The 57,671-nt window shown below is 45.3% G+C and carries 61 protein-coding genes (1 of these 61 running past the window's edge); 56 read left to right on the forward strand and 5 right to left on the reverse strand.

Annotation, left to right across the window (positions count from 1 at the left end; all coding sequences use genetic code 11):
* The 19 genes from G358_RS34250 to G358_RS0107645 all read left to right on the forward strand — a co-directional run.
* Positions 1–705: RHS repeat domain-containing protein (locus G358_RS34250; protein WP_205621518.1), on the forward strand; the 705-nt coding region annotated here is incomplete at its 5' end.
* Between the two features lie 8 nt (positions 706–713).
* Positions 714–1,226, forward strand: a complete 513-nt coding sequence (locus tag G358_RS0107535) for a hypothetical protein (protein ID WP_019636595.1) — start codon at positions 714–716, stop codon at positions 1,224–1,226.
* 309 nt (positions 1,227–1,535) lie between these two features.
* A complete protein-coding gene (locus G358_RS0107540) occupies positions 1,536–2,177 on the forward strand; it encodes a hypothetical protein (protein ID WP_019636596.1) in 642 nt (213 codons plus the stop codon).
* Between the two features lie 548 nt (positions 2,178–2,725).
* Positions 2,726–3,235 (forward strand): HEAT repeat domain-containing protein, encoded by a 510-nt coding sequence (locus G358_RS0107550; RefSeq protein WP_019636598.1) that lies wholly within the window; start codon positions 2,726–2,728, stop codon positions 3,233–3,235.
* A gap of 1,173 nt (positions 3,236–4,408) precedes the next feature.
* Positions 4,409–5,125 carry a response regulator transcription factor gene (locus G358_RS0107565; RefSeq protein WP_026342125.1) on the forward strand — a complete coding sequence of 239 codons (717 nt, stop codon included), beginning with the start codon at positions 4,409–4,411 and terminating at the stop codon, positions 5,123–5,125.
* The gene (locus G358_RS0107570; RefSeq protein WP_019636602.1) at positions 5,122–6,195 is read left to right on the forward strand and encodes a sensor histidine kinase; all 1,074 of its coding nucleotides are present in this window, start codon (positions 5,122–5,124) and stop codon (positions 6,193–6,195) included. The genes G358_RS0107565 and G358_RS0107570 overlap by 4 nt, the downstream gene beginning before the upstream one ends.
* A 91-nt stretch (positions 6,196–6,286) precedes the next feature.
* Positions 6,287–7,207: an ABC transporter ATP-binding protein gene (locus tag G358_RS0107575; protein WP_019636603.1), complete on the forward strand. Its 921-nt coding sequence runs from the start codon at positions 6,287–6,289 to the stop codon at positions 7,205–7,207.
* On the forward strand, positions 7,204–7,911 hold the full coding sequence (locus G358_RS0107580; RefSeq protein ID WP_019636604.1) for an ABC transporter permease: 708 nt from the start codon (positions 7,204–7,206) through the stop codon (positions 7,909–7,911). The genes G358_RS0107575 and G358_RS0107580 overlap by 4 nt, the downstream gene beginning before the upstream one ends.
* A gap of 12 nt (positions 7,912–7,923) precedes the next feature.
* The gene (locus G358_RS0107585; RefSeq protein ID WP_019636605.1) at positions 7,924–8,658 is read left to right on the forward strand and encodes an ABC transporter permease; all 735 of its coding nucleotides are present in this window, start codon (positions 7,924–7,926) and stop codon (positions 8,656–8,658) included.
* A 41-nt stretch (positions 8,659–8,699) separates the two neighbouring features.
* Positions 8,700–9,542, forward strand: a complete 843-nt coding sequence (locus G358_RS0107590; RefSeq protein ID WP_033403862.1) for a barstar family protein — start codon at positions 8,700–8,702, stop codon at positions 9,540–9,542.
* 315 nt (positions 9,543–9,857) lie between these two features.
* Entirely contained in the window at positions 9,858–10,436 is a 579-nt protein-coding gene (locus tag G358_RS0107600) for a hypothetical protein (protein ID WP_019636608.1), read from the forward strand.
* A complete protein-coding gene (locus G358_RS0107605; protein WP_019636609.1) occupies positions 10,437–10,694 on the forward strand; it encodes a hypothetical protein in 258 nt (85 codons plus the stop codon). It abuts the gene before it with no gap.
* 59 nt (positions 10,695–10,753) lie between these two features.
* Positions 10,754–11,071 (forward strand): hypothetical protein, encoded by a 318-nt coding sequence (locus G358_RS0107610; RefSeq protein WP_157274287.1) that lies wholly within the window; start codon positions 10,754–10,756, stop codon positions 11,069–11,071.
* A 167-nt stretch (positions 11,072–11,238) separates the two neighbouring features.
* Entirely contained in the window at positions 11,239–11,886 is a 648-nt protein-coding gene (locus G358_RS0107615; protein WP_019636611.1) for a hypothetical protein, read from the forward strand.
* Between the two features lie 21 nt (positions 11,887–11,907).
* Positions 11,908–12,381 (forward strand): hypothetical protein, encoded by a 474-nt coding sequence (locus G358_RS0107620; RefSeq protein WP_019636612.1) that lies wholly within the window; start codon positions 11,908–11,910, stop codon positions 12,379–12,381.
* A gap of 56 nt (positions 12,382–12,437) precedes the next feature.
* Positions 12,438–12,593 carry a hypothetical protein gene (locus G358_RS32970; RefSeq protein WP_019636613.1) on the forward strand — a complete coding sequence of 52 codons (156 nt, stop codon included), beginning with the start codon at positions 12,438–12,440 and terminating at the stop codon, positions 12,591–12,593.
* A gap of 103 nt (positions 12,594–12,696) precedes the next feature.
* Entirely contained in the window at positions 12,697–13,248 is a 552-nt protein-coding gene (locus G358_RS0107630; RefSeq protein ID WP_019636614.1) for a hypothetical protein, read from the forward strand.
* A 621-nt stretch (positions 13,249–13,869) separates the two neighbouring features.
* Entirely contained in the window at positions 13,870–14,358 is a 489-nt protein-coding gene (locus G358_RS29630; RefSeq protein WP_026342128.1) for a hypothetical protein, read from the forward strand.
* Between the two features lie 84 nt (positions 14,359–14,442).
* Positions 14,443–14,961: a hypothetical protein gene (locus tag G358_RS0107645; protein ID WP_019636617.1), complete on the forward strand. Its 519-nt coding sequence runs from the start codon at positions 14,443–14,445 to the stop codon at positions 14,959–14,961.
* Positions 14,962–15,128: 167 nt separating this feature from the next.
* On the opposite strand, the gene G358_RS0107650 is transcribed toward G358_RS0107645, so the two are convergent.
* From G358_RS0107650 to G358_RS0107670, 5 genes are all read right to left on the reverse strand, one after another.
* Positions 15,129–16,412: a glycoside hydrolase family 140 protein gene (locus tag G358_RS0107650; protein WP_019636618.1), complete on the reverse strand. Its 1,284-nt coding sequence runs from the start codon at positions 16,410–16,412 to the stop codon at positions 15,129–15,131.
* A 107-nt stretch (positions 16,413–16,519) separates the two neighbouring features.
* Entirely contained in the window at positions 16,520–17,824 is a 1,305-nt protein-coding gene (locus G358_RS0107655) for a PTS sugar transporter subunit IIC (RefSeq protein ID WP_019636619.1), read from the reverse strand.
* A gap of 114 nt (positions 17,825–17,938) precedes the next feature.
* The gene (locus G358_RS0107660) at positions 17,939–18,238 is read right to left on the reverse strand and encodes a PTS sugar transporter subunit IIB (protein WP_019636620.1); all 300 of its coding nucleotides are present in this window, start codon (positions 18,236–18,238) and stop codon (positions 17,939–17,941) included.
* Between the two features lie 37 nt (positions 18,239–18,275).
* Positions 18,276–18,590: a PTS sugar transporter subunit IIA gene (locus G358_RS0107665; protein ID WP_019636621.1), complete on the reverse strand. Its 315-nt coding sequence runs from the start codon at positions 18,588–18,590 to the stop codon at positions 18,276–18,278.
* A 192-nt stretch (positions 18,591–18,782) separates the two neighbouring features.
* Positions 18,783–20,732, reverse strand: a complete 1,950-nt coding sequence (locus G358_RS0107670; protein WP_019636622.1) for a BglG family transcription antiterminator — start codon at positions 20,730–20,732, stop codon at positions 18,783–18,785.
* Positions 20,733–21,142: 410 nt separating this feature from the next.
* Here G358_RS0107670 and G358_RS0107675 point away from each other — a divergent pair, with 410 nt between their 5' ends.
* The 37 genes from G358_RS0107675 to G358_RS0107855 form a co-directional block, all read left to right on the forward strand.
* The gene (locus G358_RS0107675) at positions 21,143–22,423 is read left to right on the forward strand and encodes a sugar ABC transporter substrate-binding protein (RefSeq protein ID WP_019636623.1); all 1,281 of its coding nucleotides are present in this window, start codon (positions 21,143–21,145) and stop codon (positions 22,421–22,423) included.
* A 28-nt stretch (positions 22,424–22,451) separates the two neighbouring features.
* Positions 22,452–23,753, forward strand: a complete 1,302-nt coding sequence (locus G358_RS0107680) for a carbohydrate ABC transporter permease (RefSeq protein ID WP_019636624.1) — start codon at positions 22,452–22,454, stop codon at positions 23,751–23,753.
* Positions 23,750–24,592 (forward strand): sugar ABC transporter permease, encoded by an 843-nt coding sequence (locus G358_RS0107685; RefSeq protein WP_019636625.1) that lies wholly within the window; start codon positions 23,750–23,752, stop codon positions 24,590–24,592. The genes G358_RS0107680 and G358_RS0107685 overlap by 4 nt, the downstream gene beginning before the upstream one ends.
* Positions 24,593–24,625: 33 nt before the next feature.
* Positions 24,626–25,675: a glycoside hydrolase family 53 protein gene (locus G358_RS0107690; RefSeq protein WP_019636626.1), complete on the forward strand. Its 1,050-nt coding sequence runs from the start codon at positions 24,626–24,628 to the stop codon at positions 25,673–25,675.
* A gap of 70 nt (positions 25,676–25,745) precedes the next feature.
* A complete protein-coding gene (locus tag G358_RS0107695) occupies positions 25,746–26,618 on the forward strand; it encodes an AraC family transcriptional regulator (protein WP_019636627.1) in 873 nt (290 codons plus the stop codon).
* Between the two features lie 503 nt (positions 26,619–27,121).
* Entirely contained in the window at positions 27,122–27,955 is an 834-nt protein-coding gene (locus G358_RS0107700; protein ID WP_019636628.1) for a hypothetical protein, read from the forward strand.
* An 18-nt stretch (positions 27,956–27,973) separates the two neighbouring features.
* Positions 27,974–28,426: a YqzN/YkzM domain-containing protein gene (locus G358_RS0107705; RefSeq protein ID WP_019636629.1), complete on the forward strand. Its 453-nt coding sequence runs from the start codon at positions 27,974–27,976 to the stop codon at positions 28,424–28,426.
* Between the two features lie 2 nt (positions 28,427–28,428).
* Positions 28,429–29,892: a phage tail sheath family protein gene (locus G358_RS0107710; RefSeq protein ID WP_019636630.1), complete on the forward strand. Its 1,464-nt coding sequence runs from the start codon at positions 28,429–28,431 to the stop codon at positions 29,890–29,892.
* A 21-nt stretch (positions 29,893–29,913) separates the two neighbouring features.
* Positions 29,914–30,330: a phage tail tube protein gene (locus G358_RS0107715; protein WP_019636631.1), complete on the forward strand. Its 417-nt coding sequence runs from the start codon at positions 29,914–29,916 to the stop codon at positions 30,328–30,330.
* A gap of 31 nt (positions 30,331–30,361) precedes the next feature.
* Positions 30,362–30,823, forward strand: coding sequence for a phage tail assembly chaperone (locus G358_RS0107720; RefSeq protein ID WP_019636632.1), 462 nt, complete (start codon positions 30,362–30,364; stop codon positions 30,821–30,823).
* 14 nt (positions 30,824–30,837) lie between these two features.
* Positions 30,838–31,005, forward strand: coding sequence for a hypothetical protein (locus G358_RS32975; protein WP_157274289.1), 168 nt, complete (start codon positions 30,838–30,840; stop codon positions 31,003–31,005).
* A gap of 49 nt (positions 31,006–31,054) precedes the next feature.
* A complete protein-coding gene (locus G358_RS0107730; RefSeq protein WP_019636633.1) occupies positions 31,055–32,695 on the forward strand; it encodes a hypothetical protein in 1,641 nt (546 codons plus the stop codon).
* The gene (locus G358_RS0107735) at positions 32,685–33,320 is read left to right on the forward strand and encodes a LysM peptidoglycan-binding domain-containing protein (protein WP_019636634.1); all 636 of its coding nucleotides are present in this window, start codon (positions 32,685–32,687) and stop codon (positions 33,318–33,320) included. The genes G358_RS0107730 and G358_RS0107735 overlap by 11 nt, the downstream gene beginning before the upstream one ends.
* Positions 33,317–34,333, forward strand: a complete 1,017-nt coding sequence (locus G358_RS0107740) for an XkdQ/YqbQ family protein (protein WP_019636635.1) — start codon at positions 33,317–33,319, stop codon at positions 34,331–34,333. The genes G358_RS0107735 and G358_RS0107740 overlap by 4 nt, the downstream gene beginning before the upstream one ends.
* Positions 34,326–34,739 (forward strand): hypothetical protein, encoded by a 414-nt coding sequence (locus G358_RS0107745; protein WP_019636636.1) that lies wholly within the window; start codon positions 34,326–34,328, stop codon positions 34,737–34,739. The genes G358_RS0107740 and G358_RS0107745 overlap by 8 nt, the downstream gene beginning before the upstream one ends.
* A complete protein-coding gene (locus tag G358_RS0107750) occupies positions 34,732–35,217 on the forward strand; it encodes a DUF2634 domain-containing protein (RefSeq protein WP_019636637.1) in 486 nt (161 codons plus the stop codon). Before G358_RS0107745 ends, G358_RS0107750 begins: the two co-directional genes overlap by 8 nt.
* Positions 35,217–36,335, forward strand: a complete 1,119-nt coding sequence (locus G358_RS0107755) for a baseplate J/gp47 family protein (RefSeq protein ID WP_019636638.1) — start codon at positions 35,217–35,219, stop codon at positions 36,333–36,335. The genes G358_RS0107750 and G358_RS0107755 overlap by 1 nt, the downstream gene beginning before the upstream one ends.
* The gene (locus G358_RS0107760; RefSeq protein ID WP_019636639.1) at positions 36,328–37,110 is read left to right on the forward strand and encodes a YmfQ family protein; all 783 of its coding nucleotides are present in this window, start codon (positions 36,328–36,330) and stop codon (positions 37,108–37,110) included. Before G358_RS0107755 ends, G358_RS0107760 begins: the two co-directional genes overlap by 8 nt.
* A gap of 17 nt (positions 37,111–37,127) precedes the next feature.
* The gene (locus tag G358_RS0107765; RefSeq protein ID WP_019636640.1) at positions 37,128–37,517 is read left to right on the forward strand and encodes a phage tail-collar fiber domain-containing protein; all 390 of its coding nucleotides are present in this window, start codon (positions 37,128–37,130) and stop codon (positions 37,515–37,517) included.
* Positions 37,518–37,534: 17 nt separating this feature from the next.
* A complete protein-coding gene (locus tag G358_RS31605) occupies positions 37,535–38,569 on the forward strand; it encodes a tail fiber protein (RefSeq protein WP_019636641.1) in 1,035 nt (344 codons plus the stop codon).
* Positions 38,570–39,299: 730 nt separating this feature from the next.
* Entirely contained in the window at positions 39,300–39,578 is a 279-nt protein-coding gene (locus tag G358_RS0107775; RefSeq protein ID WP_019636642.1) for a hypothetical protein, read from the forward strand.
* Between the two features lie 120 nt (positions 39,579–39,698).
* Positions 39,699–39,968 carry a phage holin family protein gene (locus G358_RS0107780; protein ID WP_019636643.1) on the forward strand — a complete coding sequence of 90 codons (270 nt, stop codon included), beginning with the start codon at positions 39,699–39,701 and terminating at the stop codon, positions 39,966–39,968.
* Positions 39,965–40,675, forward strand: a complete 711-nt coding sequence (locus G358_RS0107785) for an N-acetylmuramoyl-L-alanine amidase (RefSeq protein ID WP_019636644.1) — start codon at positions 39,965–39,967, stop codon at positions 40,673–40,675. Before G358_RS0107780 ends, G358_RS0107785 begins: the two co-directional genes overlap by 4 nt.
* 405 nt (positions 40,676–41,080) lie before the next feature.
* Positions 41,081–41,305 carry a hypothetical protein gene (locus G358_RS0107790; protein ID WP_420836051.1) on the forward strand — a complete coding sequence of 75 codons (225 nt, stop codon included), beginning with the start codon at positions 41,081–41,083 and terminating at the stop codon, positions 41,303–41,305.
* Positions 41,295–41,579 carry a hypothetical protein gene (locus tag G358_RS0107795; RefSeq protein WP_019636646.1) on the forward strand — a complete coding sequence of 95 codons (285 nt, stop codon included), beginning with the start codon at positions 41,295–41,297 and terminating at the stop codon, positions 41,577–41,579. Before G358_RS0107790 ends, G358_RS0107795 begins: the two co-directional genes overlap by 11 nt.
* A gap of 191 nt (positions 41,580–41,770) precedes the next feature.
* Entirely contained in the window at positions 41,771–43,258 is a 1,488-nt protein-coding gene (gene araA / locus G358_RS0107800) for an L-arabinose isomerase (protein WP_019636647.1), read from the forward strand.
* A 258-nt stretch (positions 43,259–43,516) separates the two neighbouring features.
* Positions 43,517–44,632 (forward strand): GntR family transcriptional regulator, encoded by a 1,116-nt coding sequence (locus G358_RS0107805; RefSeq protein WP_019636648.1) that lies wholly within the window; start codon positions 43,517–43,519, stop codon positions 44,630–44,632.
* A gap of 224 nt (positions 44,633–44,856) precedes the next feature.
* Positions 44,857–45,546 (forward strand): L-ribulose-5-phosphate 4-epimerase, encoded by a 690-nt coding sequence (gene araD, locus G358_RS0107810; RefSeq protein WP_019636649.1) that lies wholly within the window; start codon positions 44,857–44,859, stop codon positions 45,544–45,546.
* A 48-nt stretch (positions 45,547–45,594) separates the two neighbouring features.
* Entirely contained in the window at positions 45,595–47,265 is a 1,671-nt protein-coding gene (locus tag G358_RS0107815; RefSeq protein WP_019636650.1) for a ribulokinase, read from the forward strand.
* A gap of 36 nt (positions 47,266–47,301) precedes the next feature.
* Positions 47,302–48,432: a sn-glycerol-1-phosphate dehydrogenase gene (locus G358_RS0107820; RefSeq protein WP_019636651.1), complete on the forward strand. Its 1,131-nt coding sequence runs from the start codon at positions 47,302–47,304 to the stop codon at positions 48,430–48,432.
* A gap of 598 nt (positions 48,433–49,030) precedes the next feature.
* Entirely contained in the window at positions 49,031–50,872 is a 1,842-nt protein-coding gene (locus tag G358_RS0107825) for a sensor histidine kinase (RefSeq protein WP_019636652.1), read from the forward strand.
* On the forward strand, positions 50,844–52,112 hold the full coding sequence (locus G358_RS0107830; RefSeq protein ID WP_169447419.1) for a response regulator transcription factor: 1,269 nt from the start codon (positions 50,844–50,846) through the stop codon (positions 52,110–52,112). The genes G358_RS0107825 and G358_RS0107830 overlap by 29 nt, the downstream gene beginning before the upstream one ends.
* 116 nt (positions 52,113–52,228) lie before the next feature.
* Complete coding sequence (locus tag G358_RS0107835) at positions 52,229–53,533, forward strand: ABC transporter substrate-binding protein (protein WP_026342133.1); 1,305 nt, start codon at positions 52,229–52,231, stop codon at positions 53,531–53,533.
* Positions 53,534–53,538: 5 nt separating this feature from the next.
* Positions 53,539–54,408 carry a carbohydrate ABC transporter permease gene (locus tag G358_RS0107840; RefSeq protein WP_019636655.1) on the forward strand — a complete coding sequence of 290 codons (870 nt, stop codon included), beginning with the start codon at positions 53,539–53,541 and terminating at the stop codon, positions 54,406–54,408.
* Positions 54,409–54,436: 28 nt separating this feature from the next.
* Positions 54,437–55,273, forward strand: coding sequence for a carbohydrate ABC transporter permease (locus tag G358_RS0107845; protein WP_019636656.1), 837 nt, complete (start codon positions 54,437–54,439; stop codon positions 55,271–55,273).
* A gap of 33 nt (positions 55,274–55,306) precedes the next feature.
* Positions 55,307–57,076: a transketolase C-terminal domain-containing protein gene (locus tag G358_RS34400; protein WP_019636657.1), complete on the forward strand. Its 1,770-nt coding sequence runs from the start codon at positions 55,307–55,309 to the stop codon at positions 57,074–57,076.
* Positions 57,077–57,095: 19 nt separating this feature from the next.
* Positions 57,096–57,671, forward strand: partial view of a DUF1593 domain-containing protein gene (locus G358_RS0107855; protein WP_019636658.1) — the 5' portion only. The gene runs 414 nt beyond the window's last position; only the first 576 of its 990 coding nucleotides appear in the window; it begins with the start codon at positions 57,096–57,098; its stop codon lies off the right edge, out of view.

The raw sequence follows: 57,671 nt of genomic DNA on the forward strand, positions 1-57,671 counted from the left end.
ACTGACCACCTGGGTACTCCTGTGAAAATGTATGATGAGCACGGGGAGCAGGTATGGTCTTGTGAGCTGGACATCTACGGGAACGTAAGAAAGTTTATTCTTAAGGGTGATCACAACGCCTGTCCGTTCCGCTACCCGGGCCAATATGAGGACGTAGAGACCGGGCTGTATTACAACCGTTTCCGCTATTACTCGCCACATGAAGGCATGTACACACAGCAGGATCCGATTGGATTGGCTGGAGGCATCCGTCTGTATGGGTATGTAGACGATCCGATTATTTGGGTGGATGTATTTGGGCTTAAGAAGAATGGTGGCGGTAGTGGCGGTAATTCAACGCGGCATTGTGAAACTGGTGAGGGGACGGGTAATGGTAGCCCGAAATTTAGCCCAAATTTCGATACAAAATTAAGAAAACATGCTCAAGATATTTATACAACTTCAAAGGCTTTGGGTGTTCAAATAGTAAAAGGGGATAAAGAAGGGATGAAAAAGTTTATTTTATCAATTGTAAATGATTCCAAAAATCTCGCTAATTCGAAACCTTTTAACTGGAATACAATTGAGTCTGTAGATGCTTTTGTTAAGGGGGATGCAGTTGTTTTAGTTAATCGAAATGCAAACGAGATATTGACTTTTTTAAACAAAAAAGGAGATCGTTTGTCAAGTAAGTTGAAATCGGAATTAAACTTGATTAGAAAGTGAGGACGGGAATGAATAATTATATACTATCTTTTAAAAAAAAGTTTGATTATTTTTTTGTACAAAAAAAATTCTCAAATATTATTTATTTACATGCTGAGGATGATAACGAGAGATTAGACCATGTTCTTTACCTAGAGGAAGATAGTGGTGATGTCATAGGCTTGTATATAAGAGGCATGAATCCGTTAATCTCAATGCATAGAATTTATGATTTGGATGATTTTAATTTATTTGCTAGTTATGAAGAAGGATTAATTGAATGTAAAGAAAATATTAGACTAAAAGTAGAGTATTTATGTTTGTTTTTTAGCACTCAATACAATGAATTATTTGGTTTCTATTTAGCGAATAACGATGAATCTAGCTCTATATTTTTCTTATTTCTAGAAGATGAAATGTATGTTGAAAAAGATTGTAGTAAATATGACGCTAAAAGGATGCTTGAAAAAAAGTCTTCAACTGAAGGCTTTATAACTTATGAAAAAAAATGTGAAACTGACTGGAAACAAGTAATCTTCTAAAAGACTATCAACATTTTTGGTAAGCCTGGCAATAAAGAAAGGCGCGGTTGTCGTTAAACAGGAAAGTAAAGCCCAGTGAATGTAGCACCTCAATGTTTTAGACGTGGACGATGGGAAATAATTAAGTCTGATAAAAATTTCGACAAATACGTTGTAGGGTATGAAAAAATTAAGTTAATCATGGGGATCCCCCTATACTTTGGGAGGGAGGTAAGGTTACCTCAATAACTGAGCGTGAAGTGATAGGACTTGAAAGATATGTTACGTATTTTTCCATTAATATGGAGGAAAGAATATTAGAGAATATCAATGGTAATAGAAGCTTGTAAGGAAGCGAAAATTGAAATGATGACAGGAGAATATGCGGTGGAAAATAATAAGTTAAAAATAACGCTCGAATTTCCAGGGATCGTTGTTTTTGATCCAATGACACTTTCTAGTTTCATTCAAGAGAAAAAAATTGTTAATACTGATTTAATAAGCTATTTCAATCAATATGAAGACGTAGGAGAGGAGGCCATCACTCAAGGAGTAATAATACCTATCTATCCTATTCCTAACTTAGACTACACAATTGTTATAAAAAATGAGTATGATTCTTTAACAAGTGTACCTATAGATTGGAGGATCTTTAAAACCGAACCGTTTCCTTTGAAAATAACTAGTGGTTTGGTTATTGTTTCTGATATTTCTGCGATTATGGACTGGGATGAGGAATTCTTTGTAAATTATGAGGGGAATTTAGAGAACAGAACAACATTAAATGATTATACTAAAATTGCAAATGGTAATTATGGAGTAAGTATTATTGGTTACTGTGATCCGAAAAAGGGATTAGAGGCTGATTTCGGTTATATTCTTGATTTTCAACGAAATGAGGAATTACCGAACTTTAATTTTAATAAAAGTATTGATGAATATGACTTTATTGTCGATCCATTGAGTAAATAATTATATTACGGTAAATGAGGGGTTATTTTTTTGAGTATTTATGATGATGAGCTTGTAAAGGATTTAATACTTAATGAGCTAATTAAGTGTGTCGAAGTAAAAGGTTTTTCGATGGGAGATGCATACGACAACATTGATTAAGCAATGTTTGCCTTGATAGGCTTTGTGTAGAATGAGGATGATAACGAGAGATTAGACCATGTTCTTTACCTAGAGGAAGATAATGGTGATGTCATAGGCTTATATATAAGAGGCATGAATCCGTTAATCTCAATGCATAGAATTATTTGGTTTCTTTTTAGCGAATAACGATGAATCTAGCTCTATATTTTTCTTATTTTTAGAAGATGAAATATATATTGAAAAAGATTGTAGTAAATATGACGCTATAAGGATGCTTGAAAAAAAATCTTCAACTGAAGGTTTTATTATTTACGAAAAAAAATGTGAAACTGACTGGAAACAAGCAATCTTCTAACAGGAAAAATTAAATTGTAAGAGTCTGTCAACATTTTTGTGTAAGTCCACTTAGGAGGCTTTAATAAAAAATGGATTTAAATGAGGCCATTGAATTCTTAAGAAACAATCAACCGCTTGTTGATGACAGTGTTTTAGAAGATGAGACTATTAAAAAATACGACGAAGTAAGAAAGTTTTTCCTCAGTAATCCAGATCCGTCTTGTGTTCCCCTCCTTTTAAATTCTTTTGGGAATGGTGATGGTTTTGGAGTTTATCAACTGATTGAAGATGTCATCGTTAAATTTGATAATGAGCTAGTCCTGCCACATTTAATTAATGCCTTGGACAGTGAACATAAAAGTGTTAGATACTGGAATGCCCAGATTGCCTCGAGCTTTCCTGATACGATACTTATTGAACCACTTATTAAACTGCTTGAGGAGAAGGATTCAGATATTAGGTACGCATCAATTACAGCCTTATCTCAGATAGATGAGGAGAGTATTATTGAGAAAATGAAGGATATTCTGAAAAAAGAAGATGATAAAGATATTATTGAATTAATTCATGAACATTTGGAGGTAGAAAATGACGAATAGCGAATATGTTGATCCAATCGAGTTGCGAATACGTGAAGCACTTGATAAAGTACTACCTAATGCTTATGAAAGTATTGAAAATTTCGGGAAATTGTTTACTGGGAATTCTTATTGAATATGCTTGCGAGAGTCAGAACACAACTGTAATTACGTTAGCAAGAGATAGAATAAAGAAAATCCCTTTGAAATAGCAGGTGAGCGATTGAGAGACTACCTTAAAAAGCCAGACGGAGATAATGAAAAGAAGATTTACTTCAAGTAAAACATACAAAATATAATATTTTTCTGGATGTTGGTTGGTATCCCGAAGGAGACCCCCAGGGGGCTTATGGACTCGAGTTAATTAAAGACCATGATTGGGGAAATCCCTTGGTTTCTTTTGAAACTCGGGATAAGAAGGAACTTGTCGAAAAAATTGAGTATTTGTTATGGCAAGTCGGAGAAGGTTATTACAACTAAGTTAGTTTTTTCCCTAACCCCTACCTGTTGGAAAACAAGAATGTTAGAAGATTATTCGAAGTCTGATATTGTTAGCATTAAAGCTCGACATAGCAAAATGCCCGAATATCCTGTTTATGTAAGGTTCAAGAATGAACCAGATGTTGTTTATCTTTTTACGGATTTGGGTGAGTCGGAATGGAAACAACTCGATATACTTAAATAACAATTAAGTAATTTACGTAGAGAGTGAACTGTGACCCGTAAGATGGACACTTAAAAAAGTGAACACTTGCGGGTCATTTGTGTTTGTTCAAAGTATAGAGAGATAAAAGTGAAGCTGAATCGATAAATTCGTATCAAGGAGGTATTATCTATCAAGCTTTTATAGCGGTGGGTTACTGGGAAGAATAAGTTGTTTTGCATTCACTAATGAGGATATTTTCCCTAACATTGTAGATGAAACACTTAGGCTAAGAACTGCTATTAAATTGCCTTCTGATTTTGTAGTATTAGCCGAGCCACCAAACAGTATTATTGTAATGGATACCCAAAACGCCATCTGTTATATGGTGCGATGCAATAGATGCCGAAAGAATAAATACAATGTCATTCATTTCACCGCCACATACTTGGGAAACATTTTTTGATTTTTTCACTGATTTAGTGAACGATGAAGAAGAGGAACAAGCAGAATTATGAATGGAATTGAAGACAAATGAGGGGGTTATTCTAGTGGAAGATATCACAATATTATTGGTAGATGACGAAAAGGGTTTGTGTGAAATGTTAACGACCGTGTTAAAGAAGGAGGGATACAAGAAAATAAAAATAGCGGGTTCAGGTTCTGAAGCAATGAAGATCTTGGCGGAGGATCATATTGATGTAGTTGTTCTCGATGTAATGCTTCCCAATGAGGATGGGTTTGAAGTATGTCGTAAAATGCGTGAAGTTACTGAAATTCCGATTCTCTTTTTAACCGCCCGTGATACTGATTTAGATAAATTGATGGGTTTTGGTATCGGGGGGGATGACTATATTACAAAGCCATTTAATCCATTAGAAGTTGTTGCGAGGATAAAAGCGCGATGTAAGTATAAAATGCATCAAAGGAAGCCTGCTAGGCCCGAGTTGACCACACTTGATTTTGGCTATTTTCAGCTTGAGCTTGAAGCTGGGGAACTGATTGTAGAAAGAAAGCATGTAGAGTGCCCAGCGCTTGAATGGAAGTTGCTTGTATTTTTATGCTGTAATGCGAACCGTATTTTTAGTACTCGTCACTTATATGAATCTGTTTGGAATGAACCCTATCTTGGAGATGAAAAAACAGTAGTTATACATATATCCCGATTACGAAAAAAAATCGAACCCAACCCTAAAAAGCCCCAATTTCTTGTTAATGTACGGGGGCTAGGTTATAAGATGATGTTTCCAAAGGGTGTGGAGAAATGAATTCTTTAGTTAAATTGGTACTTCGGTTCTTCAAAACAACCTTCCTGTTTGCGTTAAGTTATATGTTTTGTTTTATCGTACTCACTATATTAATTGTAATTTTTCAAAATCAATTTGTTTTTATGCAATTTATTAGTATTAGGGATTATCTGAATGTACTGGTATTGGCACAAAGTTTATTTTTTATTATTGCTTATGGCTGGTATATAGGTAAACCGCTGGTTTATTTGATTCGTTGGATTGGCAGGCTGTCTAGGGGAAACTATACTATCCCAAGGAATCATTATCGTAAATCCAAAGACGAGTCATCTCAGTCGCATGACTATTGTCGTCCATATAATTTATATAAGGAAGTATTCGAACAACTGACTTTATTATCGACACAGTTATCTTCCAGTGAGAAGGAACGTTTGGACATGGAAGTAAAAAAGCAAGAATGGATTGCAGCTATTAGCCATGACTTGAAGACTCCACTATCGTATATTGAGGGTTATGCATACATGTTATGTACCAGGGAATACAACTGGACGGATGAGGAGAAGCGGAGCTTCAGTCAGCAGATTTTAGATAAAGCACTTGATTTGAAAAGCTTGATTCAAGATTTGAATCATTCTAGCCAATGGTCTAATATCAATTTTCCAATTAGTCTCCGGCAAGATAATTTAATAGATTTTCTTCGTGATATTGTGATCGATATTGCTAATCATCCGTTAGCTGAACAGGCTAAGTTTACTTATTCAACGGATATGACATCCATTTCCGTTGAATTTGATAGAAGATTATTAGGCAGAGCATTTCAGAATATATTAATTAATGCAGTAATTCATAATGAAACGGGTATACATGTCACTTGCGATATCAGATCCGAGGAAGATGTAATTATTATTACTATAGAGGATGATGGGGAAGGCATACGAAAAGAGCAAATAGAGGGAAGTCTATATAATTCGGGTAAAGGATTAGCTATAGCTAGAGCTTTTATTGAAGCCCATCAGGGGGAAATGAATATTTTTTCAATTACGCCGAAAGGGACGCGACTTGAAGTACTATTACCAAAGCACAAACAATAATTTCCTTGTTGTTTATATCTCGTTTACCTGGTATTAACTTTACATCGATATGCTGTAAATGTTAGTAATCGTAAATCGGGAGGATCGGATAATGCTTGAGTATGCAATAGACACGAAACAGTTAACTCGACGAATCGGACGGCGGGAAACGGTAAAAGAGATTAATTTAAAGGTTCCAATCGGGGGGATATATGGTTTTTTGGGTCCAAATGGAGCTGGAAAGACAACTACGATTCGAATGCTACTAGGACTGATTAAACCTTCATCCGGAGAAATTAGCATATTAGGTAAAGATTTAAAAAGAGATAGAATAAATATTCTGGGGGAAATTGGTTCCCTTGTAGAATCGCCTTCTTACTATGCCCACTTGTCAGGATATAAGAATTTAAAGATTATAGCTTTAATCCGGGGAATCTCTGAAACTAGAATAAAAGAAGTTCTTAAATTAGTTAGGTTGGATAAGGATGCTTACCGTCAGGTAAAGAATTATTCCCTGGGAATGAAACAGAGACTAGGAATCGCTGCAGCACTTATTACTTATCCTAAATTGTTGATTCTCGATGAACCAACAAATGGCTTGGATCCTTCAGGAATTCAAGAAATTCGTGAGTTGATTACTAGACTTCCCCGTGACTATGGGATAACAGTGTTAATATCTAGTCATTTGCTTAGTGAAATTGAACAAGTTGCAACACATGTAGGTATTATTAATAATGGTGAATTAATATTTCAGGGATCTATACAAAAGCTGACAGAAAAGAGCAGGCCCTATCTATGGATAGAAACGGATCATCCAGAAGAGGCGGCAATTGCTTTAAGACAATATGGCTGGGATGCAGATCCCGAGTTGGTCACTAATCAGGTGAAAACCTCAGTTATAGAGAAACCGCAGTCAGCTGAAATGATTAAATTACTTGTTAATAGCCAACATGAAATTTATCGTGTTGCTGAGAAGAAGAAAACACTAGAAGATATATTTCTAGAATTAACGGGCCAGGAGCATAGCTTATGATATTTAATTTAATGCGAGCAGAGGGAGTTAAGTTAAAAAGCATATGTAAATGGATTCCATTAATTCAAGGTGTAATTTTAATAAGTATGACTGCCTTAGAGTGGTATCTTTACTTTCGCCAAGGGCCTGGTGGGGTATATGCGGGTTTTGCGGTCATGTATATGTTCTTATCCTTTATAATGCTGTTAGGAACTACACTCCTTACAAGCATTCTAGCAAGCACCGAGCATGATACTCGGACATGGAAGCAACTTATGACCATGCCTGTGCCTAAAAATTATATTTATTGGTCGAAATTGGGATGGGTATTCATTTTGCAATTATGCACAGTAATGATAAGTATTATTGGCATGTGCGTGATTTGGTTGCTATATACGGATGAACCAATGCCATGGAATCTTATGATTTTACAGCCGCTTTTCGCGTGCATTTCATCCCTCCCGATTATGGCTATACAATTATGGTTATCGTCCATAAATTTTAATCAGGCATTGCCGATCGCTGTGGGGATATTCGGTTCAATTGCCAGTCTATTTCTTGCAAGAAGTAATTCCATATGGATTCAAATTCTCCCTTGGTCGTATCCAGCACTATCTAGTCCATTAATCCCAGGGCACTTACAATGGATTTGGATATCTATTGGAATTGGATTGTTGCTGTCTACTGCATGTTCATTACAGTTTGCCAAAAGAGAATTTGATTAGTTGGAGGTTGAAATGGGAATCCTGTTACGTACGGAAGCGATGAAAGTACAATGGAGTATTGTAATCTTACTTATATTTCTAGACACTACTGTTAATGCAGCGATGGGGATCATGCAGCTTGATAGTTTAAAAGAGTTCTTCATGCCGAATTGGTCCACTTTATATATGTATAGTGTAAATTTCCATGCGATGTTTTTCTACCCCTTATATTGTGGAATTCTTGCTTCATTGTTATGTTTATACGAGCATCGGGATGGAGGCTGGAGAACAGTCCTAAGTTCACCAGTTCCGAGATACAAATTTTATTATGCTAAATATTTATTGTTAATTTTGATTCTGGCACTGGTTCAGATCATATTTCTACTAGGTTATCTTTGTACAGGGTATTTACTTCACCTTCCAGGAGTGATTCCATGGGATGTCCTGGCCTATACGATTGTGGGGGGCTGGTTTGGAATCTTTCCATTAGCAGCATTGCAGCTTATACTATCGATCAAAATTCGCAACTTCGGAGCAGCGTTTGCCATGTCCATATGCTATGTCGTACCCAATATTGTCCTAACAGGGTTTCACTCTTCAATAGGGGCCTGGTTCCCCTTTACCATTCCCTACTATATAATGATGCCACAGACAGCAAGTTATGCTCCAAGAGTAGAATTTTATAGTTTATGGTTTATTGTGTTGCTTACTGGAATGGTTTATTTATTTAGTGGAAGGAGATTTTTTGTGAGAAGGGATTGGTTATAGCTCTAATATGGAACACACTAATTTATAGTGGGTGGGAAAAAGTGGACTATCAGTTCTCTCTTAATAGAAGCGAATTAGTAATTGGTTTTTGTAAAGGCATTAAGGGGCTAAGCGGAGAGATTTATTCAGAGGGGGATTTATCTTTTCATAAAATTGAATTGAAAGAGTTTGTTTTTTGTAAAGAATTTAAGGAATATATGAACAAGAGGAAAGAGTCGATCAATAGATTGGTTCATATTTGTATAATTGATAAAAATAGTAGCCCTATTGGAAAGTTCTTATTTTCTATTTTTGATGACATTCGTTATCATAAAACTGGATTCCCTGAAAGCAAAACCGATATTATTTTAAGAGGCTCTCTAAAGGAAGTACTAGCTCATAAAGAACTCGAAATTTGGAACATGTGGAGAATCTCCCAACCATTAAGAAAGAATGAGTGGTCTAGTCTTTCGGAAGATGAAAGAAGGGCTTGGTTAAAAGTAGTAACAAACTATAACATAAATAAATCAAATTGTTATGAAACTGAGGAGATTATTTTTCACCTAGATGGCACATATGTGACGGATTATCCTTCTTTCTTTTGTGCATTAGGAGAGGCTATTAATGGACCAGGGGGCTACTATGGATTTGATGTGTGCTCTTTAATTGATTGTGTCCACGGAGGATTTGGGGCAACGGCACCTTTCACTCTTATATGGAAAAACCATCTGGTGGCGGAAAAATGTTTAGATACAAATTCCTGGGTCAGAGACATTGAATATAAACGGAGTTTGGGCGATAAACTACTCGATAAGCCTGAACTTGAGGAATTGGGGGATAGACCTCTTTTCCAAGCCTTGGTTGAGATAATAAAAAATGTGGGGGTAACTATTGTATTTGAGTAACTAATCTATTGCGACTAATTTCCAATTTCCTTTGTCATCCCTATTAAAATGAAATATTTTGCATACTCAGTAAGCTTATGATCCAGCACTACTGCAGATATGCGTCCCGAATTTTTATCTTCTTCAAAGCTATCTATTTGATCGAAGGCAGCTTTTGTTTCAAATACATACATATTCAGATTTGCTGTTTCTGAATCTATAAATTGGCTTCTAAACTTGCTTTCCTCTTTAATGACTAAAGCCTTTATGATAATGACAATCTAATGTATAGTTCCTAATCTCGCATCAACAATGATCAATCAAGGAGAGGAATAAATGGGTGATGTTATTGAATTTAAATATTCAGATTCAAAGTACATGAAATTATTTTTATCTTCAGAGGAAAAAAATATTAATCCATACATTAATGTATCAATAAAATACTTCAATGATCGTGGCGAATATGAACTTTTTACCAATGATTTTATATCAGAAGCGATAAAAACATTAAACTACTCACTTACAAAAGCATTAAATTTTGAACTACAAATGAATAACGAATATATTGAGAGGGGAATTGGGTTTTATCATAATATGTATTCCCATGAACTATGGACAGACGATAATTTAGATATTGATGACCCAGCAGAAAATTTTATAGTTTGGTCATCCTCGAGCGATATTGGCATTCAAACATATATTTACAATATTCAGGATGAAATCTATTTTGAAATTAGCCGAACGTACAAGTGGCATAGTGATTATCCTGATGATGAAACAGAATATCAGACTTTTGAGGAATATATTAATCAACATGAAATAATTGATGTACTTAAAATTAATCAAGAAATTGCTTTGAAATGGAACAAAAAATGTACAGATCTTTTGAAAATGCTAAAATTTATGCAGCCTTAAATGCGTGTAATCATTGTCCCATTTACAGTTGGCAAAGATGGAATTGAAATTGCAAGCATAGCTGATGCACAACCAATACATAATTCAGAAGAACATTATGCATTAATTTTCAGTGCGCTGCCGGCAACCATTAATTTATTTGAGACATATGAATTTACGTTTGTTAAATCGGAAAAAGTCGAAGCTAGCATATTAAAAGCAGACGATCAACTTTCTCCACCAGAAAAGCTAATGATGGAAGCTTACCCGGCCGTGTGAAACAAAAGCATATCTCGCAAGGCAGGAATAAACATTATCGGAAAGCAGGCTTCAAAACAATGGCGAATACGGAAAAAAAGATTCAATGGATTGAGGGAGGAAAGCAATTAGGAAAGGTTTTTTCATTTGAGATCAATGAGAAAAAAATTTGGTCGTCTGTTGGTATCCAAAAGTGGCGGGAGAAATATCAAGTTTATGTGGATGAAATTGAAGAAGAAGATTTAGCCGCAGAAAAATATTTAAGAGAGGAAATTAAGAAGTTTGATAACCTCAGTGATGCTCTACAATTTATAGAGCAACATACCCGGACGAATTTAACGGAGATGCAAATTTGTAAAGGTCAGAAAATATTTAATCCTAATTTCGAATTGGGGTAATGTGATTGTTATGGATCTGGTCTGTTCCTGAATCTATTCCAAACAACAGAATAGTCCAGCAGCATAAAACCTTGATTGGTGTCGTGCCTTTCAAGGCTTTTTATTGAATAAAAAGCTAAATATACATATAAACAAGACGATAAAATAAAGGAGGGGTGAATGTCATCATGTGGAATTCTAATATGATTATGGAAAACTTCAATAAAATTTTTATTGAGAAAACCCACTGTTTAGTGTTTCAAGCAAGTCTGTACAATGAGACCTCTAAAAGCTGGATAGGCGGAAAGGCGCCAGCGCTTTTTGACTCAAGAGAAGATCTGGTTAATGCCAATGGGAGGCAGTACTATTTTTACTTAACTATTGTTAATCCGTTCAAAGAGGATCGTGCGATCTCGATCTTTATTCCGGCTGATTTTGAAGATTATTTGGAGAATCAAATTTATCCCGACTGTTCGATTCAAATATTTGAACACCCTGTAACCGCTGAAAGTGATCGTAATATTTTCACTCACCCAGATCTTATCAAGCATTCGATCGATGATGGGGAAATCGTAAGCGACAAGGCGTCAATGGAGCAGTCTTTTCTAATAAAAATGGGTGGTTCTCCGAGGCTGATCCAAGATGAGAAATATTACTTTGCAAAGTTAATGGAGGATTCATTTGCTTTTCTGTTACAAGTAGATGAAGACGGGTATCCAAGCACTTTGGTTAAAGGGAATATGCCTTTTAATTTCGGGGCGTTATATGTATTTACGCAACTACAAGAACATGGCGCGTTCAAACAAACGGTAGCAGGATTTTGGCAATTTTCATAAGCTCCTACAAGGAAATTGAGGATGGCTATCAAACTCAAATCGGAGGTCAGTATGGCGATTGCAGAAAACATATACGGTGCTCGCTTAAAGGTTTTTATTCATTTTGAAGGTACTCTACAGGACTTAGGTTCAAAAATAGGAAGTGGTTTAGAAATACCTGCATTAAGATATGAAGAAAGGGAAGATGAACCATACGATTGGGTGGGGTACGTTGAAGTTTTAGGATTCGAGCTTGAATTAAGAAGCGTGCAGCATAGTGAAAAGTGGCCGAATTTTCAATATGTTCTTGAAGCAATGACAACCGATTCAATTCAAGAAATATTTAATGATCGTATGTTTGACATTTCACTTTGGATGGCACGGTACATTTCATTGATCTGCGAAGTAACCACCCTGGCGGAAAGTTTAGATAAACAGACAGGTCAATCGTTCTATTACAATAAAACAACTTTATCAAGAGATTGTAGGATTATTGAAGCTGGAAGCTGTTTGTAACCTTGATCCATCTGCCCATCTATAAGGTAATTTAAATCAACGGTGAGGTACCCTTTATGAAGAAATATAGTTTTAATGATAGTATAAATGCGCTTGAAATCCATCCTTTTCATAAAAAAGCTGAAACGATTGAAAAAATTAAAGTTCTGGAATTTAAAAGACGGGGATCTCACGCCTATTTTGGAGAAGGCACCGCCATTGGAGCAGGTTGATTTTTATCCAAATAAAAGGCACTACACTCACACCAACACGGAAGTTAGTCAAATACTTTTCAGTAGTTAGATTAGAATGCATTTCATCGAAAGGAGGATCAGAATGCACTATTGGCAAGTTCGAAAGTACCCACCGCTTGAACAGCATCAAATAAATAAACCGAAAATTCCGACCTGGACATCTATTGTTGACATTGGACAAACTTTTCAAGGGATTTTATTTACTGAGGATGAGTACTTGTTGACTGAAGATAGGCATGTCGAAGCTGTAAAAATCTATATGAGGAGTGTTCAGGTTCAAGAACTTGAAATTCATTTATTTGACAAACTAAGGGAAGAGATATTTTTAGAACATGCAAAAAGATATCCAAAATGTTATTCTCGCGAACTAACTGATTTTTATTACTTATTAGAACATGGGCTTACGATCTCCGGAAAACAAGTAGAATGGATCATCAGATTAGGTATGAGAGAAGCCATATCGTGTCAACTAAGGAACCGGGACTTATTCTTTTTGAATTTTTCCTATGATTATTACATGGATATTGGCAGTACGATCATTTGCGAAAAAGCCGTAAAAGAAATAAGACGCTTAGGTTTATATATTGACCCTTGGGATGGGCCGTATGAAGTAAATGTATGGAGTGAGGATTAAATGCTAAGAGAGTTGTTCGAGGAGTTTATTGAACTATCCAGAACGTTACGCCCGGATTATCCGGAAAGTTTGGGGCTTGCAAAAGAGAAGTGGCAGAGCAGCATACCCAATTTTACTTTGCCTACTTTGATTCATGTTATTTATAGCGTTGTCCAAGGGACTGAAAGGGATATAAGAGATCAAAAATTAATGGATTTTATACCTGGCTTTCGACTGATACATATATTTGTTACGTAGAGAACATAAACGGGAACCATTGCATTTGTTTACTGCTGCATGACGAAGGGAAGCTAGAGTTAATCTCTAATTCATCAGAAAAATTTTTTGAAACGATCATAGAGTTTTATAAACAACAGGTCTATTTTTTAGATTCTGAAGGCTACCTTTCTTATGATTGGAACAAAGAGGGGGATGTAGGTTCAAAACTCAATCCTGACGTAGAGTATTGGAATTCATGATATCAGTATCCTAAATCGGCAAAGGAAAGGAAGGATTAACATATCGCAGTCAAACGAGATTGTTTTCAAAAATGTTGACTATGAACTAAATGTTCCCCGCATTGGCGGTGCCAGTTTACTGCCCTTAGATATGGATTGGCCCGAAAACCCTGAAGGCGGGAAGTTGACATTTATTATTCATTTACCTATGGATTTTGTGAATGAGGCACTTGGAACGAGTTATCCAGAACATTATGCCATATCTGTATTTACTACATATCATAAAGAAGATTATTTTTTGGATAGAATAACTTACCATGGCGACCCTGCTGAATTGGCCATCATTCAGAATGGCTATACAAAAGTAATTGCACATCCTATAGGACAACCCCGAAATGAATCCAATTTCATTATTCCTGCTCGAGAAATGATATTAAGCGAAACGGTAGAAGGGCCGGATTATATTGGTTCAAAAATGGGAGGAAAGCCTGGCTATGTGCAGCAGGAAAGTCTTTCCCTTGATCATCTATTGTTTTGTCTTCAACTCTATGGAAGCGATTTTGGCGAAGATTTTAAGGATATTTTCTTTCTAAGCGATGCTGTGGGCTACCTATTTTTAAATGTGCTTGAGAATGAAAATGATGCAGGAATTTTCTTCACGCAATGCTCCTGATGAAATTCAGCCTCAGGCAATTTACAATGATGAAGTCTTTACATAAATATGGAGTGATCCTTGAGCGCCAAAGGAGAGGAGCCTATGTTTAAATTAAGAACCTTTGAAGAAATAGTGGGCCGCTTGAAAAAAAGGCAAACCCGCGAAAAAGTTCGAGAAAATTTTTCAGAAGATTATTTATGGGTGTGCCAAAACTTGTCCGATCATCTCATTGCGGCAGATCATATCCTGCTATCCTATGAAACAGCCAAAAAATACAACACCGAATATGCGAGTCATTTCAAAAGTGAGCAGGGGATGTGGATTTTCGCCAAAACGGGGCAAGGTGATTTGTGGTTAATTCCTGGGCCAGAGCGAGCTGAAGAGGATGCGGTTTATTTTTACGATCATGATTTGGAAAATTATCAAGCTATGCATATTCATCTAAAAGAATGGTTCGTGCTGGCAGATCTGATGGCGCAGAAAGAGAATTTGTTTCATACGGAGAGTACTGTTTATTTTGACGAAAATTTAGACCTTAAAGAGCCGTACAGACTAAATTTCATTTCCGAAATCGAAAAAATCAAGACGGGGTTATCGGCAGTTTATCCATTTGAAATATGACAAGCTGGAATTGTTATTTTAGAACAGGCCTATTCCCACGAATGCTGGAAAGGCCTGTTTTGGGGTTCTTTAATTACACCTTGGATCATTCGACTTGTCTCGATCAGTTAAATAACTTTATGAAATTGAAGATTGTGTTAATTCATCTGGTTGAGCGCAGTGGAAATTCAACTATTCTTCATGCCAATCAGTAGAACATCCGCTTCAAAATCGTGCATATCCATTATAGAGATTTTGTCCCGAACGGTCATTTGGGGAGTTGAAAACCGCCGCTGCTCCAAGTCTATCAGTGTAAGCTGGTAATCGCTAAGATCCGCATCCAGTTGCAGTACGGTGTTGGATGGGATATAGACGGCCACTCTGGTGAAGTCTGCGGTGGCTGCCGCACGAATTTCCTCGGTGTTCTTGAGCACGATGTTCCATGGGCGCAAATCGGTCAATTCGTACATTTCAAAAAGCCATTTAGCAAATCCGTAATCCCAGGCGCCTTCAAATTTGAGCGCTGTTTGCCAATCGTAAGGGCTGTCGAAGCCTTCGCCTGTTACACCGAAGCGCTGGCCTTTCTTATGCCAACTCCAGATGCCGTGCGCCCCGTAGGTCACACCTGCTCCCGCCCCGGAAAGAAGGCTCTGCCAGGCGGCTTTTCTGACATCGGCCCGGGTAAAGCGGCCGTAAACCCTCCGGCTAAAGCCCATCTGCTCATAGCAGGGCTCTGAATTTATTATAGGCCGGATATCAGGCTTATTGTAAAAGTCCATCGCAAGGGTATATGTCGTAGATTGAAACTGCGAATTATGGCCGGACTGATACATGTAGAAATCGAGCTCTGGACTGCTGGAAAACTCATCGGGCAGCATGGCCAGCCTTCCTTGGATATGCAGAGCGGTTAAACACTGTGGACTATGCTTTTTTACGGTACGGAGTGTGGTTGAGTAGTATTGATTTGCTCGTACAGAAGGAAAGTCGGTATCACCGCTGACCATATAAATAGGATGATATTTTGAAAATCGGTTAACGGTATAAAGAACATAGGGCTCTACCGCTTCTAAAGGCATTTTGGGCTCTTCACGAATTTTGGAAGCCCACGTATCCGGAATATAATTGCACCATAACAAGACCAGAGCAGGGACGAATCCTCTCTCTACCGCCATTTGCACCATCGTTTCAGCTCTATCGAAATAGGACTCATTGATTTCAAAGAAGTTGTAGCTGCCGTCCGCATGGGCAGCAAAAGGCTCGAAATGCAGCTCACTGCCGCTGGCATCCCATTGCCGCAGCAAATTCATTTGCAGTACATTAAAACCTTGCTGCCTGCGGAAATCCAGATAGTGGGCCCATTCCTCCAGGGTAATGTTAGTAAATGCGCTCCAAACCGTATCGGCCAAATAGAAGAAAGGCGCACCTTCATTGATAAAATAACGCTTATTCTCAGATATTCCAAGTTTGATCATAGGTTTTCACTCCAGCTATTATGATACCGAAAACAGCGGACTACTAATGATCCGCCGTTTTCGTTTTGTATCCCTCTATTTTTGTACTGTATCTCTCTATAGAATGATTATGAGATAACGGGGCTTGCCGTTGTTCCGCCGGTCTGTTCTTGCTCAAGCTTTTCCTGAGCTTCTAGCTCCTTGTTCAGGGCTTGCTTGTCCAGTGTCCGGAAGAAAGGATAGTAAATCAGCATGCTAATTGGAATCAGGACCAATTGGGCTACAGCCAGCTTCCAGCTGCCTTCAAGGAACCCAAGCGCGAATATAGGTGTGCCAAATGGCGGATAAATGCCTATCGGCGCCGGCAGCAAGCCGATCGTAGTGGCGAAGTATCCAAGCACGGCGCAAATAATAGGAGCCATGACAAAAGGAATAGCAAGCACCGGATTCAATACGACCGGAATCCCGAAGATCAGCGGTTCGTGGATCGAGAAGAAGCTGCCCGGAAGTCCAAGCTTGCCGATGGTGCGCAGCTGCTTGCTTTTGGCCATAAAAACCAGCAGCAGGGTAAAGCCCAGCATTGGTGCGTAATTGCAAAAGAGCGACCAGAAAGCCATTCCGATAATGTTTGGCAAAGGAGCTCCGGCTTGGAAGGCTTCGAGATTAGTTAAATCCAGGCTCATCCAAATCGGCTTTACGATAGCTAACGTAACGATTGCTCCATGGATTCCGAACATCCAGAGCACCTGCATAATCAGCACTGCGGCGATCAAGGCCCCGAGTGATCCGCCAAGTCCCTCCAGCGGTACCTGCAGATAGGTATAAATGAAATCGTGAATCGTACCAAAGGAAGTCTGCATAAACAGTCCGGCAACAATGACGAATAGCAAAGCTACCAAAATTGCAGGAATGAGCCCGGAGAATGTTTTAACAACGGTTGGAGGAACGCCATCTGGCATTTTAATCGTCCAATTGCGATCAACAAACCAAATGTACAGGCGCGAGGCCAGTAGTCCTACGATCATGGCGACGAACAATCCCTGCGCCCCCAGCCATTGCAGCGGCAATGCCCGAACGGTATCAAAACTTTGAACCGGGGTGACGATTAAAAATGACAATAAGGAGGTTGCCGCGGGAATGAGCGGATCCTTATCAAAGGTTTGAGCCAGCCTGTAAGCAATGAAGAACACTGCATATACAGCGATAATCCCGGTAGTCATCGTCGATGCCAGGCCGATCATGCCTTTCACAGGCGCGATAAAGTTTTGATAGGGCTCCCATGCCAGGGCGGAGAAAAGCGTAGCAAAGGCGCCGATAATTAGAAAAGGAAGCGTGGACATCAGCCCATTGGAAATTGCACTCATATAACGATTTTGTTGAATTTTTCCTGCGGTTCTTTGTAGTTTATGTGAGAACTTTTGTTGACTAGCCATATTATTCAACTCCTGCTCTTTACTTTCATAAATGATGTTTTAGAGAGCGTTTCCATTTGATTAGGCGGACGCTGATCCATCCGCCCCCTAGAAAATCCGCGTAGTTGTGGATTATTAAAGAGCCAAAGCATCGGCAAGCACTTTTTCTCCGTTCATCATTCCGTAGTCCATTGTATTGATAACGCTCACTTTAATGCCTTTAGACTCATATTTTGCTTTGAAATCAGCTTCCAGATAACCAACCTGCGGCCCGATGAGCAAAATATCTGTCTTGTCTGCATACTCTTTAAACGAGCTTTCGGATGTGGCTCTGATTTCGACTTCGAGGTTTTGCGACTGTGCGGCTTTTAACATTTTTTGTACAAGCATGCTCGTTGACATTCCGGCTGCACAAACTAATGTAATTTGCTTCATTGTAGTTCCTCCTTTATCACAGTAAAATTGCTTGCTTTCATTGACGATTCAGTCTGTTATAAAGCTCCACGACATGTTCAGCCAGATCCCGGATCGTGATTGCCGACATCAGATGATCCTGCGCATGTATCATCAGCAGTGTAATTTCATAGGCGGTTCCGCTTGCTTCAGACTGGATCAAACGGGTTTGCGCTTTATGCGCTTTGACCAGTTCGTCTTTCCCTTCTTGAAGACAGCTTTCCGCTTGTTCTGCTTGGCCATTTTGCGCGAGACGGATTGCTTCCATCGCTTTGCTCTTGGCGACTCCCGAATTTGTAATGATCTCCATGATAATTTCCTGATATTCGTCCACTGCTATCACCTCGTAGTATATTCTCTCTGTATCTTGCAAATTCAGTGTATACGATTACATGAAACTTATGAATGCATTCCTTTTCCGCTACGAGCGGAAATCGGTTGGTCTTGGACAAAACAAAAACTCCGAAGTTATGATCCCTAGTGTCGAAATAGGAATGCATGGCTTTCGGAGTTTAGGCTTTATGCTTCAATACAAACTATGTTTAATCATAATTTGAGTAAATTCATCATAGGTTTCGCAATCCAGCATCTGTTGAACGATTTCCGAATGATCTACGATCCTCATCAGATGATTGTACATCGTAGTCGGGGGCTCCTCACCGTTCTTGTCAATACTGAGCAGACATATAAATTGAACGGGCTTTCCAGACCAGTCAATAGGTTGCTTGAGTGTGCAAATGGCCCATATGGTACCGTCGCTTTGCGGGATTAATGGGTGGGGAATAGCTACTAAATTTCCATAAGCGGTGGGTGCCGCATTTTCGCGCTCAAGGACAAGTCCAGTAAAGCCTTCGGAAGAACGGATCAATCCGGCGGCATGGATACGCTCGCCGAGAAATGAGATCGCCTCCTCTTTGCTTGTGAAGTTTTGTCTCAGAAATACAAGGTCTTCCCGAATGTAGCGGAGGGGATGCTCTTCTTCACCGCTGAGCAGCGCTTCGATTTTATCCATATCGCCTACACCAAGCAGGGTTTGAACCACAACGACCGGAACGGATAGCGTTTCTTGAATAGGCACCGTGCTTACGACAAAATCGATGTCGTGCAAGGGAATCTGTGAAAGCTTATAGTATTCGGTCGTTCCTGTCACTTCAAGCCGGGTTCCAAATGTGCTTTGCAGCTTATAGTAGAGCAGGCGCGCGCTGCCAACCCCGGAAGTACACACAACAAGGCAGCGCTTAGGCCGGGATTTCATTCGCTGTCGTTCCATTGCGGCTCCTACGTGAATGGCCAAGAAACCCATCTCCGCTTCTGGAATCGAAATATTCAGCTTGCTTTCTATCAACTTGGCCGCGATGACTCCGGCTTGGAAGGCGAGCGGATAATTGGTTTTCACATGATCCAGCATGGGATTGCGAATGTTCATGCCGTATTTCACCCGGTTTAATGCTGGTTTCAGATGCAGGCAAATACCTATTAACAGCTCGGAATCATGGCTGATCTTTAGATTCAAGTCTTTGTCAATTTCAAAGAGTATGCTTTTACCCAACTCATAGATGTTTGCGTTTAAGAGCTTGTCGGGAGTGATACTGTCCGTTGGATGCTCTTTCGCCCCGGAAACCCACTTATTTCCTGCCAGATGCAGAGATATATATTCAATCTCAGTCTCGGGAAAGGCTATGTTTAGTTCATTTTCAATAAGCTCGGCGATTTGTTCGGCTGCTCTAAATTCTTCGTCATTGCGAATACTCTCTATTTCTATCGTATGCATCGCTATTTGATTGCCGTCACGGATTCGCTTGCAGGCAATCGCGATATGAATGACCAAATTGTTGAAGGCCACATCGGAAAGAGAAACGCCAAATTTTTTGATTTTCTCCAGAATGATTCCGCGAATCAGGGTCATTTCCTTAGGAGCAAGTATACGTGTCGTATTTTCCAAATGATCGATTTGCTCGTCGTTTGAACGGTTGATGATAAATTCGGATATGCAGAACCGCAACCGCATTTCATCGCCTTTAAGTCTAATCCCGTAATTAGGGCGTGTATCGATTGAAATTCCATAGTTCGACAGCACTTGCCTTACCTCTTTGAAATCATTGTTCAGGGTAGACCTGCTTACATAAAGTTCATCGGCCAGATCCTCTAGCTTTAAAAAATGGTCTGCAATGAGGAGCCGCCTGATAATATACAATTGACGGTAATCGGGAGAAGCTGGATCATTGGGTTCGCCTGAGATAAACAATTGCTGCAGCAATGCGCGAAAAGAATGATCATCCGTTATTTTGAGAGCGTATCCCCTTGATCGTATAGGCTCAATCGCCGCCCCATACTTGCTTAGGAAATCATCCAGTTCCCGAATATCGCTGCGGACAGTTCGTGAAGTGACCTGAATCAATTTGGCAAGATGCTCACTCTTAACAGGAACGTCAGCAACGAGTAAATGCTGGAGTATTGAAATCATACGTGTATTCATAATATGAAACATCCTCCTTCCTAGCGAAAATAAGCCCGAGTTATCTCGAATCCCTCCGTAGTATGAACAACGATTACAGAATCATGAATCTACAAATGCTGTGAGTTAAAATAGATTGTTAAGTTCCTGTTTAGATCGTGTTTAATTTAATACATCTATATTTTGTGCGTTGTTTCCTGTCTTCATTCGATATTACTATGTTGATTAGCAAAATAGCAAGATGAATTTATTTATTGAAAGGTTTATAGAATGATGTTTTGTTAAGTTTGTTTTAGTGTTGTTAAGCTCCGGTGGAGCTAAATTCAGATAGCAATCAAAATTATTATATACATCCTATAGTTTTATTATATATCTACCTCTTTGGAGGCGTTTTATAATATAAGTAAAGTAGAAAAAGAGGGGGAGTTCTCTTGAAGAAAGCATGGATGTGGTCATTCATCTTCATTCTTTTAATCTCATTAACGGCATGTGCGCCGAACAGAGAAGGGCAAATGGGTGAAGGGAGTACGGGAAATAACGAAGGCAATGAACCTGGCCAACAACTATCGGTAGGTGATAGCGCCAAGCCGGCCAAGCTTGTAGTTTGGTCTAATGATGATAGCAACCAGCTGAAGGTAGTGGAGCAGCTCGCACAAGGCTATACGGCTGAGACAGGAATTGAAGTCGACGTCGTTCCTGTTAGCGGTTCTGAGCAGGTGCAGAAGCTTGCGTTGGCAGCTCCCGCCGGAAACGGACCCGATTTGTTCTACCAGCCTCAAGACCGATTAGGCGATCTTGTCATTCAGGGGCTGGCCGAACCGGTTGAGCTCTCGGGGGAGGAAAGCGGGCAGTATAGCGATGCTGCACTGCAGGCTGTTCAATATGACGGGGCGACCTATGGATTCCCGATCTCGATCGAGACCTATGCTGCGTACTACAATAAATCACTTCTGGAGCAAATCCCCGATTCTTTAGAGGAAATTTCGAACATATCCGGCAGCTTAACTAATGTCAGCGAAGACCGCTATGCATTTCTGATGGTTCCGGATTTTTATTATGCAATTCCATTTATTGTGAACTACGGCGGGTATATTTTTGGAGAGTCGGGGGGCAAATATAACGCTTCCGACCTCGGTTTGAACAATGACGGCGCTGTACAGGGAATGACGTCCTTTGGGCAATTGGTGAAGGATGCCAGCATTCCAGCAACAATGACGATTGATGTCATGGACACGCTGTTCCTGGAAGGTAAGGTCGGAATGGTCATCAACGGCTTATGGGCGATGAAGACTTATGAGGACAAGCTTGGCGATCAACTCGGTACAGCGCAAATTCCGGCAGTTAATGGTAAGCCTGCCCCATCCTTCGTTGGGGTCAAATCATGGTTTATTTCTTCGTATTCCAAGCACCAGGATTGGGCTAAGGATCTTGCGCTTTATCTAACGAACGCGTCCAACGCGACGGTTTTTTATGAGCAGACAGGGGAAATTCCGGCACATCCGGACGCCCAGCAGGCGATTGCGAATGAGCTGTACGCAGGTTTCGTGGCTCAGATTGAAAGCGGGGTGTCCATGCCGAACATTCCGGAGATGAGCGCGGTGTGGGAAATGGATAGTGCAATTGACTTTATCGTCAAAGGCGATGATCCAAAGGCGGTACTCGATGAAACGGCGGAGCAAATTTCCGCGCAAATCGCAGCTTCTGGGCAGTAAGCCATTTTAACATAAGGGAGGAAGCGGGATGGAGGAATCTCAGTACATCCCACGGCATTCGACACATCGACCGTGGCTGGCGATGCTGCTGTCCATTTTATTTGCTGGATTAGGTCAGCTTTATAATCGCAGCTATTTTAAAGCCATCATTTTTATCGTCATTGAGCTCGTTTTCATTGTAACCTTTGCTGATTTTATTGGACTAGGACTATGGGGGATCGTCACGCTGGGGACGATTCCCAAGCTAGACCATTCGATCTTTCTGCTCGTTTACGGCATTTTATCGATAATTATGCTGGCTATCGCGGCTCTTATATATGGGATTAATATTCGCGACGCGAAGCGGCAGGCAGAGCAAATCCGTCTGGGGTGGAATAGGCCCCCGTTAAGAGAGACGATCAAGCAGGCATACATGAACAGCTTTCCTTATTTGTTGTCAGTGCCGGGATTTATTTTACTTATTTTCGTTGTTATTTTTCCGCTTTTATTTGCTATTTCCTTAGCGTTCACGAACTATGACCTCTATCATTCGCCGCCGCGGCAATTGGTAGATTGGGTAGGCTTTGATAATTTCATCAATCTCGTTACGGTGCCGATCTGGAATCAATCGTTTCTAAAAGTGCTCTCATGGACGCTCGTATGGACGATCGTATCGACTACGCTCCAAATTGGATTGGGCTTGTTCCTCGCTATCCTGGTGAATGACAAGCGCATCAAGTTCAAGCGCTTGATTCGGACGATTCTGATTTTGCCATGGGCGATCCCGAACTTCGTTACGATTATGATCTTCTCAGCGCTGTTTAACGATCAGTTTGGAGCGATTAACCGCACCATCCTGCAATGGCTGAATATCGCGCCGCTTCCGTGGCTGACGGATCCGCTGTTTACGAAGTTCGCTCTAATCAGTATTCAAGTTTGGCTCGGCTTCCCGTTTTTGTTTGCCCTGTTTACAGGCGTGCTGCAAAGCATATCGCATGATGCCTATGAAGCGGCGGATGTGGACGGCGGAACAAGATGGCAGAAATTTCGTTATATCACACTGCCGCATGTTTTGTTTGCTACTGCACCACTGCTCATTATTCAATACACGGCCAACTTTAACAACTTCAATATCATTTACTTGTTCAATGGCGGAGGGCCTGCGGTCAGGGGGCAAACGGCAGGCGGTACAGACATTCTGATCTCCTGGGTGTACAAGCTGACCTTTACAACAAACAACTATAATATGGCGGCTGCAATCTCGCTGATCATTGGCGTCATCGTCATCGTCTTTGCCTTTATTCAATTCAGGCGGACGAAGTCGTTCAAAGAGGAGCGTGATTTCGGATGAATCTGCGGTGGAAATCGAGGCTGGAGGTTGCCTCCATTTATGGCGTTATTCTCGTGATGTCGCTTATTATCTTCTATCCTTTAGCCTGGGCGGTGGGGCTGTCGTTCAATTCCGGAACGAGTCTGTACTCGGCAAGCATCATACCGCGGGAGCCTACGCTGGACCATTACCGCTGGCTGTTTACAAGTCCGGAGAGCAGCTATGTAGCCTGGTACAAAAATACGCTCATCGTCTCGACGGTCAGCAGTCTATTGTCCATTTTCTTTACTTCGATGACAGCGTATGCTTTGTCGCGATTCCAGTTTATTGGTAGAAAAAGCGGGATGTACGCCTTCCTGCTGCTGCAGATGTTCCCTGTGATGATGGCGATGGTGGCGCTATACATTTTCCTGAATTTGATCGGGCTGCTCAATTCGTTGATAGGCTTAATCCTTATTTATGTCGGCGGGCAAATTCCATTTAACGCCTGGCTAGTCAAAGGCTACCTGGATACGATTTCGAGAGAACTGGATGATGCGGCAAAAATAGATGGAGCCGGGCCGATCCGCATTTTTATTTTAATATTGCTGCCGCTGATTACGCCGATACTGGCGATTGTGGCGCTAACCAACTTTATGCTGCCTATCTTCGACTTCATCTTGCCATCCATCATATTGCATGACAAAAGCAAGTATACGCTTGCTGTCGGCTTATACCACTTTGTTACGGAGAAATACTCCAGTAACTTCACCGTGTTTACGGCGGGGGCCATATTGATTGCAGTTCCTATCGCGGCGATTTATCTCTTTTTACAAAAATACTTTATTTCAGGGCTTGCTGCTGGCGGTACGAAAGGCTAGCCTGCAATAAACCAACAAAGGAGCAAAGCAATTATGAACATCGACTTTATCAAAGGTGCGGATATTTCGTTTGTGGATGAGATCGAAAGTGAAGGCGGCGTATTTTATGAGCAGGGGCGGAAGCGCGATGTGCTCGATATTTTGAAGGATAGCGGCGTGAACTCGGCGCGCCTGCGCATTTGGAACAATCCGGAGTTTGATTATTGCAATCCTAGGAAAACGCTGAAGATGGCGAAGCGGATCAAAGAGAAGGGAATGCACTTTTTGCTGGATTTTCATTACTCCGACTATTGGGCCGATCCGTCCAAGCAATATATGCCGAAGGCATGGGGAAACTTAAGCTTTGAAGAACTTGTTGCCGCTGTAGAGGAATTTACGGCTACCTTTATTACCGATCTGAAAGAGCAGGGCACGCTGCCGGATATGGTGCAGGTCGGCAATGAAATTACGAACGGCATGATCTGGGGCGAGGGAAGAGTCGATGGCGAGCATAATACGCCAGAGCAGTGGGAGAAGCTGAGTAAGCTCATTGCAGCAGGCATACGCGGGGTTCGCGCAGCGACGGAAGGAACAGCCCCGATCCCAGTCATGATTCATATCGACCGTGGCGGGGATAATGAAGGAAGCCGTTTCTTCTATGACAAGCTCGCTCAATTGAACATCGAATTCGATATTATCGGCCTATCCTATTATTCATGGTGGCACGGAACACTAGAGGAGTTCACAGATAATGTGAATGATCTGGCGGTACGCTATCATAAGCCGATTGTCATCGTAGAGGTGGCCTACCCGTGGACGATGACGCCTCCGGATGAGCAGCCGCTCATTTTCAACCGCGAGGATTGGATCTATCCGGGTTTCCCGGTAAGCGTTGAGGGACAGAAGAGGTGGCTAGAAGAGCTCATGCAGCGCATTAAGGCTATTCCAGACGGTCTGGGCCTTGGCCTGTATTATTGGGAGCCGTGCTGGATTCCATCCAAACCGGCCTGGTCTGTCGGACATGAGAATAACTGGTCAAACCTTACGCTGTTCGACTATAGCGGCAATAAACTCGACTCTTTGAACGCTTTTCTTGAAAAATAGCCGCCGCTTGCTCAAATTGCTTGCAATCATGCATAATGAGAGGTATCTAACGCTTAGGTGGTGATACCTCTTGGATTGGGGAAATGATAATATTCGATACGTATTCTCTTCCATAGAACGCTCGCTTCCACTCTATCTCGAATCGATTGGCTACAGTGCGTGGGAGCGTATCTTTCAACGTCCAGAAGGCTATCCGTACTATCACTGGCTCCATACGCTTGATGGAGAAGGCCGTTTCGTGCTTTTGGGAGAATCCATCAAGTTGACGAAGGGTACCGGCGTATTGCTGACGCCGTTTACGCCGCATAGCTATTATCCTACCTCTGAACGCTGGTCGACGATTTATATTACGTTTGGCGGAGCAGCGGCCGGGACGATTATGGAAGCGCTGGATATGGATAAATCCACCTTTTATGAGGAGGGGGACGACCGCTCCTTCGGTAAGCTGTTTAATGATTTATTTCGGCAAATTGCCCAGGCTGAGTCTCACTCTAACATTGAGGTTTCGTCGGATCTATACAATTTTCTCATGCAGCTTCGCAAATTCGGCATGCTGAACAATCAGCCTTCGCTTTCTCAATACTACCAGAAGCTGCAGCCCGTTGTATCATGGATGGAGCAGCATATGTCCGATAATATTGGTCTGCAGGAGATTGCGGATTACGCCAATATGAGCATAAACACGCTGCATGAGCTGTTTCAGCAGGCGTTTGATTTAAGCCCTTATTCGTATCTGATTCAGCTTCGTATCCGTGAGGCGAAGCGAATCATATTTCACCATCCGGAGCGGGCTCTGCGTGAGGTCGCTGAGCAGACAGGCTTTAACGATGTCAGCCATTTTGTCGCTACGTTCCGTAAAAAGGAAGGGATTACGCCCGGAAAATACCGCGAGCTTCATTTAACGTCTGAGGAGCAGCAGGCACCCAGCATTGAATCGATGTAGCAGACTGGCAGATTGCCGTACAGCAAAAATGATGCACGATAAAACTTTACAGATGCTTGTCTCGTTCTGGAATGGATGAGACGGGCATCTTTTTTAGATTATCAGTCATTCAGTTAAAATATGTGACACCGTATGCTTCACGATATGGTTTAGGTGTGGAATTAGGTAGCTTTTAGATCCCTTCTTTTTAATAAACGGCAGGAGCTGGGACTGGGTCGAATTTTGGAAGCTCTGTCTGATATGATACGCTGTCCTTTTGCTGTCCGGTTTATGACCAGGGTCTGTCCGTGCGCTGTACTTTTGACGTGTTAAATTTGTATTGTGGAAATGAATCGAGAGGGCCTTATCGACAACCTGCAGGAAGCTGCTGCCGCTGAGTTAATCAGCGGCTTTTGTCGTTTTTAAGGATTGGCCACTAATGTGCAGCAATGTCCTAGGAGGGAGGTGAAACCATTGTGCAATGTCAGAGCCGGTGAATCAGGAATGCTGGAATGGAGTGCCTTATGAGAAGCGCGGTGACAGCGAAGCTGCTGGCGGCGGTGCCCGGGTTGAATGCAATCTACAGCTCGGCTGGCGAGATTGGAGAAGAAGCTTTACTGCCTTGTGCGTTGTATTTTCAGGGTGAGGTGGACGCAGGCGGCGCCTGGTCCGGTTTGAGGCAAATCATCGAGCTATGGCTCTACGTGCCCGGATTAAATCCGGTTGGGTTAGATGGACTGAGTGAGCAAACGGTCAAAGCATTGGACAAGCAGCTGCTGACAGCGGAAACGGGGGAGAGATTCCTCTGTTTATTTGAGGAAAGCCTCGGGCCAGATCGTTTGGATGAAGCCCGAGGTGCCATGAAACGAGGCCTTCGTTTTGCTTTGATTGTACCGCAAGCTCTAAGCCGGGCAGTGCAGATCTGCAGTGATCCGTGGCTAAACGCTATTCAGGAATGGACGCAGGAAGTGCTTGGGCCGGAATGGCAAATTCATAGCGGCAGTTGGCCATTGGGCTTTGAAACTCCCGCTATGATGTGGCGGATTACCGATATGGAAGTATCGCCACGGGGCAGGACGTTTTTTGAGCTGAAAAAACAGTTCACTGCCTTCATAGCCGGAATGGATGCCAACCAGGAGCATCAGGCTATTCTTTCTCTAGTTGAGGCTTTGGGAAGAAGTGTTAAAATTCCGCTGCATCCAGGAGATCAAACGTATTTAACCGTTCTTGAACCGAGGGTGAATATGAACGCGAATAAAGCCACGGAGGGACAACTGTCCGTGACGTTCAGCCGGCGCATCGCGGATTCCATGGATAAGGGGCCGCTGATGCAGTTTATTCAATATACCAGAATATAAATTTGAGGTGGTAAAACTATGGCACAAAAAAAGCAGACGGCACAAGCGGTCCAAACAACCGAGGCGACTCAAGCCGCCAATGAAGCTTATGCTGATAACGCTGGTAATGCTGGTAATGCAGCTAATGCTGGTAATGCAGCTAATGCTGGTAATGCAGCTAATGCAGGTAAAGTAACCGAAGCAGCTAATGCAGCAAATGCAGGTAAAGCAGCCAAAGCAACCAAAGCAACCAAAGTAACCAAAGTAACCAAAGTAACCAAAGCAACCAAAGCTGTCAAAGCATCTGAGGCTGCCGAGCCAGTGTATCCGCTTGGTGAAATTATGCAGCAGTCGGAAGCGTTGATGGGTGTGAAGCAGGAGGTGCTGGCTGGCGCATTTCATCATTTGCCTGATGACACGACCAGCGCTGGTTTGACAGTAAAAGAAGCGAAAGAGCAGGTACAACTATTTTTGAATAGGAAGGTGAAGTAATTATGGCAGCAGGAAATTGGAATTTGACGAGTCAGCCGGTATTGCCGGGACTGTTCATGAACTTTGTAAGTGCCGCGGGATCAGCGATCGTGCCAGGCGCACGCGGCGTGGTGGTTGCTCCTGTGAAGGCGCATTGGGGGCCGATCGGCCAATTTGTTGAGGTAACGAGCGAGAATGCGATCAGGGAGCTGTTCTCGAATGATGAATCCGAAGGGGCAACGGCTTACACGACGCTGTTCTTGTCCTTGCTTGGCGGCGCGAAGAAGCTGCTGGCCTACCGGATTGCGGATAGCTCCGCTGCTTCGGCCGAGCTCGTGCTGAAGAATAGCGAAGCGAGCCCGGTGGATGCTTTGAAGTTGAATGCCAAATACGCAGGTGTGCGTGGCAATGCATTCAAGGTGACGATTCAGCCAAGCTTGGCAGTACCGGATGTGAAGGAGCTCAAGCTGTATGAAGGCAACGCGCTGCTCCGCACGATTACGCTCGGAAATGGCAATGTGGATGCTGCTGTTACCGCGATCAATGAAGATGCGGGGAACAAGTGGATTGTGGCGGAGAAGCTGTCTGGCGGCGTGCTTGCCGACGTGTCCGGCGTTGCTCTGGAGGGCGGAGCAAGCGGAATTTCCGGAATTACGAACGCGGATTATATCGCGGCTATGGACGCTTTTGAGACGCAGGATTTCCATGTCCTGACGCTCGATGGGGTGACCGACGTTGCACTGCGGACCAGCCTCGTCGCCTGGGTCAAACGGGTTCGCAGTGAGGGAAAAGGCATTTTGGCAGTGCTCGGCGGATCGCTGGCAGAGGATACGGGTGCAGATGCTGTGAATAAAGCCATTGCCCGCAGCGTGGCAGCGGACTTTGAGGGAGTTGTTAACGTAGGTTCGGGGGCCGTATTGAACGGAAAATCGTATTCCTCCGCACAGGTCGCTTCTTGGGTCGCCGGGTTGATTGCTGGACAGGCCTTGAAAGAGTCCACGACGTATGCCGCGTCGCCATTTGAGGACGTGACTCGCCGCTGGACGCGCTCGGAGCAGGAGCAGGCGGTGCAAAACGGCGTATTCCTGTTGGTGCATGACGGCCGCCGGGTTAAGGTGCTGCGCGGGGTGAACAGTCTGATTACTTTGCAGCAGGGCCAGAACAAGGGCTGGAAGAAAATCCGCAAAATCCGCGTCATCGACCAGATTAACGCTGATCTGCAGCGGCAGGCGGAGGATCATTACATCGGCAAGGTCAACAACACGGAGGAAGGCCGTCAGGCGCTGATCAGCGCAGGCCAGCAGTATTTGCAGACTTTAGCTGCGGAAGGTGTCATCGAAGCCACGGGCTACGATGTAACGCTGGATCCGAGATTTTATGGGGATGGCGCGGTCATGCAGCCTGAGGATGATCAGGTGTTCCTGACCTGGCAGGCGGACGACACTGATGTGATGGAACAAATTTTCGGCACGTTCTACGTGCAATAATTTTGAGGGGGAATATAGAAGATGGCACAATATCTCGATCCAAGCCGCGTCATTATGGGGACGTTCGGGCAGATTTTTATCGATGGCGTATGGCAGTCGAACCTGAATCACTTAGAGGCCAATGTAGAGGCGGATAAAAGAGAACTCAATCTGGTGGGCACGGAATACACGGTTTTCAAGCTGGGTCGTAAAAAAGGCACCGGCACGATGAGCGGCTACAAGGTGACCTCCGATATGATTCAGAGGGGCTTCCAGAAGTTCAATATTATTCAGAAGCTGGATGACCCAGAGGCGTACGGCTTTGAACGCATTGAGCTGAAAAACTGCATGGTCGACAGAATTCAGCTGGCGAACTGGACGGCAGGAGAAGAGGTTGCTGAGGAAACGCCGTTCACCTTCGAAGGCTATGAGCTGCTTGATCCGATCATCGCACCTTAAATAATGGTTGAATTGAAAGGGGAAAACCGGAATGAGTGAAGTGAAAGAGTGGAATGAACAGGATATTTTGGACGGTCTCTTCGAGACGGCAGCGAATTTGCCGGAAGAGACCGTTTTTATTTCCCGGCTGAGTCTGCGCGTTACGCTGTGTGGCTTAACCTCCAGCAAAGTCGACTCGATTCGCGAGCGGTGTACGATCCGCAAAACCTCTAAAGGCCAGGTTTCGGAAAAAATCGACAGTGAGCTCTTTAATGCCACGCTGATTAAGGAAGCGACCTCTGCACTGGAGGTTGTGCGTAAGCTGGACGACGGCCAGGAGCAAGGCGTGAAGCTGACCGGCTGGGGCGACGAGCGCATTACGAGCCGGCTAAAGCTGTCTGGCGGCGATGAAGCTGTCCGTCGTCTTTTGCTTGCGGGAGAGCTTGACGCCGTAGGTGACAAGGTGCTGGAGATTTCCGGCTTCGGGGTGGATATTGCCGATCTAAAAAACTAGTAAACTCCGGCGGCATGACGACGCTGCTGTTCCATTTGTGGAGCAGGCATAGTCTGCGCCCCGGAGAGTTCTGGTCTCTCCCGAAGGGAGAGCGCATGCTGCTGAGGGCTTTTACGGAGAAGGAGCTGGAGATGATGACATCTTCAGCCTCGCCGTACGGCTCCGGGCGGAAGCCCGGTTAAAGCCGGATGGATTATGGCAGAGACGATGACGGCAGAAAGGAGGTAAAACGTGGCGAATCATGAACTGCGTTCCATGGACATCATTATCGATTCCCGGGATATCGACGCAACGGAGAAGAAACTGCGGGGGCTAGACCGGATGCTGGTACAAACCCAGCGGCGCGCTCTCGCTCTTGGCAGCACGAGGATACGGCCGAGCATTACGCTGGAGGACCGTTTCACGGAAACAGCCATCCGGCTCAGTGCAACGATGAAGCGGCTTAATCAGGCAGCGGCCCGTCCGGTAGCGGAACTGATCGATCTGGCGACGCCGAAGATCGCCGAGATCAGGGGCGCGCTGCAGGAGCTGAGCCGTACCCGGTGGCGGGTTGAGGTGGACGTTGGTGGCTTTGGCGCTGCGCTTGGCAGCTCTGTTGCCGAGCAGATCTGTGCAGAAGGGCAAAGCTTAATGCAGCGGATTTCGGTGACTCTTAAGGAAGCTTTAGAGTGTATTTTTGATGCGCTGGAAGTTGTCGAATGTCCGGCTGTGGCGGTAGGAGAGTGTAAATGCGGAGAACCCTCGGGATCTAGCCCGCAGGAGAGCGAACCGCTATGCGGGGCAGCGGGCAAGATATCTGGAGAGGCGTTTTTTGAAGCGTTTCTGGAGGTTATTAATCCTCAGCGAATAGCAGGTAAGTTGGCTAACTTGCCATGGGATGAGATCCTATCATCTAGCATGGCTTACTTGAAGAAATTTGGAAGTGATATTCTTGATAGTTTGGTAAAGGATATCAGAGACAAATTGATCGAGATAGGGGCAACTAAACTAAAAAGCTATTGGGACAACAGCAAATTAAAAAAGGAATGGATCCCCAAAGCTTGGGAGAGCAGTAAAGGTAAGTTGGATGAATGGGCTCCCAAGGCTAGAAATTTTTTGGATAAAACTACAAGCAAGGCTACGGACTTTCTTAGCAAACCCTGGGTGAAGAAGACAACTAAATTTGTTGGTAAATGGGGAGGAAAGTTATTAAAAAAAGTCCCGATTGTGTCGAGTTTATTTAGCATTGTTGAAATAATTAATGCCAAACCTGGCAGGGAAAGAGTAGAGAAAATAGGTGGATTTTTAGGTGGCCTTGCAGGTGGTACAATAGGAGCAGCGTTAGGAGGCGGAATTTTATCAATTCCAGCTGGGCTTGCTGGAGGTGTGCTGGGTGAATATGCTGGTGAATGGGTAGGGGGAGCGTTATTTGATCTTTTCTATGGAAAGAAGAAGCAGCCAGAAACAGATTCCGGCTACCCACTTGGAACATCGAAAGCTGACGTCTTTTTACAGGGACATAGTGATACTTACTCAACAAAGGATAAGGAGAACTGGAAGCGGGAGCTTATTTACGGCTCACAATCTACCCAGTCGATTGCTCCGCTAACCGAAGAGGAAATTAATAGTGTGGCGGAATATTTTAAAGAGAAGCAGGAGCCCGCTGCAGTACCGGCGCCAATGCCTCTGCCGAATTATGCTCCAGGACCTGCTCCTGTGCCATTTCCAGCAATTACCTTTAACATGCCGCCAGGTCTGATTCAAATTCATGAAAGGCAAGAAGACATCGATATCGATAGCCTCACTGATCAGGTAGGATGGAGTGTTGCCCAAAATTTGAACAGAATGATGAAAAACATGAAGAGATATGGGGTGGTACAGGGTGGAAATTAGTTTGCGGGATGAAGCTGCAGGCACCGATTTCGTGTTCCCCGTCAACCCGGAAGAGGTGAGGATCACTCGGGGCAAAGGCTTCGAGACGATGAATATACTATCTTACGGGGAATTTGATATCGCAACAGCAGAGAGGGTGAGGGAGATCACCTTCTCTTCTTTTTTTCCTGCACGATGGGGAGATAACGAAATACAGCCCGCTCCAAAGGAAGCGATGCACTTGCTGACTGAGATGATGAACAGCAAAAGTCCCGTCCGATTGATGATAGGGAATATGGTGAACCTGCTTGTCTTTATCACGGTACATGACACTACGTTTAAGGGCGGGGAACCCGACGATATTTACTTCGATCTGACGGCCCGGGCGTGGAGGCAGCCAAAGGTTCACACGAAGGCGGGAAGCGCTGCAGGCGGCGGGAATAGCGGCGGTGGCACGAGTCGTCCTGATTTGAAAAAAACGCCGAAAGCCTACGCCGTCAAGTCCGGCGACAGCCTATCCAAAATCGCCAAGCTGGAGCTCGGCGACAGCTCCAAATGGTCGGCCATTTATGATCTGAACAAGAAAACGATCGGTCCTAACCCCAATTTGATCAAACCGGGGCAAAAGCTGGTGATGCCGTCATGAGTTATGAGGTGGTTTTGGAAGATAAGTATTATTTGCGGGAACTGATCGAGAGTGTCTCCTTAACCGATTCGTTAGATCAAATTTCGTATGAGGCTCGCATCAATCTACGGATACCTGAATCTGGACTGGCGATTGCCCCGGGACAGACGATTCGCGTAAGCGGAGTGCCCTATGGGGGCAAGGAAATGGTCTATCTGCTGAATCCCGGCGTGGTGTGGGAATGCACCAGCAGCAATCGTGGCAGCAAGAGCCTTAGCCTTGTGGTGTACGACCGGACGATTTACCTTGCGAAATCGGAGGATGAGTACTTATTTTCTTCGGGAGGAACAGCCAGTCAGCGGCTGAAGAAATATGCGCAGGATTGGCAAATCAAGCTGGCCTCCATTCCGGACACGGGAAAGGCGCTGAGCAAGGCGACTTACCGTTCTCAACCGATCTATAACATGATCGTGACGGACTTAAGAGAGACGGTAAAGCTTGGCGGGGATGCGTACATGCCTCGGATGACGCCTGCGGGCCTCGAGCTGTTCAAAATTGGCAGCAACAAAACCGTATGGAAGCTTGAAGCACTGGAGGGCATCGATCAGCACCGGACCTTGGAAGGAACGGTCACTAAGGTCAAAGTGATTGGCAGCACGGATAGCAGTAAGCCGGCGAGTACTGGAGCCAGCAGCGATAAGAACAAAGCCGATCCCCCCTCGCAATTTTTGGCGGTAGAGACGGGGGAAGTCAGTAAGTTCGGCACTTTGCAGCGAATTGTGCAGGACGAGGATGTAAAGACGCCGGCGGATGCCAAAAAATTGGCCAAAGGCATGCTGACTGGCCTCCAGGAGACCTTTACCGTAAACGGACTCGACATTAACACGCTGCGGGCTGGAGATAAGGTGGAGCTAAACGGCCTGGAGCTGATCGTCATGTCTGTATCGCATGAGCTGGGCGATCCGGGACGCATGTCGCTGGAGCTGGGGTCATACGACTACGTGAAAAGGAGGTATTATCTCAACTATGGCTGATCCTTATAAATCGTTGGCAGCGGCATTCCGGGATCAGATGACGGGGTATGCCAAAGATATGCTGTCCGGCATGTCCACAGAGCTTGGAACAATAACGGCGTCGGGGCTGAAGCTGGATCATTTCAAGCATGAAATCAAAAGTTATTTGGTTGCTGATTTTCCGGTCACTCTGGGGATTCCGGCTTTTCATATGGTAGGAACGATGATGTCGCCTGTCGATCAAGAAGGGTACCCGCTTGGAGTACCGGGCCCGCGAACGCGTTTTGAATTTGAGGCTACCGAGATCCAGGACGTTCGCGTCAATCTGGCCGATGGCCTTCAGCCGGGGGATCGCGTCATTGCCGTTAATTTGAATGGCGGCCATGAGGTGGTCGTCATGTGCAGGGTGGTGAGTCAAGGTGGCTAATTTATTTCCAGAGGAGCAGGAATGGGGCGCTGGTGCGGGCGTAGATGGATTGAATGAGTTGAACGTGCTGCAGGGGCAGAGTACGGCAACTGGAGGAATGTTTGGGCGGAGCTGGCTGTTTGATTTTTCCGCAGGAGAGTTCTTGATGACCCCAACGCGAAAAATAGTACCCGCCGACGAGACTGCAGCCTGGATCATGTGGTGTGAGAAGGCCGTGCGAACCCCAAGGTATCATCATTTAATTTACTCTCGTAATTATGGCCAGGAATATGACAGTCTGATTGGCAGGAAAGGAAACCGGACTACGCTGGAATCCGAAATTCAGCGCATGACGACAGAGGTACTGATGGCAGACCCGCGTACGGCGCGGGTGGATCAGTTTTCTTTTCGCTGGTCGGGGGATGCTTGCTTGTTTTCCTGCCAAGTGATGAATGTAAGAGACGAGACTGTGGTCTTAGAAGGGAGTGTGACCGTGTAATGGCAGGATTGCCAGTATATTTGCAAGAACAGACGGAAGAACAGATTATGCAGCGAATGCTGAGCCGGGTGCCTGACGATATCGATAAATCGGAGGGCTCTTTTATTTGGGATGCCCAGGCTCCCGTAGCATTTATGCTGTCTGAAGCGGCCGTATGGGCCAGGCAGGTGCTGGAATGGGGCTTTGCCAGCTCGTCCTATGGGCCATATCTGGACATGCGGGCGGCGGAGCATGGCGTTGTAAGGCGTGCAGCGACGGCTGCGGCCGGACAGGTTCAATTTACCGGGACGCCTGGCACGATGGTGCCTGCGGGCACGCTGGTAGCTACCCCGGCGGATGAAATCACAGGGGAGTCTTCCATCGAGTATGTGACGGCTTCGGAAGCGATGCTGGATGATTTAGGGAAGGCAACTGTCGGTATTCGCGCTGTAAATTCAGGCAGAAGCGGGACAGTACCCGCAGGCGTCATTACGGTGATGTCCATCCCGGTTAGCGGGATCACCGCGGTGACCAATCCGGAGGAAACACGGGGTGGGACAGACACGGAATCGGATCAATCGCTGCTGGAGCGTTTTTTGAGTCAGGTTCGGAACCAAGGGACGAGTGGAAACAAATCGCATTATATGAATTGGGCTGGTGAGGTGCCGGGTGTGGGGGGCGTGCAGGTTCGCCCGTTATGGAACGGAGCGGGAACGGTAGGCATTTATTTGCTTGATACGGACAAACGCGCGGCGAACGAGGATATTGTTGCGGCCGTTCAGCAGCATATCGACCCGACGCAGGATGGACAGGGAGAAGGCATGGCCCCGGCCGGGCCGGTCGTGACGGTGATGGCGGCTGAGGAAGTGCCGCTCAACATCAGCGTTAAGCTGACCTTGGCGGACGGCGCTACCTTGCCTGAAGTGAAGGCGTTGATCGTAAAGGGAGTACAGGCATATTTGAAGCAGTTGGCTTTTGCTGATCCGCTCGTGCGGGTAACGCGTATCGCGTCGGTCCTGCTCGATATTCCGCCTATTATTGATTACGCAAATTTGATGATCAACGGAGCGAGCGATACGAATATCCAGATTAACTTCGGTCAGGTGGCAGTGCTCGGGGCGGTGGATGTATATGAATAACTTTTCCATTACAAGTCCAAAGGGACGGGAGATGTTCTCCTTCCTCCCCGGTTATTATGACTCATCCAGAGTTATGCAAGCTGATATGAACTCCAAGGGAGAGGAGCTGGATCACTTATCTCGGGCCTTGGACGAAATATTGGATCAGTTCTTTGTCCGGACAGCGACATGGGGGCTGGAACGATGGGAAGCAGAGCTGGGCATTTCAACGGATTTAACTAAACCCATTGAAGAGCGTCGCGCTGTCGTAGAGTCGAAGCTCCGTGGAACCGGGAAGTTTTCAGGACAGCTGGTTAGGAATGTAATGGATTCTTTTATAGCTGATGGGGAGGTTGTATTTACTCCTGGGGAGTATAAATTTCGGATCAGCTTTGGCGAGAGAATACCAAGTCGACTAGGTGATTTCAAATCTGTTATTGAGGAGATTAAACCCGCTCATTTGGTATTTTATATGGATTGGAGAGCCAGGCTCGAATTCCATCATACGATTCGAATAGCACCCGTATTGAAGTTTCGTACACGAGTTAACTTTTTCGGCGGGCGTCCCTGGTACTTGGATGGTATTGAATTTCTGGATGGGAACCATTCTTTATCAGGATGGACAGGCAATAGAGAACGATTTAAAAATCGGACACAGATTGCAGTCAGACATCGCAACAAGCCGATTCAGGAAGCTGTTCTTAAAATACGTTCCAACTACTGGCAACTGGATGGTGCAGTTGCTTTGGACGGCTCACGTCAGCTGAGTTCAATGGAATCGATCAATTTAATATAAGGAGGCTCAAAGCTATTATGGCAGATCAAGTTCTAACGGTTACAACGGCTTATGCACGCGCCCAGATGGCACAGGCACGAGCTGAAGGTGGTACTCTGACCAAGGTGGTCAAAATGGCATTCGGAAATGGTGGTGTTGATTCTTCTGGAAATCCCTTGCCAGTGGATGGCACCGAAGAAACCCTTCGGAATGAGTTGCTCCGAAAGGATATTGCAAGCTATGAATTTATTGCCCCAGCTACTATTCGCTACCACTGCCCTCTTGGGGAAAACGAGCTAACTGGTCAAAACATCAATGAACTGGCCCTGGTAGATACCGAAGGGAAGTTCACTGCTCTAAGGACAATGGGCGATAAGTTTAAAGATGGCGACATGGAATTTATTTTTGAAGTGGATGATATTTACTAGAAGGAAGGTTGATCTAAATGTCTATACAGCAACCGAGAAAATTAGTCCCGACAGATCAGGGACATGCCGAAGTGATTAATGCACCGATTGAGACTCTTTATGGAAATGATCTTTTCTTAGCGAAACAGGTTGTTGATATTTTGGCCAATCCTGCAGATCATGGAGTGGTTTCGGAACAAGAATTCCAAAATCACATCAACAATGCTGTCACCCATATTACCGCTGCCGAACGTACGAAATGGGATGCTGCTGAAGCAAACGCAAAAAAGTATACCGACGATAACGCAGCGAAAAAGTCACACACTCATGCCGCATCGGATTTGCCATCAGCAACTACACAGGCGCGCGGCATAGTGCAGCTTAGTACATCGACGGTTAGCACGGCCGCGGATCAGGCGGCCACGCCAAGCGCAGTCAAAGCGGCCATGGATCGGGCTAATGAGGCTTTTCAAGCTGGCAATGAGCGTAAGAAGAATGTTGTGGACGCCCTCATTGCTCTTGGAGTATCGGCGTCCATAGCAGATAGTTGGGATACGTTGATAAGTAAAATGGGTACGGTAAACAAGGGATTAGATAGATATTTCCTGTTCCGAAGGGGAGTTATTAATCTTTGTAATTTTATAGAAGTAAGTCGTGGTGGCGATGGTTACGTTTCTTTTGTACAAAGCGGCTCGGAGGTATATATGACCGCGAGTTGTATTAACGTTGGTGAAAACAGATCATACTTAACTATTGGTAGTACTCTCCAACAAGACCTTTCACACATTAAATATGTATTAATTGATCCTTTGCTGAGAAGAGTTACCAGGGAATCTAATGGTTATCCGTACGTGAGAGTAGGGGTTTGTACGCCTGATTTACTTAATACGGAAATTTTCAACAAGGAAGTAAGTTACTACGTCAACCCCGGCGATGGTAGGTATATCAGTTCGGCAATTTTAGATGTTTCCGATCTTGTTGGTGTCTTCCATCTAAAAATGATAATTTCGGCAGAATACAATAGTAGAATTGAATTAGGAATTAGTAATATATTGCTAATTCCTCATGACTAGAAAGGATGTCTCTCCTTACTAATGATCAATGATCAATCAAAGAATGGAATAAATGCGTATAATTTTTTAATATGAAATCGTTGGAAAAAGAAAAATAGTGATCGTATCTTTGTGAGATTTCATCACATTATAGTAAGCCCCATCTTAATGGCTTTTCTAGTCTAAATGATCTTCAGGCATACGGGGGAATTATTGATATCTGTCCAGCATCAATTGTGATGCTGGACATCGTATATGAGCAGTGCTGATTGGATGAGACAGCTGAATTTCGGGGGAATGCGTCAATCGCGGCTGGTTTCCTGTGTAGCATTTATCCGTTTGAATTATTGGTAGTCTCCTTTCCCGGATATTGTATGACCCCGCCGGATTGCGGATGAACTATGCGAAGGACCTGGGCATCTTCTCACATATGTAACGAATCTATACCTGTAAGTTGGGGAGTGTCCGTCGGCTGTCCGATTTATGACCAGGGGCTGTCCGTGTGCTGTACTGTTGACATGTTAAATTTATATTGTGGATATGATTTGAGGGGGCTTCATCGCCAACTTCCAAGAACTCGCTGCCGCTGAGTTAATCAGCGGCTTTTATCGTTTTTAAAGATTGGCCACGAAAGTGCACCAATGTCCTAGAAAGGGGGGCTATTGTGCAATGATGGAACTGGTAAATTGGAGATGTTGGGCAAGCAGTTGAAGGTCGCGAAGACGGGATAAACAGAAACGGAGGGAGCGGGATGGAATATACGATTATTATCTCCATTGCTACAGCCGTTAGTGGAATTTTGCTCGGCTGGCTGGGACGCGCACGTGCAATCCGTCAAGATGCCGCGAAAGATGTGGAGGCAGGGGCAACCCTGCAGACGGACGTGGAATATATTAAACGTGGCGTCGACGACATCAGGGTAGACATGCGACTGCAAAGCCAGCGTATGGATGGAATTTCTGAACGTGTGACACGAGTGGAGGAATCTACTAAGCAAGCACACAAGCGGATTGACCGCCTGGAAGAATAAATTATATTAACAATCATTGAAAAGATATAACAGTTTTAACTTTAGCACTTTAGCAGCTTCAACACTTTAAAAAACTTATAACTGATAACTGAAACTTTTAAAATGGAAGGAATGAACATTATGAACTGGAATGATATTTTTGAGTTGATTCATCCGGTATTATTCGGAGTCGTTGCGGCCTGCTGGGTCATTGGCTTCGTACTTAAGAAAACGCCAAAGGTTCCTGACTGGAGCATTATCTATATTGTTACTGTAGTTGCGGTGTTATTGACGGTTTGGCTGCTCGGCTGGGGGCCGGAATCGTTTATTCAAGGCATTCTTACCGGGGCTTTTGCAGTATACGGTAATCAGTTTGTGAAGCAGGCGATGAAAGGGGCGGATAGAGAATGAGCATCGTTTGGATCGACGCAGGCCACGGAGGCAAAGACCCGGGGGCGGCCGCAAATGCGGTGAAAGAGAAGGATGTCGTACTTCAAATTTCTCTGGCAATAAAGCAGCGTCTGGAATCGCAATACACCGGGGTACAAGTACTGCTCTCCCGCAGTTCAGATGTATATTTGACGTTAGCAGAACGTACCACCAAAGCAAATGCAGCTAAAGCAGACATCCTCTTGTCCATTCATTGCAATGCCGGAGGGGGTGCGGGAGGCTTCGAATCCTATCGGTATACGGCGTCATCACCTGCTTCTCAATCACTGCAAAACAGCCTGCATTCAGCAATTATGACCGCGCTCAAACCTTATGGCGTGAACGATCGTGGACAGAAGACTAAAAACCTGCACATGCTCAGGGAGAGCAAAATGCCTGCGGTTCTAACTGAAAACTTGTTTATCGATGTCTTAAATGACGTCAATAAACTAAAGCAGCAGGCCGTAATAGAAGCGATTGTACAGGGTCATGCGGTCGGTATTGCCAAATTTTTAGGCCTGAAGACAAAAGAGGGAACACAGCAAATGGATCAGCAGAAAGCGCAGTCCTGGAAAGAAGACGGCCGCGAATGGCTTATTGCCAATGCCGGAATCAGTACGGATTGGCAGGCAACGGATCAGATAGATATCGGAACGCTTGGAACCATCCTTAGCCGGATGCAGAAGTAAATTCCCAGGCTGCCTGGGAATTTACTTCTGCAAGGCTTTTTGATCTTTTTTTAGGACCGATAGTACTAAAAAGAACATGGGTCACATATCCGCATTCGTTAATGCACCGAGCACAGTAGTCCATAGGGTGCTGCAATCCGCAGAACACGGCATCCACAGAACACAATAATCCTTAGAACGCCCCTCCTTCCACTATACCATTCACCAAGCATCCCCATGGACCATCCACATTGGCCATCCCCCTCAGAAATACTTGTCGTCGTTACAACTCTTCTATAACACTTCTACAAAACTTCTCACAGCAATCGCCTTTGTGACCGGATTTCTATCTTTTACCAGGCGCTAAATTCCACTTGTATAAGAACGTAGGTTCGTATATAATACAAACAAATGTTCTTATCGGAGATGATTCTGGTGAAAAAATACATTAACCAAGTGGTCGAGATCATTTACATGGACCGCAGCGGCAATATTACACAACGGCTCATCCATATTCATGCCGTCCAGGAGCGGCTCATCCGCGCAACGTGCCTACAAACGGGGGCGCCGAGAGCGTTTCGGCATGATCACATTCTTGCGCTGCGGCCAGTGAAACGATCTGTTAGAGGGGGGAAATACTATGCTTCCTGATTTGGAACGCAAGCTGCTGCGGATTATTTATAATTTTTGGACACAGCGGCGCCGGGTGCCTACGATGAAGGAGTTGGAACGGACAACGGGAAGACCGCAGCGGGATATCGTGGCAACGCTGCGCATTTTAGAGCAGAATCAATACATCCAGTGGCCGGACAAATCAACTTTGCACAGCATCAGGCTGCTTCATGTCTCGACGCCTGTTCAGAAGCCGATGGTCAGAGAGCGGCGAGGATTGCGCAGCGACATTGAATATTGGACGGATTATTGAATTCATTACATAGCAATGCGAAGAATACTAGTGTGGGAAAAAACACTTGCCTTTTTACAGAAGCAGCTTTAGAATCTAAGTAGACACTTGTACGTACAATTGTTCATTAATCTTACAAATAATGATATTGTGTGTACAAGTTAGTTACCAATCTATTTAAGATACTAATCATTCTGGGAGGCGTTAATACAATGAATTTGAAACCGTATTCATTTTGGTTCGTAACAGGAAGTCAGCATTTGTATGGTCCGGAGACGTTGGAAGAAGTAGCCGATCATTCCCGCATCATTGCCGAACAGCTGGACAAAGATCCTGTATTTTCGCATGCGGTTGTATTTAAACCGATCGTCACTACGCCCGATGAAATCTACAACCTGATTATCGCGGCGAACAGCGACCCATCCTGTGCAGGGATCATCACCTGGATGCATACGTTCTCACCAGCAAAAATGTGGATTCGCGGCCTGTCCCAATTGCAGAAGCCGCTGCTGCATTTCCATACCCAGTTTAACCGTGATATTCCATGGGAAACGATCGACATGGATTTTATGAACCTGAATCAGTCTGCGCATGGTGACCGGGAGTATGGTCATATCGGAGCCCGCCTCGGGGTTGCTCGTAAAGTTGTAGTCGGCTACTGGGAAGACGCAGAAGTTCGCGAAGATATCGCGGGGTGGATGCGGACGGCCGTTTCATTTGCTGAGAGCCGCAGCCTGAAAGTGGCCCGCTTCGGTGATAATATGCGCGAAGTTGCGGTAACTGAAGGCGACAAAGTGGAAGCCCAGATTAAGCTCGGCTGGTCGGTGAACGGTTATGGCATTGGCGATCTCGTACAGCTTGTAAATGAAGTCAGCGATGCTGAAGTGAAGGTTCTTCTGGACGAGTATGCCGAGAAATACACGATCACCAAAGAAGGCCTAAACGCTGGGCCGATTCGTGATTCCATTGCTTATCAGGCACGTTTGGAAATAGCGATGAAGCGGTTCCTTGAAGCGGGCGGCTTTGGGGCATTCACTACGACGTTCGAAGATCTGCATGGTCTCAAGCAGCTTCCAGGTCTGGCTGTACAGCGCCTGATGGAAGCCGGATACGGCTTCGGAGGAGAGGGCGACTGGAAGACGGCAGCATTGACTCGTGTACTTAAAGTGCTTGCCGACAATAAGAACACCTCGTTCATGGAAGACTACACATACCATTTCGAGCCAGGCAACCATATGATTCTCGGCGCGCACATGCTTGAAGTATGTCCGACCATTGCGGCTACGAAGCCAACGATTGAAGTTCATCCGCTCGGGATCGGCGGCAAGGAAGATCCGGCTCGTATCGTCTTCGACGGTCAGGACGGCCCAGCGGTTGCTGCTTCATTGGTAGATCTAGGCCACCGTTTCCGTCTCCTTGTGAACGTTGTGGATGGGGTTAAAGTAGAACAGCCGATGCCGAAGCTTCCGGTTGCCCGCGTGCTTTGGAAGCCGCAGCCATCGCTTAGAGAATCGGCTGAGGCCTGGATCCTGGCTGGCGGAGCTCACCATACGGTACTGTCTTACAAAATTACCGCTGAGAATTTGTCCGATTGGGCCGAGATGGCCGGCATTGAGTCTGTCATTATCGACAAGGACACTTCCTTGCGGCAGTTCAAGAACGAGCTTCGCTGGAGCGATATGGCATACCGCTTGCGTTAATGTAAATGCTGCTTTAGGTGTGTCCAAGGAACACTGCTGCTGGTAACCGAAGTGCTGTCCCAGATAATGGAACATAGAATGGAACATAGCTTCAGGTCATGAAGCGCGTGCAAGTAACCGGAACCACTGCTGCAGACAACCGGAGGCTGATGGCAGCGTTAATAGGAGTCGAAAGCCGTTGCCGGACACCGTTTCCGCACATTCCCCGGCCTGTGATACAATAGCGGATATAAACAAGAGCATTGGCTGAGGTGAAGCATGAATAATCGGCGGATTCCAAAATATTTGCAGCTCAAAAACGAACTGTTGTCATGGTTTGAATCGGGCAAGCTGCAGCCCGGACAACAGGTTCCATCGGAGAATGAAATATCCGAACAGTTCGGCATAAGCCGGCAAACGGTGCGCCAGACGTTCGGCGAATTGGAGAAGGAAGGGTGGCTCGAGCGGATTCAAGGCAAAGGCACCTTCGCCAGAAACCCGCTGCGCCGGGAAGGCGAGCAGGTCAAAACGATCGGGATCATCACGACATATATATCGGATTATATTTTTCCGCATATCGTCCGGGGCGCGGAGGCTGAGCTGCGCAGCAAAGGATACCGTCTTCTGCTATCGAGCACGGATAACAATAAAGAGAAAGAGATGGAAAGCCTGCAGTTGATGACGAGCCAGCCGCTGAGTGGACTTATTATCGAACCGACGAAGAGCGCGGAAGGCAATCCGAATTTAAGCTATTTTCTCTCTCTACAGGAGAAGGGCATTCCTTACCTGATGATCAATGAGAAATATCGCGAACTCGAATGCCCTTGCCTGAAGCTGGATGACGAGCTTGGCGGATACAAGGCGGCCCGTCATCTGCTGGAGAAGGGACATAGCTCGATCGTCGGCTTTTTCAAGCGGGATGACCTGCAAGGAGTAAACCGCCTGAAGGGCTTTCTGACTGCGCACCGAGAGCATGGCATAACCGTATCCCCTTGGCAGGTGGTAACCTACACAACGGAGGAGAAGGGAGAAGTGCCTTATCATCAGGCTGTCCGGCTGCTCCAGCAGGATGCGGCTGCACGGCCGACCGCCTTCGTATGCTACAACGATCAATTGGCGGTCGTTCTGATGGAAGCTATCCAGCAATGCGGCCTCCGAATTCCGGAGGACGTGTCGGTGATCGGTTTTGACGACTCGACTCTCGCGCTGGCTTCGGGAACGAAGCTAACCACGCTCACTCACCCGAAGACCGAGCTGGGCGAGCTGGCTGCCAGACAACTGATCGGAATGATCGAGCAGGGGCAAGTGTTCGGGGATACGATTTTTAAGCCAGAATTAATAGAGCGGGACTCCGTTGAGAAAAGAGAGTCTATCAATGAGAAGCTGCACATTTAGTGTTCAGGGCTAGAGTCTGAGGTTAAGCAAGCCGGAGACAAGGTTAAGAGCTAACCTAAGGTTGACAAGAAATAAGCAACCAAGGCTGAGGTTCGAGGTTAAAGTTGCAAATAAGCGTCTGAAGCTAGAGTCCAAGACAAGAGTCCGTCTCCGGACTCTTGGATAAGACTTGTACGTACAATGGACATTTAAGATTCAGATTCAGGAGAAAGGAGAGAACGCGAATGTTGGAAGCCCTCAAACAGCAGGTTTGGGAAGCCAATCTGGAGCTGCCCAAACATGGATTGGTTACATTTACGTGGGGAAACGTCAGCGGAATCGACCGGGACAGCGGATTGTTTGTCATTAAGCCGAGCGGTGTGCCTTATGAGGAATTGAAAGCAGAGGATATGGTCGTTGTCGATTTGGAGGGTAACGTCGTGGAAGGCAAGCTCCGTCCTTCTTCGGATACGCCTACCCATATGGTATTGTACCGGTCTTTTCCCGAAATCGGCGGTGTTGTGCATACCCATTCCCCTTGGGGAACGAGCTGGGCACAGGCTGGAATGGCGCTGCCGGCCTATGGTACGACGCATGCGGACTATTTTTACGGAGAGATTCCTGTAACGAGACCGATGACCCGGGAGGAAATCGAAGGAGCATATGAGCTGGAAACGGGGAACGTGATTGTGGAGCGTTTCGCCAATATTGACCCAAATCAGGTTCCTGGCGTGCTGGTACACGCTCACGCACCGTTTGTATGGGGCAAAGATGCTCATAATGCGGTTCATAATGCGGTTGTCCTGGAAGAGGTGGCGAAAATCGCGGCGCGCATGCTGCAATTAAACCCTAATACGGCTCCTATGAATCAAATGCTGCTGGATCGTCATTTTCTGCGTAAGCATGGAGCCAAGGCTTATTACGGTCAAAACTAATTGATTCACTGTACAGTTCACTGTATTTAAGAACAGGAGGGTTTTCATATGGCTAAGAAGTATACCATCGGGGTGGACTATGGGACGCAATCAGGCCGCGCGGTGTTGGTGGATTTATCGAACGGGCATGAGATCGCGGATCATGTGACCCCCTATCCTCATCATGTCATTGACGAGCATCTCCCCGGCTCCGGCATTAAACTGGAGCATGACTGGGCGCTTCAACATCCTAACGATTATTTAGAAGTGCTGAAGAACTCAGTTCCGGCAGTAATAAAGGAATCCGGTATCGATCCGGCTGATGTGATCGGGATTGGAATCGATTTTACCGCCTGTACGATGCTGCCGATCGATGAAGCGGGACAACCGCTATGCTTCGATGCCAAGCATATCGATCAGCCGCACAGTTGGGTGAAGCTGTGGAAGCACCATGCCGCTCAACCGGAAGCGGATAAAATCAACGAGATCGCGGCCAAGCGGGGCGAAGCCTTCCTTCCGCGCTATGGCGGCAAAATCTCCTCCGAATGGATGATTGCAAAAATTTGGCAAATCCTCGATGAAGCTCCGGAAATTTACGACCGGACGGATATGTTCCTGGAGGCGACGGATTGGGTCATTTCGCAAATGACGGGCAAAATCGTACGCAACAGCTGTACAGCCGGCTACAAAGCGATTTGGCATAAGCAGGATGGTTATCCGAGCAAGGAATATTTCAAGGCGCTTGATCCAAGACTTGAAAATCTCACCGAGACAAAGCTGCGCGGCGAAGTCATTCCGCTAGGCACGAATGCAGGCGGCCTGACCGAGCAAATGGCGCAAATGATCGGACTGAAGCCCGGCATTGCGGTCGCTGTAGGAAACGTGGACGCTCATGCGGCTGTGCCTGCTGTCGGCGTTGTTACGCCAGGCAAACTTGTGATGGCGATGGGGACCTCGATCTGCCACATGCTGCTGGGCACAGAAGAGAAGCAGGTTGAAGGAATGTGCGGCGTCGTTGAGGACGGTATCATTCCGGGATTGTACGGTTATGAGGCTGGCCAGTCTGCTGTGGGTGATATTTTTGAATGGTATGTGGAAGAGGCGGTTCCCGGCTATGTTAAAGAAGCGGCGGCAGCTGAAGGGCTTGGCGTCCACCAATGGCTGGAAAAAGAAGCCGCAGCTTATAAACCAGGCCAGACCGGATTGCTTGCGTTGGATTGGTGGAACGGAAACCGCTCCGTTCTTGTTGATACGGATTTGACCGGACTTATTCTAGGCATGACACTGCTCACGAAACCGCAGGAAATATACCGTGCCTTGCTGGAAGCAACAGCATTTGGAACGCGTAAAATCGTTGATGCTTTCCACAACAATGGTGTAGCGGTGGACGCGCTCTACGCTTGTGGCGGCCTGCCGCAAAAAAATCGCCTGCTGATGCAGATATACGCTGACGTCACGAACCGCGAAATCTTCGTAGCCGATTCCAAGCAGACACCGGCTCTAGGTGCGGCGATGTTCGCGGCAGTAGCTGCCGGAGAAGCAGCCGGCGGTTATAACACGATCATCGATGCTGCCGAGCGTATGGCCCGTGTGAAGGAAGAGACGTTTAAGCCGATTCCGGCCAACGTGGAAGTGTATGAGCGCTTGTACCAAGAGTACAGCAAGCTGCACGATTATTTCGGCCGCGGTGAGAATGACGTCATGAAACGGCTTAAGAGCATTAAGAAAGCTACGGAATAATGTCCTTGACTGACTGGACAGGAGGTAGACTGAAGCTTGAATAATTCCCGGGAAATAGACCATTTGGAGAAAATCGTTTTAGAGTTGAACGCCATCAATGAGGTGGCTCCTTTTTTACGGGCACAGGGCTTGCAGCGCCCCGTTGTCATCGCCGATCAGAATACTTATACGGCGGCAGGACAGGAAGTGATGGAGAGCTTGCAAGAGCAGGGTTTGCAGACGAAGCTTTGTCTGCTTGACCCGAATGAGACAGGTGATGTCGTAGCGGATGAACAAGCGGTCGTTCAACTGCTGCTTGAAGTAGAGACGGGCATAACGGATGGGCTTATCGCAGTCGGTTCGGGAACGATTCATGATATCGTCCGCTTTGTGAGCTACAAGACGGGGGTACCGTTTATTTCGGTACCTACGGCTCCCTCTGTTGACGGATTTACATCGGCAGGAGCACCGTTGATTATTCGCGGCGTTAAGAAGACGGTCGTCGCTGTGCCGCCGATGGCTATTTTTGCCGATCTGCGCGTCCTGATGCAGGCGCCGCAGCCTTTAGTGGCAGCGGGCTTTGGCGATATGCTTGGCAAATATACCTCCCTGTTCGATTGGAAAATATCCCATCTTACAGGCGGGGAGCCCTACAGCGAGCAGGCGGCGCTGATCACCGAGCAAGCGCTCAATTCCTGCGTGCAGCATGCGGCCGAGATTGGAGAGCGTACGGAGGAAGGCGTTCGCATCCTGATGACTGCCTTGATTGAATCGGGCATTGCGATGCTGTTGTTCGGGCAATCCCATCCGGCTTCTGGGGCAGAGCATCACTTGTCCCATTATTGGGAAATGGAATATTTGCGCCGTGGCAACCGGGCTTTACTGCACGGAGCCAAAGTGGGCGTGGCCTGCGCAGAAATTTCCCGATTATACCATGCAGCGGTGGAGGAAGGTCTTTTCCCGGGACAGCAGCCTGAAGCGCTGCGCAAGTACGGCGACCAGATTCGGGAATGGATAGCTGATGTTCCCACCGCTGCCCAAATTCAAGAACTGCTCGTTTTAACAGGCGGTCCCTCCACGCGCGAGGAACTTGGCATTGATGAAGATTTATTTGCAGAGAGCCTGCGTGAAGCGCATCTCGTAAGGTACAATCGGCATACCTTGCTGCGGGCGCTGAATGAGGCATAATATCCCAACATAACCGAACCAGACGATAATAAATAAGGTTCTCAAGTATAGGAGTCTGCTCACTTTTTTGATATTTAGCGAATCACTCTGTTTAAACTTGCCTATGATGTGATCTGATACGGAGTCATGATGAAATTCTCTGTCGAATGTTGTCTTGTCAACCTCATTCTAAACGAGAATTGTTAATCATGGCTCCTTTTTCTATTTTATTATTATTCTATTTAATCTATTTTTATACAAATATGTGGTACTTCTTACCAGAGTTCTTTATTGAGTAAAGTAATGACAAAGTGCCCTAAACACCGTCATTCCCGGCTTACTCTGCCCTTGGAATCAAGCTCTGGCTGCCCTTTAAACCAAGCAAAACAGGACACTGACAGCGAGGAAACCCTGTACTGATGCTTTACTTGTGAATATTTGGATTTTCGTATCCCTTGTAAAGAACCTTTCCACTGGCGATGTTCTTCGTACAGTTCGAGAAAACTTATTATTTAGCTGCATAAAGAGACGGTGTTGTTTATAGAACTGTGTACAATCTTGGGAAAATGGATTATTATACATGTCGAAAAACATGTCAAATTTTCTGGAGGAACAATGCATGAGGAAAGAGCCTTTGACGAGTCACAGATGGAAATCAACGATCATGGTCCAAATGACTACAGGTTTCTCCATGATCCTGCTCGTGATTGTCTTCTTAATCAGCTTCTTCTCATACCGATATTCCTCGGACGTAGTTCTGAAAAAATCGACGAATTATTTACAGGAATCGGTGATTCAGATGAGTGAAAAGCTGGATGGTATGCTAAGTGAATACGACCGATTGTCGCTGCGGATCGCCTTCAATCCTGCGACACAAACTTATCTTAAAAGCTCGAATTCAGCTATGACAAGCCATAAGCCGGGGGTTTATGCACTAGAAAAGGTGATCACTCACGAGCAAGGTTATTTGCCGAATGATCTCTTTATCGACATGTTGGATAATCATGGGCAGTTTATTTTTTCCCTGTCCGATGAGGAAAATGATATCGCCCAGAAAGTATGGTTTCAAAATATTTTATCTAACAGAGGCAAGCTGCTCTGGACGACAGAAGGACTGGCCGATCTGGAAGGGGTCATGGATCGGAATGAAATCAGAAATGGTTTGCTGGGGGCCAGGCAAGTTCTGGATTATTATTCGACCAAAAAGATCGGCATTATGTTTCTTGTCATTCCTATGCAGGCCGTCGAGTCGATTATTGGGGATTCCATGATTCATTCGAAAGACAAAATCCAGGTGATTGATCAATTTGGTTATATCGCCTATTCCAGCGAATTAGCGGAAATTGGCACTCGAGCGGACAACAATTTTTTTGCAAGTATTTATTTACAAGGCAAGAACGGGAAGATCGCAAAAGAAACGATTGACGGGAAGCAGATGTATGTTTCCTCGTATACCTCAAATTACAGTAAATGGACTTCAGTACGATATATCGATATCGATGAAAATTTGGGCGATCTGATTAATATGCAGAGGAGCATATTGGCGATCGGGGTGGCCGGAGTGCTAGTCTCGCTAATCTTTATTTATTCTTATTCTTATACCCTGTCATTGCCTATCCGGCATTTGGCATCGAGGCTGGCGAACATCAAAAGAGGGAAGCTGATTCCCTATCGCGGAAATATGAAAAGTCGTGAAGTATCCGTGCTTTATGCTAGTTATAATGCGATGATTGAGGATCTGGACAAAACAATTAAGGATTTGTCATACCGGCAGATACGAGAGAGCGAAGCTAGACTATTGGCGCTGAAAGCACAATTTCAACCGCATTTTCTGTATAACACGCTGAATACGATTTATTTTTATGCGATTAAGGAGAAGCAGAACAACGTATCCCGGATGGTCTTGTCCTTAAGTGAGCTGTTGAGATACAGCATTCAGCCCGGCTCGGAATTTATCAGGTTAAAAGACGATTTGGAGCAGTTGAACCGGTTTATTGAGCTTCAATATTTCCGGTATGAGGACAAGCTGAACATTGAAATTGAAGTGGCCGAGGAACTGCTTGATTATCCGGTCATGAAGCTTATTCTTCAGCCGCTTGTAGAAAATGCCATTACTCATGGGCTTGAGAAAATGAAGGGAAAGCCATGGCTGATTCGTATTCAAATTGTGAAATCGGGCGACAGGCTTCACTTCACGATTGAGGATAACGGCAAAGGAATGAGTCCAGAGGAAATGAAGCTGGCTTTGGAATTCCAATTCGAACTGGATACCGAAAAAACGATGCATGCCGGCGTTGGCTTACCCAATCTGCAGCATAGAATCAAATTAATTTACGGCGATCCTTACGGATTGGTTTTAAGTGCAAGCACTTTGGGGGGACTAAAAGTACAACTAGAGATTCCGATTCGCACAGATGAAAGGGCTGAGGAAATTGAAACTAAACATACTTCTGGTGGATGATGAACCGTTTATTTTGCGTACCCTGCACCACATGATTGAAGAAGCTAAAGACAACTGGAAGGTGGTTGGCGCGGTTGAAGACGGAGAGGAAGCGATTGAGGCTTTGAATCGTGAGAGCATCGATTTGATCGTTTCCGATATTCGCATGCCGGCCGTCGATGGGATGGAGCTCATCAAATACTGCGACCTTTATCGTCCTGACGTCAAGGTGATCTTATTAACAGGTTACAAGGATTTCGAATACACGCAGCAAGCTATAAGATCGGGTGTTGCGGATTATATTCTAAAACCGGGTTCCTTGAATGCCATCTTTGAATCTATAGAGCGGGTTGAGAAAAAAGTAACGGAGGAGAGAAACCAGATTCGATTACAGCAGAAAAGGGAAAAGGGGATTCTGGAAAAAAGACTCGATGATCTTCTGTATGACATTCCCCATCCTCATTATGACAGCATGCTATTTCCGGCATTTCAGGAAATTCGGGTTTTCTCATGCGGCTTTGCTGGGGATAGCCCTCCTCCAGGCTGGAAAGAGACCGAAGCATTTCATGCCATAAAAAATTTGGGGGAGGAATGGTTCGCTGGAAAAGGTACCGCATACGGTTTGCTTCAGGAACGGCATATCGTATTTGTAGTGTTTCTGCCGAACAGTCCGGACTCGGATTCCGGCTCTGCACAGGGATTTAGGCAATGGCTGCTCTCTCTGCAGCGGGAAGTGATGGAACTGCTAAAAATCAGCTTGCTAATAGGCATTGGAGCTGTGTGTGAAGATCTATCCGCGTTGAGCAGCAGCTATAGAGAAAGCGTATTAGCCCTTGAATCACTGAAGAAGAGCGAAAATGCAGGCATCGTAAGTCATGATGAACTGAAGCACGAACTTGAAGCGATCGCCGATTCGTTGGAAAAGAGCTTTGTGATGAAAAAAAACCGCCGTGTAATTGGAATAGTCATCGAAAAAATGACAAGCGGGCTGAGCGAGCCGTTAACTCTTAAAATGCTGGCTGAAGAAGTCTATCTGCATCCGACCTATCTGGGACGCATTTTCAAAGAAACCACGGGTCAGAGCTTTTCCCAATATTTAACGGGCTTGAGAATAGAGAAGGCGAAAAGTCTTCTGTCCGATCCCTCGCTGAAGGTGTATGAAGTTTGCGAACAGGTCGGTTACAGTGATCCTGCCCACTTTACACATATTTTCAAAAAAATTGTGGGTGTAACCCCGCATGAATATAAGTCAAATGCCTGATTCCGCAATAAACAGTTGTAAATACACAATATATATCATTTTTGCCTCCTATATTTTGAAAACGCTTTATATGAAGATAGAGTTGTACCAAGTAAATCATATAAGGGGTTGAACATGTGAGAAGAACATCATTGGTTATACTCATCCTGCTGCTCGTAGCATCCGTACTGGCGGCATGCGGAGGAGGAGCAGAGCAGGGGGCAGGACAAGACGAACAAGGGCAGAATAGATCAAGCAATGGGAAACAAGAGAAAACAACCGTCACCTTCTGGGCGGTCTCGGCGGATGAGCCTGTATTTAGAGCATTAGCTGATCAATTTACCGAGCAAAATCCAAACATCGAGATTAAAATGACCGGACATGCCAGCGACCCGCATAAAGAAGCGCTTAAGGTGGCGGCCGCATCGGGCACTTTACCCGATATGTGGTTCAACTGGGGCGGGACATTAGGCTCCTATTTCCCGGAAAACGGCTTCTCCTATGACTTCAAACAGCATGCGGAGGACAACCAATGGGGAGATAAATATATCGGCTCTTCTCTTGAACTGGTAGAGCTTGGAGGCCAAGTGTCCGGCGTTCCTTGGAAGGTTTCTGCTTTAGGATTCTATTTCAGAAAGGACTTGTTTGAGAAGTATGATATTGAACCACCCGCAACCTTCGAAGAATTTGAACAAGTTTTGCAGAAGCTCAAGGAAAACGGAATTACACCAATTACGACAGGCGGCAAGGGCGGCTGGCATCCGATGCGTATTATGGAGGGCTTGATCGAGTATTACGCAGGAGCGGAAGGACACGATCAATTAATGGCTTTGGAACAATCCTGGGAGGGTAACCAAGCGGTAATTGATGCCTATGCCAAATGGAAGGAATGGAGCGATAAGGGATATTTCCCTAAAGGTTTCCTCACCTTAGATCCGCTGGAGGCCAAGTTTCCTTTATTTAAAGGAGATGCGGCTATGATTCTGGACAGCCCAGGCTTTAACAAATTGTTGATTGACGATGAGCAGGATCCAGAACTGTACGGCTTTTTCCCGATGCCGACCAATACGGATCGCATATCAAGCTATGTTGTTATGCTGCAAATAAATAAGAGCTCGGAAAAAGATGTGCAGGATGCAGCTATTGCCTTCGCGGAGTTTATTACTTCCCCTGAAGTGATTCAGGAAAACCTGGACATTGTAGGTTTCCCACAGGCGAGAATCGGCAGCCCGATTTCTGAAAAAATGCCGATTGGTTCAACGGTCGTCGAGACGATGAGCAGCAACGGAGCGTTTTTAATTACAGATCAGGCGCTGCCGCAAGAAGTTTTGCAGAAATTTTTCCAGGCCCAGGATGACGTTAGCCTGCAAAGAATGACGCCAGAGGAAGCAGCGGCCTTTGTGCAGGAAGGAATAAACAACTATAAGGACAGGATGAAATAATTTGTATGAATAACAGAATAGCCAAACCCGTTCTGTACCTGCTTCCGGCATTATTAGTACTATGTGTCGTTATAGCCGTTCCCTCCCTGTATTCCCTGTATCTTAGCTTTTTTAGCTGGAATGGGGTATCGCCTAACAAAATATTTGTTGGGGTTCAGAATTACATCGATTTATTCATGAGGGATCCCGTATTTACGATTGCACTTAAAAACACTATTTTTTGGGTGATTGCATCGCTCATTTTTATAACAGTCGCCGCTTTGTTTTTGGCTCTGTTATTAAATAGACCATTTTTCGGGAGGATTGTGTTCAGGGGGATCTTCTACTCCCCCTACATTATGTCGGGCATCGTCGTATCCTTGATGTGGTCATGGCTTTACCATCCTAGCATGGGCTTCTTTAATGCCGTGCTGGAGCAAATCGGCCTTGAACCGCTCGACTGGCTTGCCGATCCATCCATGGCACTCGGCTCCGTGTTTGTCGCTTCGCTGTGGCATTCCGTGGGAGCGCCAATGGTGCTGTTTCTGGCAGGACTGCAGGCTATTCCCAAGGATCTTTATGAGGCGGTAAAAGTGGAGGGCGCCAATTCGTTTCAAACCTTAATTCATGTAACTATTCCATTATTGCGCGAATCGTTCGTCGTAGTGATTGCTACCACATTAATTGGAGCGATGAAAGTATTTGACATCATCTATGCCATGACAGGCGGGGGGCCAGCTCAAAAAACGCAGGTCCTTGCCTCATGGATGTACTATCACACTTTTCAGTTTAACAATTTTGGCACGGGCAGTGCACTTTCTTGGATTTTGGTGATTCTCGTTATGATCGTAACGATTCCTTATGTATTGCAGCTGTCCAGGGATTCACACACGTAAGACTGCCTTCGCGAAGGGAGAGCGAGCGATGGTTCGAACTCAGTTATCGTTTACTCGAATATTATTTTATATGTTCTTGATTGTTTTTGCTTTCTTATGGCTGATCCCTATTTTCTTTATGCTATTTACAGCGTTGAAAAGTCCGGCAGATCTGTTCGGCAGCGAATCCTTGTTTTCATTTCCCAAGCGTATAGAGTGGTCTAACTTCACCGAAGCCTGGCTAGCGGGGAATATGAGCGTTTATATGAAAAACAGCCTGTTTATCACACTGATCAAAGTGCCTGCCGGTATATTTATCGCTGCCCTTGGCGCGTTTGCATTAACACGTTTAAATTACAAATGGAGCAATCCTACGTTTGTATTGATTTTGATCGGGATGATGATTCCGGTTCAGGTGACACTGGTTCCGCTAAGCATGCTGCTAAAACTTACGAATCTCATCGACAGCCATCTCGGAATCATCATCGTTTATCTCGGATTCGGCATCCCTTTCGCGGTGCTCGTATTAAGGGGGTTTTTCAGAACGATCCCCAAAGAGCTGGATGATGCGGCCAGAATGGACGGGTGCAGCGATTTTGGATTGTTTTGGAGAATTTTGCTTCCGATTGCGATGCCTGCTGTAGCTACTTTAGTCATCCTGGACTTTTTATCCACATGGAACGAATTTTTATTATCGCAAATTTTCCTTACCTCAAATGAGCTGCGGACGATCCCTTCCGGACTGATGATTTTTAAGGGGGAATTCGGTACCAACTATGGCTTAATGAACGCAGGGGTGCTGATTTCGGTCATTCCGATCCTAATAATCTACCTTATGTTTCAAAAGTACTTTGTTCAGGGATTGGCCGGTTCAGTCAAGGGATAAGCTTATTTTGGGGTAGAGGGGAGGAATTACAGTTTGAACATCACAGAAATGCAGGAAAAAGCGATTCAAATCCGGCGCGACACGCTGCAGATACTGAAACATACACCAGCGGGATACTCCGGCACTTCATTAAGTCATATCGATATCCTCGTTGTACTGTATTACGGAATGATGAAGCTGGATCCCTTGAATCCCACATGGGAAGAGCGGGATCGGTTTCTATACTGCCAGGATCATTCGGTAGAAGCGCTCTACAGCATTTTAGCGGATCGAGGTTTTTTTCCGGCGCATGAGCTGCAAAGCTTCCGCCGTTACGGTTCTCGGCTGATCGGGCATCCCAATCGGCAGGTACCGGGAATTGAAATGACCGGAGGCGTCGTGGGACATGGGTTGTCAGAGGCTGTTGGCATGGCTTTAACGGCTCATATGAATAAACAAAACTATCGTGTCTTCACGTTGATGGACGAAGCTGAAATAAGTAATGGAAAAACAGGAGAAGCGGCATTATCCGCTTCTCGTTACAATCTGGACAACCTGATAACTATTGTTGAGCTGCGCGGTGCCTCAGGGGAGCCGACACCGGACAAGCTTCGCCAAAGCCGCGAGTTTGCCGATAAATGGCGTAGCCTCGGGTGGGATGTAGTTATCGTCAATGGAAATGGGATCGATGAGCTATATAGGGCGCTTCAGGAAACACGTTCCCGGAAGGGGAAACCACAGCTGCTCGTCGCCCATACGGTTCAGCAAACCGAAAGTGATCTTCGGACGGATACAGGGGCCGGGGCCGGTTCGAGTCAGGTTGTAAGTGGTGATAAGGCGCTTCCTTGGAAGAATGGTGCGCTCGATGTTAGCGACGGTCCAATGACTGTCGGCCAAATGATCCTGGAATATCTTCTGGAGAAGGCGCGGGCTGATCAAGATATTGTGCTGGTGCTGGACGAATCGATTGCGATGGATGAGATCAGCCGGTATGCTGCCGAGCTGCCGGATCAAATCATCCAAATCGAATATGCAGAGGAGCAACTGGTCGGTATTGCCGCAGGGCTGGCAGTCAGTGGTAAAAAACCTTTCGTGTTGGCATCGGCTAACTTTTTAACGATGAGAGCGATAGAGCAAATAAAAATGAATGTATCCTATTCCTCAGCCAATGTGAAGCTGATTGGCCTGGATGGCGGCGTAAGCTGCGGGGCGAAAGGAATGGCATATCATTCCATTCAGGACATTGCATTGATCAGAGGTATTCCCCGGCTTGCTACCGTAATACCGTCCGATCATCGCGAAATTACAGCAATGCTGGATGCGCTGCTTCTTCATGAAGGGGGCGTATATGCCCGGGTCGGCCGGATTCCGATGAAAGAGGTATATACCGCCGAGGACAAAGTATGCTTTGAGCTAGGCAAGGCTGTTCAACTGCGCGATGGGCAGGATTTGACGCTTATCGCCGCAGGAGAAATGGTGCAGCTGGCCTTGGAAACAGCCGCCGCTTTAGCCAAAGACGGTATAGGATGCCAGGTTTTAAATATGCACACCATCAAGCCGCTGGATGAGGATGCCGTATTGCGGGCGGCCCGCGAAACGGGGCATTTGATTACTTTGGAGGAACATAGTGTGCTTGGCGGGCTTGGCTCCGCGGTTTCAGAATTTGTTATCCAGAAATGTCCGGTTCCGCTGCGGATTGTGGGGGTGCCGGATGAGCCTTCGATCGCAGGAAATGTTTCCGAAATATTCGATCACTACAGTCTAACTTACAGCAGTATCCGCTCGATCGCCCGGAAAATGCTTAAAAACTCCAGAAAGAAGTAACTGTCAAGGGGGAAAAGATATGCAGACCAATTCTGGCACCACTTACCGGGTGTTGGTGAGTACGGATTTGGGAGGAGATCCCGACGATATTCAATCCCTGGTCCATCTGTTGCATTATTCCGATATTTTAAAATTGGAGGGAATCGTTTCATCCACCGGTCCAGGAAGCGTAAACACAGTGGACGGGATAAACGAGTGGGTGCGAAGAACGGATTTGAATGCTTTGCGCCAAAAAGGTTATGAAGACTTATCAAGCGAAGAAGAAGTACTGGCCGTTGTAAAGCAGGGGGCGGTCCATCCAGGAGAGCCGGGTGAAGGAAAAGCAACGGAAGGCTCCGACTGGATTGTAAAAAAAGCACTGGATGCCGATCCGCTAGGATTGAACAGGCCTTTATGGATACTCGCCTGGGGTTCGCTTACGGATATTGCCCAAGCCTTATACGATGCGCCGGAAATTGCTGACCGGATTCGCATCTATTACATCAGCTCCACGAATACCGTTCATGATGAAGACAGCTATGAATTTCTGCTGGACGGCATGGAGGACAAATGGCCGGACCTATGGTGGATCGAGAACGGCGTGCTGCCGCGCTTG

The sequence above is a fragment of the Paenibacillus fonticola DSM 21315 genome (assembly GCF_000381905.1).
GTDB lineage: Bacteria > Bacillota > Bacilli > Paenibacillales > Paenibacillaceae > Fontibacillus > Fontibacillus fonticola.

What these genes read in the sequence shown, in the direction of transcription:
- G358_RS0107535 (WP_019636595.1), top strand. Translation starts at nt 714, where the DNA reads ATGAATAATTATATACTATCTTTTAAAAAAAAGTTTGATTATTTTTTT.
- G358_RS0107540 (WP_019636596.1), top strand. Translation starts at nt 1,536, where the DNA reads ATGGTAATAGAAGCTTGTAAGGAAGCGAAAATTGAAATGATGACAGGA.
- G358_RS0107550 (WP_019636598.1), top strand. Translation starts at nt 2,726, where the DNA reads ATGGATTTAAATGAGGCCATTGAATTCTTAAGAAACAATCAACCGCTT.
- G358_RS0107570 (WP_019636602.1), top strand. Translation starts at nt 5,122, where the DNA reads ATGAATTCTTTAGTTAAATTGGTACTTCGGTTCTTCAAAACAACCTTC.
- G358_RS0107575 (WP_019636603.1), top strand. Translation starts at nt 6,287, where the DNA reads ATGCTTGAGTATGCAATAGACACGAAACAGTTAACTCGACGAATCGGA.
- G358_RS0107580 (WP_019636604.1), top strand. Translation starts at nt 7,204, where the DNA reads ATGATATTTAATTTAATGCGAGCAGAGGGAGTTAAGTTAAAAAGCATA.
- G358_RS0107585 (WP_019636605.1), top strand. Translation starts at nt 7,924, where the DNA reads ATGGGAATCCTGTTACGTACGGAAGCGATGAAAGTACAATGGAGTATT.
- G358_RS0107600 (WP_019636608.1), top strand. Translation starts at nt 9,858, where the DNA reads ATGGGTGATGTTATTGAATTTAAATATTCAGATTCAAAGTACATGAAA.
- G358_RS0107605 (WP_019636609.1), top strand. Translation starts at nt 10,437, where the DNA reads ATGCGTGTAATCATTGTCCCATTTACAGTTGGCAAAGATGGAATTGAA.
- G358_RS0107610 (WP_157274287.1), top strand. Translation starts at nt 10,754, where the DNA reads ATGGCGAATACGGAAAAAAAGATTCAATGGATTGAGGGAGGAAAGCAA.
- G358_RS0107615 (WP_019636611.1), top strand. Translation starts at nt 11,239, where the DNA reads ATGTGGAATTCTAATATGATTATGGAAAACTTCAATAAAATTTTTATT.
- G358_RS0107620 (WP_019636612.1), top strand. Translation starts at nt 11,908, where the DNA reads ATGGCTATCAAACTCAAATCGGAGGTCAGTATGGCGATTGCAGAAAAC.
- G358_RS32970 (WP_019636613.1), top strand. Translation starts at nt 12,438, where the DNA reads ATGAAGAAATATAGTTTTAATGATAGTATAAATGCGCTTGAAATCCAT.
- G358_RS0107630 (WP_019636614.1), top strand. Translation starts at nt 12,697, where the DNA reads ATGCACTATTGGCAAGTTCGAAAGTACCCACCGCTTGAACAGCATCAA.
- G358_RS0107645 (WP_019636617.1), top strand. Translation starts at nt 14,443, where the DNA reads ATGTTTAAATTAAGAACCTTTGAAGAAATAGTGGGCCGCTTGAAAAAA.
- G358_RS0107650 (WP_019636618.1), bottom strand. Translation starts at nt 16,412, where the DNA reads ATGATCAAACTTGGAATATCTGAGAATAAGCGTTATTTTATCAATGAA.
- G358_RS0107655 (WP_019636619.1), bottom strand. Translation starts at nt 17,824, where the DNA reads ATGGCTAGTCAACAAAAGTTCTCACATAAACTACAAAGAACCGCAGGA.
- G358_RS0107660 (WP_019636620.1), bottom strand. Translation starts at nt 18,238, where the DNA reads ATGAAGCAAATTACATTAGTTTGTGCAGCCGGAATGTCAACGAGCATG.
- G358_RS0107670 (WP_019636622.1), bottom strand. Translation starts at nt 20,732, where the DNA reads ATGAATACACGTATGATTTCAATACTCCAGCATTTACTCGTTGCTGAC.
- G358_RS0107680 (WP_019636624.1), top strand. Translation starts at nt 22,452, where the DNA reads ATGGAGGAATCTCAGTACATCCCACGGCATTCGACACATCGACCGTGG.
- G358_RS0107685 (WP_019636625.1), top strand. Translation starts at nt 23,750, where the DNA reads ATGAATCTGCGGTGGAAATCGAGGCTGGAGGTTGCCTCCATTTATGGC.
- G358_RS0107690 (WP_019636626.1), top strand. Translation starts at nt 24,626, where the DNA reads ATGAACATCGACTTTATCAAAGGTGCGGATATTTCGTTTGTGGATGAG.
- G358_RS0107700 (WP_019636628.1), top strand. Translation starts at nt 27,122, where the DNA reads ATGAGAAGCGCGGTGACAGCGAAGCTGCTGGCGGCGGTGCCCGGGTTG.
- G358_RS0107705 (WP_019636629.1), top strand. Translation starts at nt 27,974, where the DNA reads ATGGCACAAAAAAAGCAGACGGCACAAGCGGTCCAAACAACCGAGGCG.
- G358_RS0107710 (WP_019636630.1), top strand. Translation starts at nt 28,429, where the DNA reads ATGGCAGCAGGAAATTGGAATTTGACGAGTCAGCCGGTATTGCCGGGA.
- G358_RS0107715 (WP_019636631.1), top strand. Translation starts at nt 29,914, where the DNA reads ATGGCACAATATCTCGATCCAAGCCGCGTCATTATGGGGACGTTCGGG.
- G358_RS0107720 (WP_019636632.1), top strand. Translation starts at nt 30,362, where the DNA reads ATGAGTGAAGTGAAAGAGTGGAATGAACAGGATATTTTGGACGGTCTC.
- G358_RS32975 (WP_157274289.1), top strand. Translation starts at nt 30,838, where the DNA reads ATGACGACGCTGCTGTTCCATTTGTGGAGCAGGCATAGTCTGCGCCCC.
- G358_RS0107740 (WP_019636635.1), top strand. Translation starts at nt 33,317, where the DNA reads ATGAGTTATGAGGTGGTTTTGGAAGATAAGTATTATTTGCGGGAACTG.
- G358_RS0107745 (WP_019636636.1), top strand. Translation starts at nt 34,326, where the DNA reads ATGGCTGATCCTTATAAATCGTTGGCAGCGGCATTCCGGGATCAGATG.
- G358_RS0107755 (WP_019636638.1), top strand. Translation starts at nt 35,217, where the DNA reads ATGGCAGGATTGCCAGTATATTTGCAAGAACAGACGGAAGAACAGATT.
- G358_RS0107760 (WP_019636639.1), top strand. Translation starts at nt 36,328, where the DNA reads ATGAATAACTTTTCCATTACAAGTCCAAAGGGACGGGAGATGTTCTCC.
- G358_RS0107765 (WP_019636640.1), top strand. Translation starts at nt 37,128, where the DNA reads ATGGCAGATCAAGTTCTAACGGTTACAACGGCTTATGCACGCGCCCAG.
- G358_RS31605 (WP_019636641.1), top strand. Translation starts at nt 37,535, where the DNA reads ATGTCTATACAGCAACCGAGAAAATTAGTCCCGACAGATCAGGGACAT.
- G358_RS0107775 (WP_019636642.1), top strand. Translation starts at nt 39,300, where the DNA reads ATGGAATATACGATTATTATCTCCATTGCTACAGCCGTTAGTGGAATT.
- G358_RS0107780 (WP_019636643.1), top strand. Translation starts at nt 39,699, where the DNA reads ATGAACTGGAATGATATTTTTGAGTTGATTCATCCGGTATTATTCGGA.
- G358_RS0107785 (WP_019636644.1), top strand. Translation starts at nt 39,965, where the DNA reads ATGAGCATCGTTTGGATCGACGCAGGCCACGGAGGCAAAGACCCGGGG.
- G358_RS0107790 (WP_420836051.1), top strand. Translation starts at nt 41,081, where the DNA reads ATGATTCTGGTGAAAAAATACATTAACCAAGTGGTCGAGATCATTTAC.
- G358_RS0107795 (WP_019636646.1), top strand. Translation starts at nt 41,295, where the DNA reads ATGCTTCCTGATTTGGAACGCAAGCTGCTGCGGATTATTTATAATTTT.
- araA (WP_019636647.1), top strand. Translation starts at nt 41,771, where the DNA reads ATGAATTTGAAACCGTATTCATTTTGGTTCGTAACAGGAAGTCAGCAT.
- G358_RS0107805 (WP_019636648.1), top strand. Translation starts at nt 43,517, where the DNA reads ATGAATAATCGGCGGATTCCAAAATATTTGCAGCTCAAAAACGAACTG.
- araD (WP_019636649.1), top strand. Translation starts at nt 44,857, where the DNA reads ATGTTGGAAGCCCTCAAACAGCAGGTTTGGGAAGCCAATCTGGAGCTG.
- G358_RS0107815 (WP_019636650.1), top strand. Translation starts at nt 45,595, where the DNA reads ATGGCTAAGAAGTATACCATCGGGGTGGACTATGGGACGCAATCAGGC.
- G358_RS0107825 (WP_019636652.1), top strand. Translation starts at nt 49,031, where the DNA reads ATGAGGAAAGAGCCTTTGACGAGTCACAGATGGAAATCAACGATCATG.
- G358_RS0107840 (WP_019636655.1), top strand. Translation starts at nt 53,539, where the DNA reads ATGAATAACAGAATAGCCAAACCCGTTCTGTACCTGCTTCCGGCATTA.
- G358_RS0107845 (WP_019636656.1), top strand. Translation starts at nt 54,437, where the DNA reads ATGGTTCGAACTCAGTTATCGTTTACTCGAATATTATTTTATATGTTC.